Source organism: Flavonifractor porci (genome assembly GCF_037572415.1).
In the GTDB taxonomy this organism is placed as follows: domain Bacteria; phylum Bacillota; class Clostridia; order Oscillospirales; family Oscillospiraceae; genus Flavonifractor; species Flavonifractor porci.
Genome location: NZ_JBBHLB010000005.1, coordinates 164,185 through 221,855 on the forward strand (window position 1 = coordinate 164,185; position 57,671 = coordinate 221,855).

Here is a 57,671-nt window from a genome sequence, read left to right on the forward strand (position 1 = left end):
TCAGATCGTCAATGCCCTCGCCTACGCCGATGTACTTCACCGGCACCTGGAGCTCCTGAGCGATGGCGATGACGATGCCGCCCTTGGCGGAGCCGTCCAGCTTGGTGAGGACGATACCGGTGATACCGGCAGCCTCCTTGAACTGCTTGGCCTGGATCAGGCCGTTCTGGCCGGTGGTGGCGTCCAGCACCAGCAGAGTCTCCCGGTCGCAGCCGGGCAGCTCCCGGTCCACCACCCGGGAGATCTTGTTGAGCTCGTTCATCAGGTTCTGCTTGTTGTGCAGCCGGCCGGCGGTGTCGATGAGGATGACATTGGTGCCTCTGGCCTTGGCGGCGGTGAGCGCGTCAAAGACCACGGCGGCGGGGTCGGCCCCCTCATGCTGGCGGACGATCTCCACCCCGGAGCGCTGGCTCCAGATCTCCAGCTGGTCGGCGGCGGCGGCCCGGAAGGTGTCGGCAGCAGCCATCAGCACCCGCCTGCCCTCCCCCTTCATTTTGGCGGCCAGCTTGCCGATGGTGGTGGTCTTGCCCACGCCGTTCACACCGATGAACAGGGCCACCGAGGGGGTGGTGGTGAGGTGGAGCTCCGGCTCGCCCACCTGGAGCATCTCGGTGAGCACCCGCCGCAGGCAGGCCCGGGCGGAGTCCATATCCTTGATTTTCTCCTCCTTCACCCGGCGGCGCAGCTCTTCCACCGCCTTCAGGGTGGTGTCCACGCCCATGTCGCCCAGGATCAGGGTCTCCTCCAGCTCGTCGTAGAAGTCGTCGTTGAGCTCACCGGCAAACAGCTGGTCGATGGAGTGCCCGATGTTCTCCTTGGTGCGGGTCAAACCCGCCTTGATCTTTGCAAAAAAGCCCATATTGATTTTGGTTCCTTTCGGTTGTTGATAAAACTGCCGCCTTATTTGATATGCAGTTCTTTTTCCACATCGTTCAGGTTGATGGTGAGCATCCGGCTGATCCCCCGCCCAGCCAAGGCTGGGCGGGGACCCCTTGATTTTACTCAAATCGCCGGAAATGAATCCCGGCGATTTCAAGGTTTTTCCCCAGGGCAAAACACTTGACGGCGCAAGCGCCGCCCCGCCTTCGGCGGGTGGGCGTCAGCCACCAACCCGTAAAGATATCACTTAATGTGCAGTTCTTTCTCCACATCGTTCAGGTTGATAGTCAGCATCCGGCTGACGCCCTGCTCCTGCATGGTGACGCCATAGAGGACATCCGCTTCCTCCATGGTACCGCGGCGGTGGGTGATGACGATAAACTGAGTCTTGTCCGCCATCTGCCGCATATAGTGGGCAAAGCGCACCACGTTGGCGTCGTCCAGGGCGGCCTCGATCTCGTCCATCACTACAAAGGGAGTGGGCCGCACCTTCAGAATGGCAAAATAGAGGGCGATGGCCACGAAGGCCTTCTCGCCGCCGGACAGCAGGGAGAGCACCTTCAGCGCCTTGCCGGGGGGCTGCACCTTGATCTCGATGCCGCAGTTGAGGATATCATTGGGGTCCTCCAGCTCCAGAGTGGCCTTACCGCCCTGGAACAGCTCCGTAAAGGTCTGCTGGAAAGACTCGTTGAGCACGGCAAACTGCTTGGCAAAGATAGCGCGCATCTCCTCCGTGATATCGGCGATGATGCCCTCCAGCTCCTTTTTGGACTTCTGCACATCGTCCCGCTGGTCGGTGAGGTAGGTATAGCGCTCGTTGATACGCTGGAACTCGTCGATGGCGTCCAGGTTGATGTTGCCCAGAGAGGAAATGGACTTTTTCAGCTCTCCCACCCGGCGCTGGGCCTTGGGGACGCTCTCCAGCTCCACCCGCTGGGCCATGGCCGCCTGGTGGGACAGCTCGTAGGTCTCCCACAGCTTCTCCAGCAGGTTCTTCTCCTCCATGGCGGCGGCAGCCTTCTTCTGCTCCAGCACCGACACCTCCCGCTCCAGGTTGAGCAGGGCGCTGTTCTTGTCCCGGGCATCCTTGTCTGCCTGGTTGCGCTGGGCCTCCAGGGCCAGTTTCTCGTCGTTGATGCGGCTGATGGCGGCCTGGCGGTCCTGGTTTTCCAGTCGGATGTCCTGGAGCTGACGCTCCTTCTCCGCAATCTCCCGCTCCAGATCGGCGTTCTTCTCCTGGAACTGGGTAAGCATCCGCTCTCGCTCGGCCTTGTCGCCGGTCAGATCCCGGCGCAGCTCTTCCAGTTCGGTCATGGACTTCCGGGCGGCCTGGGCCTCCGCCTCCAGGGCGGCCAGACGCATATTCAGTTCGGCAATGGCCTCGCCCAAAGCCGTAGCCTTCTCCTGGGCTTCGCTCTGGCCTCTGGCCTTACCCTCCGCCTCGGCCCGCAGGGCGGCGGCGGCTCCCTCCAGGGACTCCACCCGGGCGCGGGCGGCACGGGTATCCGCCTCGATCTGGGCAGAACGTGCCTGGAGCTGTTCCAGCTCACTCTTCTGGTCGGCACGCTGCTTCTTCAAATCGGCCAGCTGGGTATCCAAATGGCCCAGGCGCTCCTCCAGCTTAAGGATGTCGTCCTCATGGCGGCGCTGCTGGGCCTGAGCCGTCTCCATCTCGTAGGCGGCGGCGGTAGCCTCCCGCTTGGCCTCCTCCATGACGTGGGCCGCGTCGGCCAGCTGCTGGGCCACGCCGGTGCGCTGCTGAGCCAGCCGCTCCAACTCGTTGGCCCGGCTCAGAATGCCCGCGCTGCGGGACGCCGAACCGCCGGTCATGGAACCGCCGGGGTTGAGCACCTGGCCGTCCAGAGTGACGATCTTAAAGCGGTAGTTGTATTTGCGGGCCATGGCAATGGCCTTGTCCATATCCTCGGCCACCACGGTGCGGCCCAGCAGGTTGGAAAAGATCTTCTCATACCGGGGATCGAACTGGATGAGTTCGTTGCCCAGGCCTACAAAGCCGGGTTCCCTGCGCACGCCCTGATCCCGGAAGTCGGAGGGCCGCATGGAGGTCACGGGCAGGAAGGTGCTCCGGCCGCCGTCCCGGCGCTTCAGGTACTGAATGGCGGCCTTGCCGTCCTCCTCCCGCTCCACCACAATATGCTGCATGGCGCCCCCCAGGGCGATCTCGATGGCTACCGTACAGGCGTCAGGCACATGGATGAGTCCGGCTACCGGGCCGTGGATGCCCCGAAGCTGGCCCTTCTTGGCCTCCCCCATCACCAGCTTTACCGCTTTGGAGTAGCCCTCATACATCTTTTCCATCTCGGAGAGCATATGGATGCGGGAGTTCAGGGCGTTGTCCTCCATCTGGAGTTTGACGTGGCGCTCCTCCGCTTCCCTGGCCTTCCGCTGCCGGGTCTCCAGCCGCAGGGCGTAACCGCTGATGATGTTCTGTAAGCTGTCCCGGTCCTCCCTGGCCTGGTCCAGCTCCTGGGCGGCCTGACGGCGGGTCTCCTCCGCCTCATGGAGCCGCTCCTCACCGGAAGCCAGCTCCTGACGCATGGCCTCGTCCCGGTCCAACACCTCCTGGGCGGCAGCGGCCAGGGCGGAAATGAGGGCCTTGGCGTCGGCGGCGGAGGCGTTCTCCACCGCCTCCTTCCGGCGCAGGTCCTCCAGCTCCTGGGCAATGGCCCCGGCGGAGCGGCTGGCGGAGGCAGCCTCATTCTGGCGGTCAGCCAGCTGCTGCCGCAGGCCGGCGGTCTGGCCTTCCAGCTCCTCCAGCCGGGTCTTGCGCTCCCCGATCTGGGCGGCGATGGAGTCAGCCCGGCCCTCCTGCTGCTCCAGCTCCCGCTGGATGCGGTCCCGGTTCTCCAGGTTGTTCTGAATATTGGTTTTGAGGACGGCGATAGCGTTTTCCAGGCTGTTGGCATCGGCCTCCCGCTGCATCATTTGGAAGCGGACGCCCTCGGTCTCCACGTCCTTGTCCCGCATCTGAGCGGAGAATGCCTCAGCGGCGGCGTACAGGTCCTCCACCTGCTGCTGGACCTCCCCCTTCTGACGGAGGGCATTCTCGTAGTCGGACAGGGTCTTGCGGGACCCGGAACGAATCTTCTCCAGCTGGTCCAGCCACAGGGAAATCTCCAGCCCACGCAGCTCGTCCCGCAGGATGAGGAACTTCCTGGCCTTCTCGCTCTGCTGGCGGAGAGGTTCTACCTGGAACTCCAGCTCATCGATCTTGTCGGTGATACGCACCAGGTTCTCCTGCGTGCGCTCCAGCTTGCGCTCGGCCTCCTCCTTCCGGTGGCGGAAGCGGGAGATACCGGCGGCCTCCTCAAAAATCTCCCGGCGATCGCCGCTCTTCACCGACAGGATCTCGTCGATACGGCCCTGACCGATGATGGAATAGCCCTCCCGGCCCAGGCCGGTGTCCATGAACAGCTCGTTCACGTCCTTCAGGCGGACGGAACGGCGGTTGATGTAGTACTCACTCTCGCCGGAGCGGTAGTACCGGCGGGTGACCATGACCTCGCTCTCCTCCAGCGGGAAGATGTGGTCGGTATTGTCCAGCACCAGGGACACCTCGGCAAAGCCCTGCTGCTTGCGCAGGGCGGTACCGCCGAAGATCACATCCTCCATCTTACCGCCACGGAGGGCCTTGGTGGACTGCTCCCCCATGACCCAGCGGATGGCGTCGGAGATATTCGATTTTCCGCTGCCGTTGGGACCAACGATAGCGGTGATGTCCTCCCCGAAGGAGAGGACCGTTTTATCCGGGAATGATTTGAATCCCTGGATCTCCAGCGCTTTTAAATACAAGGCGGCACCTCGCAACACATATACTTCTGAATAAAGTATTATATCAAGGAATGGAGGCTATTGCAAATCCTTTTGCCCCCGAAACACATAAAACAGGACTGCGGATGATCCGCAGTCCTGTTTCTTTCCAGTTGATGCCCTCAGCCCTTCAGCTTCTCGATGGCGGCCTTGGCTGCTGCCTGCTCTGCCTCTTTTTTGCTGCGGCCCTTGCCCTGGCCGATTGGGGTACCGTTCAGGTCCACCTCCACCGAGAAGATCTTGGCGTGATCGGGGCCCTCGGCGCCGATGAGCTGATAGCCCAGCACCTGGCCACTCTCCCGCTGGACCAGCTCCTGCAGGGCAGTTTTGTAGTCCCGGCTGGCGCTCTTCTCCTCTTCCCGGTCCAGGATAAATTTCTGGATGATCTTACGGGCGGAGCCGATGCCGCCATCCAGGTAGACAGCAGCGATCACCGCCTCCACCGCGTCGGCCACGATGGAGGGCCGCTCCCGGCCGCCGCCAGCATCCTCACCCTTGCCCAGTTTCAGGTAGGCCCCCAGGTCCAGCTGCTGGGCCACCTCCACCAGGCTGCCCTCGCACACCAGAGCTGCCCGGGTGCGGGTCAGATCCCCCTCGGGCAGATCGGGATGGGTGCGGAACAGGTAGTCCGCCGTCACCATACCCAGCACGGAGTCTCCCAGAAACTCCAACCGCTCATTGCTCTGGCACCCTCTCGCTTTATTCTCGTTGGCATAGGAGCTGTGGGTCAGAGCATTTTCCAACAGGGCCCGCTGGTTGAAGCGGTAACCCAGCTTTTCTTCCAAGGCTTCCATGGCCGTCCCTCCCTTTCATGACAGGAGCCCCGCCGTCGGCGGGGCTCCCCAGTCTGATCCTGTGTCAGTCTTCCAGTTTGGACTTCAGATAGCGGACCAGGTCGGCCACGGTGGCAACGCCGGACAGGTCATCCTCGTCCATATTCTCCAGGCCGAACTCCTCTTCCACCGCCATGGTCAGTTCCACGATGTCCAGAGAGTCGGCGCCCAGGTCCTCGAAGGAGGTGTCCATGGTAATGCTGTCGGTTTCCACACCAAACTGCTCGGACAGCAGACCGGCAATCTTCTCAAAAATCATGTTCATCTACTCCTGTCGCATCCGTCGTCCGACGGCGTCTTTGCATTTGCACTATGATAATAGTGCAAGTCTTGAGGGCCTGTCAATAGGTAACTCAAATTTTTTCCTCTGCGTTGGTAGGCAGGCGCATATATTCGATATTGTCCACCAGATCGTCGATCATGCCGGAGGACGCAAAATCCCGGGCCTGACGGATGGCGTTCTTGATGGCGTAGTCATTAGAGGAACCATGAGCCTTGATCACCGGCTTGGAAATGCCGATGAGAGCGGTACCGCCCACCTCGCTGGAGTCCATCTTCTTTTTAAACTGCTTCAGTCCGCCGGACACCAGCACCGCAGCCAGCTTGGTCAGGAAGCTTTTCTTGAACATGGCCTTCAGTTCCTTGGCCATATACCCAGCGGTGCCCTCCATGGTCTTGAGGAAGATATTGCCCGAGTAGCCGTCGGACACAATGACATCTACCTGGCCAAACACCGCCTCACGGGCCTCCACGTTGCCCACGAAGTGGATGCGCCCGGCCTTGTCGGCGGCGGTGAGCAGGGCGTGGGCCTCCCGCTGCAGGTCGGTGCCCTTGGAGGGTTCAGCGCCAATGTTCAACAAGCCCACCTTGGGCTCGGGGCGCTTGAGCACCCGCTCGGCGTAGTAGGAGCCCATAAAGGCGAACTGGAGCAGGTACTCCGGAGTGCCCTCAGCGGTAGCGCCGCAGTCGATGAGCACCGCCCCGCCGGCACCGGTGGGCACCACAGGAGCCAGGGCGGCCCGGCGGATGCCGCGCACCCGCTTGATCATCAGGGTGGCGGCGGAGAGCAGGGCGCCGGTGCTGCCGGCGGACACGAAGGCATCGCCGTCCCCGTTTTTCAGCAGGTTGAGGCCCACGGTGAGGGAGGAGTCCTTCTTCTCCCGGAAGGCGGTGGCAGGGTTGCCGCACATCTCCACCACCTGGCTGGCGTGGGCGATCTCCAGGCCGGGAGGCAGCTCGTTGATACCGTCGTCCTTCAGGACCTTGAGGATATCCTCTCCCCGGCCCACCAGAATGACCTCCACCCCCAGCTCACGGACCGCGGCCAGTGCGCCCCGCACATTGGAAGCCGGCGCGTTGTCGCCCCCCATGGCGTCTACGATGATCTTCATATGGTTCTCCTCTTCTTTCTATGTTCTTTCCGTATCTGGTATGGGGCAAATCCGGGACGGGCGACCATAAAGGTCGCTCCTACGGGGAAGTTCCGTGCCTCTGCTCGTAGGGGCGACCCTTGTGGTCGCCCGCGTTCCCCTTACCGCCCCTGCTGCCCGTCTGTCAGGGGACGGGGTTCGTCAATCAGGCCCAGCAGATAATCCGCCGACACATTGTAATGCTCACACAGCTGGGCCAGTTTGGCAAAGGTTGACGCTTTCCGTCCATTTTCCATTTCACCGATCTGATTTGGTTTGATCCCCAGCAATTCTGCCAGCTCCTGCTGAGTCTCGCCCCGCAGTTTTCGCAGTTCCTTCAACCGTATGCCAAATAACTCGTTGGAGTACACCAAATCCCCCCTTGACGACCCCCACTAATAGCGTGTATAATAAATACACGCTATTAGTGGGGTTGTGATATGAACCTTTTGATTTCCGACCTGTTCTCCCTGTCTCAGGAGCATTTCCCCGCCGTCCCCGACGCTGAGGACTCCTCCCGCCAGCGGCTGCTGTCCCGGCATCTGGATGCCGTCAGGGGCAGTCTGGGGGAGGATTTTGTGGACAAGCTACGGGACCTCACGGATGAGCAGGGCCTGCGGGATCAGGAGGCCGCCTTTCTCCAGGGCCTGAGGCTGGGCCTCTCCCTCCACCGTCTGTAGGGGCCGATGCCCTCATCGGCCCTCCACATCCAGTCCCGCCAGCGCTTCCAAGGCTCGCTTACTCAATTCAGCGTTCTTGTTCCGCTTGTTCCCCACGGAAATCATATTTCCGTGGGAGCCCCGATCCTTAAATCTGCTCGGGCGAAGTGAATTCGCCCGGCATCAAGATTTTGCTTCGCAAAATACTTGGCGCCGCACGGCGGCGGGTCGCTTTCGCTCCCGGGCAAGCGGACGCGCCTTATTCTACATCCAGTCCCGCCAGCATTTCCAGAGCCCGCTTACTCAATTCGGCATTCTTATTCCGCTTGCCCTTGACCTTATAGCCCAGAGGCGGGATGATGCCGAAATTCACGTTCATGGGCTGGAAATCGGTAACGCTCTCATTGCTGATATACAGAGCCAGCGCGCCGGTGGCGGTCTCCTGAGGGAAATCCACCGGCGGCTTGCCGGTGAGCCGCCGGGCCAGCTCCACCGCCGCCAGGAAGCCGGAGGCGGTGGACTCCACATAGCCCTCCACGCCGGTGATCTGCCCGGCAAAGCAGATACGCGGGTCCTTCTTCACCCGGTAATACCGGTCCAGCAGCCGGGGAGAATCCAGATAGGTGTTGCGGTGCATGACGCCGTAGCGGACAAACTCCGCGTTTTTCAGGGCGGGGATCATGGAAAACACCCGCTTCTGCTCCGGCCACTTCAGGTGGGTCTGGAAGCCCACCAGATTGTAGATGGTGCCGTCAGCGTTATCCCGCCGCAGCTGCACCACAGCGAAGGGCTCCTTGCCGGTCTTGGGGTCCCGCAGACCACGGGGCTTCAGTGGCCCGTAGCACAGGGTCTGCTTGCCCCGGCGGGCCATGACCTCCACCGGCATACAGCCCTCAAACACATTCTTGTCCTCAAAACCGTGGACCTCCGCCTCCTGGGCGGCACACAGCTCGGTCCAGAATGCGTCGTACTCCTCCTCGGTCATGGGGCAGTTGATGTAGTCCGGAGTGCCCTTGTCGTAGCGGGAGGCAAAGAAGGCGCTCTCCATGTCCACGCTCTCAAAGGTGACCAGAGGGGCGGCGGCGTCAAAGAAGTTGAGGTAGTGGCTCTCCGGGAAGAAATCCTTAATGGCATCCGCCAGCACGTCGGAGGTCAGGGGCCCGGAGGCCACAATCACGTTGCCCTCTTCGGGAATCCGGGTGACTTCCTCCTCCACCACTGTGATGAGGGGATGATTGCGGATCTTCTCGGTGATGGCCTGAGCAAAGCCGTGGCGGTCCACCGCCAGGGCGCCGCCGGCCTCCACCCTGTGCTCGTCGGCGCAGGACAGGATGAGGGAACCCATCCGCCGCAGCTCCTCCTTCAGCAGGCCCACCGCGTTCTCCAGCTGGTCGGAGCGCAGGGAGTTGGAGCACACCAGCTCGCCGAACCACTGGGTGTGGTGGGCGGGGGTCATTTTGTGGGGCTTCATTTCCTTCAGGATCACGGGGATGCCCCGCCGGGCCAGCTGCCACGCAGCCTCACACCCGGCCAGACCCGCGCCGATCACGCGTACAGGTTCCATAGGTTCTCCTTTTCAGCCCGTAGGGGCGACCCTTGCGGCCGCCCCTACGATTCCGCTTTCTGTTTGGCGGCAGGCTTCCTGGCCGCCGTCTTTTTTGTTGTGGTCTTTTTGGCGGCGGCAGTCTTTTTGGCGGCCGTCGTCTTCTTGGTGGCGGTCTTTTTCGCCGCCGTCTTCTTGGCGGGCTTCTTCTCCTCCTCGGGGGGAGCGCCCTCCGCAGGAGTCTCCGTGGCGGCGGTGGTCTTTTTCTTATAGCCCCGCTGGTCCTCGGGCAGGAAGTTGGGGCACTCGGGGTTGATGCAGAAGGGCTTCTTGAACCCACGGCCCGACTTCTTAAACAGGGTATGGCCGCACTCGGGACAGTTGTCCTTCACAGGTACATCCCAGGTCATAAAGTCGCAGCGGCGGGCCTCATCCTTATTGGAGTTGTTCTCGCAGCCATAATAGGCATAGCCCCGCTTGGAGGTCTTTTTCAGAATCTTGCCGCCGCACTTGGGGCACTTGCCCGGCATCTCGATGACGATGGGCTGGGTGTGGTCGCACTCCGGCCAGCCGGGACAGGCCAGGAACCTGCCAAACCTGCCGGATTTATATACCAGATTGCGGCCGCACTTGGGACAGATCACGTCGGACACCTCGTCGGGCACCTTGATGCGCTCGCCGTCCAGGTCCTGCTCTGCCTGCTTCAGTTCCTTCTCAAAGCCGCCGTAGAACTGGCTCAGCAGACTCTTCCAGTCCACCTTGCCGGTCTCCACCTCGTCCAGCTGCTCCTCCATGTTGGCGGTGAAGGCGGTATCCACAATATCGGTGAATTTGTCCTTCATCAGGCCGGTGACCACCTCGCCCAGAGGGGTGGGCCGCAGGTTTTTGCCCTCCTTCACCACATACTCCCGGTCCAGGATGGTGGAGATGGTGGGGGCGTAGGTGGAGGGGCGTCCGATGCCCTTCTCCTCCAGGGCCTTGATGAGGGTGGCCTCGGTGTAGCGGCTGGGGGGCTGGGTGAAGTGCTGGTCAGGGGTTAACCCCTTCAGCTCCAGGGGCTCCCCCTCCTTCAGGTCAGGCAGGGGGGACTGGAAAGTCTCGTCCTCCTCGTCCTTGCCCTCCACGTACACGGCAGTGTAGCCGGAGAACTTGAGGGAGGAGTGGGTGGCCCGGAAGGTATAGCCGGCGGACTCCACCTCGATGGACACGCTGTCATAGATGGCGGAAGCCATCTGGCAGGCCAGAAAGCGGCTCCAAATCAATTTATAGAGCTTGTACTGCTCGGCGGTGAGGGACTTTTTGATGTCCTCCGGAGTGAGGGCCACGTTGGAGGGCCGGATGGCCTCGTGGGCGTCCTGGGCCCCCGACTTGGTCTTGTACACCCGGGGCTTGCCGGGGTAGTACTGCTCCCCGTAACGGGACAGGATGAAATCCCGGGCGGCGGCGGTAGCCTCGTCGGACAGACGGAGGGAATCGGTACGCATATAGGTGATGAGACCCACGGTACCCTCGCCCTCAATGTCCACGCCTTCATAGAGCTGCTGGGCGATGGACATGGTGCGCCGGGGGGTCATGTTCAGCTTGCGGCTGGCCTCCTGCTGGAGGGTAGAGGTGATGAAGGGGGGCGCCGGGTTGCGCTGCTTGTCCTGGCGCTTGACGCTCTTCACAGAGAAGGGGGCAGCCTGGACGGCCAGGGCCACTTCCTGAACGGCCTGTTCGCTGTTCAGTTCCATCTTCTTCTCTCTGCCGTAGAAGCTGGCCTTGAACTGCCCCAGATTGGGGGAGATACGGGCCAGATCGGCCTCCAGGGACCAGTATTCCTGAGGCACGAAGGCCTTGATGTCTGCCTCCCGCTCACACACCAGCCTGGTGGCCACCGACTGTACCCGGCCGGCGGACAGGCCCCGGCGGATCTTTTTCCACAGCAGGGGGGAGATCTGATAGCCCACGATGCGGTCCAGCACCCTTCTCGCCTGCTGGGCATTGACCAGGTCCATGTCGATGGCACGGGGGTGGGCGATGGAGTCATTGACCACCTTCTTGGTGATCTCGTTGAAGGTCACCCGGTAGGTCTTGTCGTCAGGAATCCCCAGCATCTCCTTCAGATGCCAGGAGATGGCCTCTCCTTCCCGGTCAGGGTCGGTGGCCAGAAATACTTTATCGCTCTTCTTGGCGGCCTTGGTCAGGTCGTCGATGACCTCTTCCTTGCCCTTGATGGGCTGATAGTCCACCGTGAAGTCGTTGTCCACATCCACGCCCAGCTTGCTTTTGGGCAGGTCCCGGACATGGCCCATGGAGGCCTTCACCTGATAGCCGGGCCCCAGATATTTGCCAATGGTCTTGGCCTTCGCCGGGGACTCGACGATCACCAGATTCGATTTCGCCACAGTACGATACTCCTTTTATTCTTGTTCCTCGAAACGGACGGCGGCGGCAAACCGCCGGCCCGGTAATTCCTTCAGATAGCCCCCAGCCTGCAGCAGGGTGAGGGCGGTATTGACCCGGCGGGCGGGGATCTCCGTCTGCCCTACGATCTCATCGGCGGTGAGGGGCTTTTCACTGAGCAGGAAGAAAATCTCCCGCTGCTCCTCCCCCATCTGCTCCAGACCGCTGCGGGGGACCACAGGCAGCCCCTCCTCCTGGGCGGGCTTTGCGGGTTTTGGCTCAGGCTCCGGCGGCGGGGTTGGCATAACCTCCAGCCGCTGGTCCGCCTCCTCGGCGGTCATAGGCTGGGGCCGGCACAGTTTGTAGGCATATCGCCCCACATACTCACACAGGATATCCCCGGCGGTACGCACCAGTTTGGCCTCGCCCTGAGCGATGAGCCGGTTGGTCCCGGCGCTGGTGGCGGCATCCACCGGCCCCGGGACCGCAAACACGTCCCGGCCCTGATCCAGGGCGTCATGGGCGGTGATAAGGGCGCCGCTGCGCTCTCCCGCCTCCACGGCCACCACACCCAGGCACAGACCGCTGAGGATACGGTTACGCAGAGGGAACCGCCAACCGTCCGGCCGGGTGCCCGGCGGATTCTCCGACAGGATGGCGCCTCGGGCCGCCACATCCTCGTAGAGCCAGCTGTTGCAGGCGGGATAGACCACATCCACACCGCCGGCCAGCACCGAGACCACAGGTCCACCGCCCTGGAGCGCTCCCTTCAGGGACGCGGCGTCGATCCCCTGAGCCAGCCCGGATACCACCAGCGCACCCGCCCGGGCCAGGCCCATGGCGATCCGCCCGGCGGTCCGCACACCGTAGGCGGAGCACTGGCGGGAGCCCACCATTGCAATGGCGACTTCTTCATCAAAGCGGAACAGCCTTCCCTTGCCGTAGAGCACCAGGGGATAATCGCTCAGCTGGAGCAGCCGCTCCGGGTAGGCTCCATCCTGACAACTGAGCAGAAACAGCCCCAGCCGGTCGCAGTTCTCCAGAATCCGATTGGTCTGATCCAGAGATTTGTCACACAGGGATCGCCTGGCCTCCTGGGTCAGGCGCAAAGGCTCATAGGCCTCCCGGTCGGCAAAGTACACCCGCTCGGCACCGCCGAAATAGTCCAGCAGCTCCACCTGGTGCTGCTGAGACAGGCCCCGCCGGGTGGAGAGCCAAAGCAGATATTGAATGCCCGCCACGGCGGAGCCTCCTCTCTTGTTGGCTCAGCGGTTTCGCCAGCCCTCCCACAGCACCACGGACGCCGCCACGGCGGCGTTGAGGGACTCGCAGCGGTCCCGCATGGGGATCTTCAAGGTCAGGGCGCAGGCGTCCAGCACAGCCTGGGACACTCCTCTGCCCTCGCTTCCAATCACGACCGCGGCACGGCTCAGATCAGCCGAGCGCAGATCGGCAGTATCCTCCCGCAGCGCGGTGGCATACAGCGGCAACTCCGCCGTTTTCAAGCGTGCGGTAAGTCCGTCCAGTCCCGTCTCCCACACCGGCAAACGGAAGCAGGCGCCCATGGTGGAGCGCACCGTCTTGGGGGAAAAGGGTTCGGCACAGCCGGGGAGCAGGAATACGCCCTCCGCGCCAAAGGCGTCGGCAGTACGCCATACAGTACCCACGTTGCCCGGGTCCTGCACTCCATCCAGCACCAGATAGAGTCCTGGGGACAGCCTCTTTGGCGGCATCAGGTCGGGAGTACGGCACACTGCCAGCATTCCCTGGGGGGTATCCACGGTGGACATGGACTTGAGCACGTCGGCGGGTACCTCCACCAGGCGCACACTCTCGGGCAAATTCCCGGGGGGCTCAATGCCTTCGGCCACCACCAGAGTTTCCACCCCGGCGTTCCAGCGCAGGGCCTCCTCCACCAGCTTATGTCCCTCACAAAGGTAGGCGCCCTCCTTCCGGCGGGTTTTCTTGTCATTTCCCAGCTTCCGCAGCCGGGCCACCAGAGGGTTCTGGCGGCTGGTGATCCGTTCCATACGCATCTTACAGATCCTGCAGGCGGTTGATGTCCTCAGTACGGCCCAGGGCCACCACCGCATCACCCGTCTCCATGAGGGTATTGGGGCCGGGAGTCACATTAAAAGCCTCCTGACCCTTTTTCCGCACGGCAATGATGTTGACCTTATACCTGGCTCGGACATTCAGTTCCATCAGGTTCTTGCCCAGCCAGTCCCGGGGCACGGTGGTCTCCACGATGCCGAAATCTTCACTGAGTTCGATAAAATTGAGCACATTGGAACTGGACAGGCCCTGGGCCAGCTTGACACCCATCTCGTGCTCAGGGAATACCACCCGGTCGGCGCCGATCTTTTCCAGTACTTTGCGGTGGACATGGCTCTGGGCCTTACAGATCACCTGACGCACACCCAGCTCCTTCAGATTCAGGGTGATGAGTGCTGAAGTGCCCACGTCCACACCTACCGCCACCACGGCACAGTCATAGTTGCGCACACCCAGGGCACGGAGCACCGCCGGGTCCCGGGCGTCGCCGCTAACGGCGTGGGTGACCTTATCGGCCACTTTCTGTACATTCTCCTCGGAGTCGTCCAGAGCCAGCACCTCATGTCCCAGGGAGCTGAGCTCGGCGGCCACGGCGCTGCCAAAGCGTCCCAGGCCGATGACAACGAAAGTCTTCATATGGTTACACGTCCTTCCGACCGGGCCGTTACCCGATCATGACATTCATTTCCGGATATTTGATTTTCGCCGTCCGGCGGCTGCGGGTAATAAAGGCGATGGAGAAGGAGAGCACGCCCACCCGGCCCATATACATCAGCAGGATGATCAGGGACTGGGAAAACACACTCAACCCTGGGGTAATACCAGTGGTCAGGCCCACCGTACCCATGGCGGAAGCAACCTCAAATGCGCAGTCCAGATAGGGCAGGTTTTCCACCGTGGAGATCATCATGGACCCCACCAGGAACAGAAACAGCATTACCAGCGCCAGCGTCATAGCGTTGAGCACCCGGCGGTATGGAATGGTGCGCCCCCGGAAGGTGACCTGCTCCCGTCCCGCCAGTCCGGAACGGAGGGCCAGCAGCAGCACCGCCACCGTGGCGGTCTTCAGACCGCCGGCAGTGGAGCCGGAGGAACCGCCGATGAGCATCAAAACAGAAGAAAACGCTTTACTGGTATCGCTGAGTCCCCCCTGCCCAATCGAGTCAAAGCCGGCGGTACGCAGGGTAATGGACTGAAAGACAGAGTTCATGATTTTCTCCCACAGTGTCATATCCCCCAGCGTGGCGGGATTGGAGTATTCCTCCACCAGGAAGAACAGAGCGCCACCGATAATCAGCACCCCGGTAACAATAAGCACCATCTTACTGTACACCGACAGTCTGTGCCAGCAGCGCTTGTCCAAAATGTCCTCCCACACAAAAAAGCCCAGGCCACCCACCACAATGAGAGCCCCGATGGTACCCAGCACCAGGGGATTGTCCTGCAGGCCGGCCAGACTGCTGAAGGCGCCGAACTTTCCGCCCAGCAGGTCGAAGCCGGCGTTGCAGAAGGCGGAAATGGAATGGAATATCCCCCGCCAGATCCCACCCAGGATTCCAAAATGCGGAATCATGGCAATACTCAGCAGCACCGCCCCTGTTCCTTCGATCAGGAAAGTGCCCATCAGGGCATGGCGCACCATACGCACCACACCGTCCAGGTCGTTCAGATTCAAGGTGGACACCATAATGAGCCGCTCAGACAAACCGATGCGGCGGTGCAGGGCAAAGGACACCAGGGTGAGCACCGTCATAAAACCCAAGCCGCCCAACTGGATCATCAGAATAATCACCAGTTGTCCAAAAACAGACCACTGGACCCAGGTATCCACCAGGATCAGTCCCGTAACACAGGTAGACGAGGTAGCAGTGAACAGCGCCGTAAAAAAACCTGCGCTCTGGCCGTCTCTGGACGCGATGGGCAGGGTGAGCAGCAGCGCGCCCACCAGAATGATAATGGCAAAAGAGGCCGCCACGATCCGCGTGGCATTCAGGCTTCGGTTGCGAATAAACATATCCCGCAGCCAAAGGGCGAATCGTTTGATCACTGCCAGGACCTCCCGGAAGAAACTTGATTACCCAAGCCGCCTGCGGAACGCAGAAAAGCATACTGAAGGAAGTCCATCCCTTCAGTATGCCCATACGCTCTCCCACCGGAGCCTGCCGCTCCGCAGGTTCCCAGACTAAACCTGTCTATCATAAAGCACACCTGATCCTCTGCACAAAGGTACATAGATCGTTCCTCATCTCTCCACATTTTCCCGGAGAATACCCCGTGGAATCATACAAAGGTAACTATAGCATACCCTCCAAAGATATTCAAGTCAACGATTATTATACGCCTGTCCGTAATTTCTTACCTTATATATAAAAAGGCAGCGGGTCCTCCCTTCTCCTCTCCTGCATATTTAACAGTTTTCGCCAGCTGTCCATCTGCCCGGCATCCGGTCACGAAAGAGTTGAAATTGAAGTCAGGTACAGGGTATAATCAGTTATATGCCTTATCCAGGCGCCCTATCCGGCATTCGGTTACGAAAGAGGGTCACGGTATGTACACAGAGCATCAGGAAAAGGTGGACCGCCAGGTATGCGCCAATTGCGGCGGGACCATCAAATGGAACATCACCAAGCAGCGTCTGGAGTGTTCCGCCTGTCGAACGTCCCATATAGCAAAGACCACTGTTGAGCGGGTGGAAGAGCATGATTTTGAGGGATATATCCAGCGGGAGGGCCAGAGGGTCTCCTTTCCAGACACCGCTATCATTGTCTGCGGCACCTGCGGCGCACAGATCGCTGTGGACGAGCACTGTACTGCTACGGTCTGTCCCATGTGCGGCTCCACCCAGCTGCTGGAAAGCCGCCAGGAGGCCGGTGTTCCCCCCGACGGCGTGATCCCCTTTCGGGTGGATCAGGAAACTGCTCAACAAAACTTCGCCAAGTGGGTCAAAAGCCGCTGGTTTGCCCCAAATCGTCTGAAACAGGCCTACCAGGCGGGCAAGCTCCAGGGCATCTACCTGCCTTTCTGGACCTTTGATGCCCAGGTAAGCAGTACATACTGGGGACAAGGCGGTAACACCCATACCGTTCGGGACAGCAAGGGCAACACCCGCACGGAGATCCACTGGCGGCCGGTGAGCGGTACCATAGGCGGCTTTTATGACGATTTGCAGGTGTGTGCAACCTTAAATTCTGTCAGTCAGGTAGTGGAAAAGATCCTTCCTTATAATACCTGCGACAACACACTCCCCTTCTCATCCAGCTATCTGTCCGGTTTTCTTGCGGAGCACTATGCTATTCCCGCTACCCAGGCGGTTGATACCGCCAAAGAGCAGGTCCGTACCGACCAGATCAATCAGGCAGAAAGCGATATTCTGTCCCGGGGCTTTGACCATGCCCGGGTCAGTGACATTCACATTGAATACCATAAAATCACCTATAAACACGTACTGCTGCCCGCCTGGTCCTCCGCCTTTGCCTACAATGGCAAGCAGTATATGTACATTATCAATGGCGAGAGCGGCAAAGTGGGCGGTCAGCGGCCCTACAGCATACCCAAGATCGTGGCGGCAGTGGCCGCTGCCGCAGCAGCCATCACAGCTGCCGTGATCCTGCTCACCGGCGCATCCGCCCCGCCCACGCTCCAGGCGGAGGAAAGCACACAGCCTCAGGGCATCGTAATTCAGGAGGATACTCCCTGGATGACCTGGGCGTATGATCTCTGAGACATAGAAAGGACGGGAAAAGCCATGGCATGGTTTGGTCAGGGAAAGGACACCATTGAATGGGACGAATTCCGAGACGACGTACTCTTTTACAAATGGCCCGCCAAGGAGATCAAGCGGGGCTCCCATCTGATCGTGCGCCCGGGGCAGAAGGCCATCTTCTATTCCGACGGTATTGTAGGCGCGGTCTTTGAAAATCAGGGTAATTTTGATATCTACACCGATATCGTTCCCTTTTTCTCGACGCTGAAGGGCTGGCTGTCCCTGCGGGGGGACTCCGGCCTGCGTGCGGAGGTCTACTTTGTCAACGCCAAGGAGTTGACCCTGCCCTGGGGCACCCGTCAGCGGATCATGATCCCCACTCCAGAAGTGCCCAGCGGCATCCCTGTAGGGTGCAACGGCAATCTGGTCATTGAGTTCCGGGACTACCAGACCTTTATCAACAAGGTGGCCGGAGTCAAAGCCACCTATTCTCTGGAGGATGTGGCCGACCGGATCATGGGTGAACTCAACCCAGTGGTAGCCGAAGCCATTCTGGGCGGACAGCAGCAGATGGGACTCAACGCACTGGTGGGTCTTCAGCAGAACAGCCGCAAACTTGGGAGGGCTATTCAGGAGGAGCTGGACAAGGAGCTCAGTGACTTCGGTCTGGGCGTGGCGGATGTCAATATCCTGGCCTTCAACTATCCCCCCGAAGTCCAGAAGATGGCGGAGAAGGTGGCCGCCCAGTCCTTTATCACCGACATGGGCAAGTATACCTCCGTCAGTATGGCTGACAGTATGTCCACTCCCGGCAGCGCCGGTTCGGCTGCTGCCTCGGGCATGGGAATGGCCATGGGAATGCAGATGGCAGCCCAGATGATGGGTCAGATGGCGCAGCCCCAGGCCGCCCAGCCTCAACAGGCCGCCTGTATCTGTGGCTTCTGCGGCTATTCCAGCCCCACCCAGGTCAAATTCTGCCCTCAGTGCGGCAAGCCTATAGGCCAGCCTCAGCCGGCAGGGGACCGTTTCTGTCCCAACTGCCGCAAAATGGTGGCCGGTAAATTCTGTCCCGACTGCGGCACACCGACTGTATAATACTCATTTAGCCTTTAAATATGATAAAAGGTGGCAGACACAAAAGTGCCTGCCACCTTTTTACGTTGCAGAAAGTTTGGATTACTCCGCTTTGCTATCCGCAAAGCGCATGAGGATGGTAGCGACCTCAACGCGGGTGGCGGTGCCGGTGGGATCCAGCTTGCCGCCGTCCTTGCCGGACAGCAGGCCGGAGCCTACCGCCCACTCCATGGCCTCAGCGGCCCAGGAGGAGGTGTTGGCGCCGTCGGCGAAGGTGGTCAGATCGCCCTTGGCGGACACATCGTAGCCCTTGCTCTCAGCGTAGCGGTACAGGATGGTGGCCAGCTGCTCCCGGGTCACGGTGTCGTTGGGGGCAAACACGGTGTCGCTGTAGCCCTTGACGATACCCTTGGAGGCGGCCCAGTTCACAGCGTCGGTGTACCACACACCGCTCTCCACATCGGTGAAGGACAAGGTGGCCTCAGCCTTGGGCTGGCCCTCCAGCCGCCACAGGATGGTGACGATCATGGCACGGTTGGTGATCATGAGGGGAGCGAAGGTAGTGGAGGATGTGCCGTCCATCAGCTTATTATCGCAGACGTACTTCACGGCCTCATAGAACCACTCGTCGGCCTTCACGTCGGTGAAGGGCGTGTCGGTATCCACGGGGGTATCGTCCTTGACAAATGCTGCTTTCACGGTGACGGCGGAAGCAGGCATGGCGAAGGTGTACTTTCCGTCGCCCTTGTCGGTGAGCTTGACCTCGCTGCCGTTCTTGTCGGTGACGGTGATGGTATCCAGCTTGTAGCCCTCGTCAGACTTCACAGTCAAGGTGATGGTGAGACCCTTGGAGGCGCGGGTGCGGCTGGACGTCACAGTGCCATTGTCCGTCTCGTCCACGGTGATGGCGTAGGAGGTAGAGGGAACACCACCGGAACCATTATCCTCCCACTTGGCGTACAGGGTCATGCTCTCGTTTACAGGATCGCTGAAATTCCACTGGGTGGTATATATATTGTCGGTATACCAGCCTGCAAACACATAGCCCTCGCGAACAGGTGCCTCAGGTTCGGCCACAGTGCTGCCGACCTCGACCGTCTGTTCAGGTACACTGCTTCCGCCGTTGCTTTCAAAGGTCACCGTAACCGTCTTGGGCGCATTGGGGTCGATGGCATCGGCCCGGATCAGCACCTCCGCATTGATGTTGGAGATGGTGACATTACCAGTGACAGCGTCGTAAGTATACCCCTTGCCCTGTTCAAGGGCAGTGCCGCCCATGGTCACGGAAATGGTCTCAGGCAGGATATAGCCCTCGGCGGGAACCAACTTGAAGGTAAGGTCGGTCCCATCCATCACACTGTCTGTCTTGGGGTCCACACTGGCATTGTACAGGATGTATTCGATATGGTGCATCACAGCAGTCTCAGTCTTAAAGGTGCAGGATGCGGGCTGCGACTCGTTGCCGCTTCTGTCGTAGGCGGTAACCGTTACCGTATACTCTGCGTTGGGAGTCAGGCCGGAGAAGGCGTAGGTGCTGGCCGTGATATCGGCCACCGGGTCAGACGCTCCGTTCAGATAGACACGATAACCGGCCAGGTCGGCCTCCGCGGAGGGCGTCCAGGTGACCGTGGCGCCGGTCTGCGTGACTCCGGAAGCGGCCAGTCCGGCGGGCGCCGCAGGAGCCGTGGTATCGGGCCGCTCCACAGTGATGGTCACACCAAGGTCATTCACTGCGTCCAGGGTGCCGTGAATGGTCTGGGCAGCTTCGCTCTCGGCGGCATAATCGCTTTCCGTCCAGGCCACATTGCATACCACAAAGGTACTGTCGCTCATCTCGACCACAGCCCGAGTGGGCAGACCGAGCTCGGCAAAAGCGGTGCCCTGCTGTGCCGTGACAGAAGCCGGGTTCACGGCTGCGGAGACAGCCTTGGGTTCTTCCGTCAGCGTAAGGTGCAGTTCTGCCTTCACACCATCCGTGTTGGTCACGGGGTCCTGACACTGAAGCGTACCGGTCAGAGTCTGCTCCGCGCTGTTGGAATTATATCCCTCGTCGCTCCAGGTCACATTCAGGGTGATCGAAGTGCCGTCAGCCAGAGTTGCGGCTACCGTCTCAGGCAGATTCAGATCGCCAAAGGCTGTTCCAAGAACGCCTGTGGCAGTGGCAGGTTTGACCGATTCCACGTTAGGCTCCGCAGGCGCCACAAACCGGGTACCGGTAACGGTAACTTCTTTCAGGCCGATGCAGGTACTTTCTCTAGGTATAACACTATTGCCCTTCTCAAAATAGAGCCGGAGATAACGGGTGCCCGCAGGAATGGGCTTTGTAAAGTCCGCCTTGGCCACGCTGTGGGTAGCGCCAGATTCCGTTCCCGACTGCGTCACAGTGGCAATGGTAGTCCAGGCATTGGCATCCTTTGCGTTTTGGCCGGTGAGAGCCTCTTTATTATTCATAGTCTGATAGAGGTTCTCTTTGCTGTAGTCCTGGGGCGTATAGTCGCTGCCCGCAACCTGAATCCAATATTCATCGGACCAGGTCTTATTAAAGTAGGACATGGAGATCCCGGTGACATCAGCCACATCTTCCCCAAGATCGATCACGATCCAGGCGCCGTTGGAATCTGTCGCCACTTCGGGACCCACCCAGTTGCTGCTCCACCGAGTGCCGGTATCGCCGTCCACACTCTTGCTGGGTTCAAATCCAGAACTCAGTTCCATACCGGAGGCATAGACGGGGTGCTCCAGAGAAAGATTCTCTTCCGCTCCAACGCCGGCCGAATAAGTCTTGGTACCATTGATTTTCAGTTCAGCCACACTGATGCCAGTGGCGCCGGTGGCATACTTGTTGATCTCATTAAACACTACGCACACATACCGACCACTGGTGCCCTCAGGCAGTACAGTTACCTGATCGTCGTGACCTTTTTGATCGGTAGGATCATAGGACGCGCTGGCAGCCTTTGTACCGCCGCTTACCTTGCCGTCTTGTACCGTAAAGGGCTCGTCGGAGACGTAGATATCATATTTGGTGGGCCAGGATTTATCTGTGTAGCATTTCAGCGTAATATCGGTAAGCTCATTGGTGCCGCTCAGATCTTCTCCGTCTTTGCCGGTGTTCAGATCCACGATGATCCACTCCACGCCCGGAGTCTGAGGCGCATCCACGCTGCCGGTCTCCTTGATGGCAGGACCCGCGCACCACCGGTTGCTGGGATCGCCGTCCAGGGCCTTCCAGGACTGAGGATCGTCCGAAGATCCGGAAACACCAGATGCCTGATGGGCCTTATTCAGCGCCAGATTACCGGCAAAAGGCTCCTGAGGGGTGGAACTGTCCCGCCGCACAGCGACCACGGCAGTCAGAGCAAAGCCACCGGGATTGGTGATGGTATCGCCCAGGACATAGTTGCCCGTTACGGTGTATTCCTTGGCAGCGGTAGGATCATAATCTTCCCCGGACCAGACAACAGGAAGGGTAACCTCTTTGCCGTTGCTCAGGGTCACAGTACCCTGCGCAGGCAAGCCGGCCCGATCCAATTCGGTGCCAAAGGCCACTTCCACTTCGATTTCCGGATTGGGAGCGGTGTAAATGCTGGGCAGCGGGAGGGGTGCCTTACCGGCTTCGCCCTCGTCCAGACGTCCGTTGAGCAGGATCTCCGCAATGCTGACATTGCTGCCGGCCGCCCAGGCCACTTTAATCGCGGAGATATCGCCCAGCTGGGAAGTATCGCCTACCCAGACGGTATTGTCTGCCGTTCCAACAGTCTCCCAGTTATCGCCCACCTTCACGGTCACGCTGGCATTGGAGACAGAATTCTGAATCACACTGACCGAATCCAGATGGACCGGCTTCTTCAGAGTATAGACCAGCTCGCCGGCAGCACTGCTGTTAAAAGCGGTCAGCAGATTGCCGTCCATTGCGTTTTGTTCATTTGCGGCGCCGCTGGTAAAGGTTCCGGCAGAGGTGTCTACGGTAAATTCCCGAACGTTGAGCTTGCTGCTGGAATCTTCTGTCTGGCGCAGCCGCAGGTAGCGGGCACGAATGGCAAGATCAGACAGGGTGATATGAGTGGAATCTACCTCAGGAACCAGGGTAATCCACTGGATTCCATCCTGAGAATACTCCAGAGTGGCGTTATGATAATAGTTGCTGTCCTCATCCTTTTCGCCCTGAAGGATAGAAACGCCGCGCACGGTCTTTTCGATGCCCAAATCCACGCCGTAATAGTCATTGGCCTGCTGCGCAACATCGTACTTGGCGGCGCTGCCGGCATTTCCATCCAGCATTGCGTTGGAAGCGGTGGCCTCCTGGCGGACCCCGCCGATCACCGCATAGAGGGTGGGCTCGGTATGAGATACCTGCGGGCTCAGCTCTTCAAAAATGCGGGTGGATACACCTTCCATCAGATCCGTAATGAACGGCTGCAGCCGCTTGGAGCCGCCATAAGTGTTAAGGCTCTTCTTTTCGGTATTGGCAGCATTGTACTGGGCCCAGGCCTCAGCCAGATTGTCGCTGTTGACCGCAACAGCCGCCTGAAGAGCGGGCTGGATCGCCTGAGCGACTTTTTCCAGATTGCTGAGCCAGGGATTCAATTCACCGATCAGTTGAGCGCTGGTGCAGTGTTCCTTAAAATATGCGATCGCTTCCACAATGTGCTGGCATTCATCCCGCAGCTTCACAAAGTCCGGATCCTCAGCGGTCAGGGTCCCGTTTTTCGTCTTTTCCAGAACTGCCGCCATGGTGTCCTTCAGATAATCAGACTCAGGGAAGGGATTTCTGCCAGGGAAACGGCTGGGCACGTTGGAACCAACTGCTGCGCCCACATTCCGGGCAATGGTGAGATAGGCGTCATACACCTCGGGCTGGAGGTACTTGAAGCAATCTTCCCAGATGTCCAGATAATTCTCGTCATAGCTTTCATTGTTCCAGTTCCAGCACATCAGCTGGTAGATACCCACCTTACTGACCTGGGGCTTATTGCAGGGGTTTGAGATAATGCCCAGGTGATGTTTCAGTCCTTTTGCCCATTGCAGATAGGCCTGGCTGTCACCCAGGAAAATGCCCCGGCCACCGGTATGTTCGTTACAGGGATAGTTCAGCCAGGTTACGATGTCATGTCCGCTGCGATCATACGCATAGTCGTAATTCTTCTGCTCCACGGGAGAATTTACCGTAGCGCCCGTCCAGTAGATTGGAATACGGGAGTCCAGATTTTTAAACGATGCCAGCTCCTCGCCGTTGTCTGTCTCCGCACGACCGACATTATAATGCTGCGGGCAGTACACAATGGTTGCACAATCACCCTTTTTATCCACATAATCGGTCATGATCCGGTTCAGCAGATTTACCGCATCGGCATGGGTGCCGGAACCGAAATCGTCGTTCAGGATGTGGAATTGGCGCACACCAATCGCATAGAACTGGTCAAGCTTTTTGGTGAGCAGATCAAAGCGTCTGTTATACTCCGCATAGCCCGCTTCATTACTGGGATCGGTGCTTACGCCGCCTTTAAAAAAGCTGCCCAGATGAACAGACCAGACAAATTCCACTTTGGTTTCTTTTCCGACTTCGACAAGCCGTTTAAAGTCCTTCATCTGATCCTCTGGATAGAGTTTGTCCCAATCAGAAGTATGATACTTGTCCGTTTTGGACGCATAGACAAAGATGTTCATTTTGACATCCCGCCCCATGCGCATCACGCTTTCCCGGTTTTCAACATCCCAGCCGCCATAGAAGCCTTCTATCACACCGCGGTACAGGTTGTTGGAATAGTCCTCGATCTCCACCGGCAGGAACTTCTGACCGGCAAAGGAGCTGAACATCATCTGCAGGGTGGCCAGACCGTAGTAAACACAGTCTGTATCCTTACCCACGATGGTAACCACTCCGTTGGCGTTGTTGGTGGTATCTGCCACCAACATATAGGGATCATACTTCCCCATACCGGTACTGTCGCTGTCGTCGAACAGGTCCGTACGAGCGGTGGGAACAGGGTCTGCAACAGTCTTGTCCTCGTCCCCGTAGACGCCCAACAGGATGTTGGTCTTCCCGGCCACCACCGCACTGGAGGTAGTCATGGTCATGTCATAATCGGCCAGGATTTCTTCCAGAAAATCTTTGGTGTAGCTGTCGATGCCGCTCTCCACCACAACGTTGACTTCTTTGGTCATGGTGAAGGGTACTGCTCCGTCAGGATAGACGACCGAATGGGGCACCGGATAAATTTCATAACGACCTTGGTCCTCTGAAAATCCGTTGACAAGACTATCTTCCACCATGCCCTCTTTGGGCGGCTGCAGCGCAAACGCAGGCGACACGGTGGTAGACAGCATGGTACCGGCCAACAGCAAGGCCAGTACCTGTTTGTTGCCTCTTGACTTCATCCTCTTCACATCTCCTTTTTAAAAATCGGACCTACTTCCGGCAGGATTGCGTTTACGCCTGCGGATTGGTATCATATCCACCCCTTATTTCTCCCGCCTTTGGCACTCCGGGTCTTAAAATCTTCGTTCATAACCTCCTTCTTATTTTTCGACACAATAGTCTATATTTAGTTTATCACGGTACCCTACAGCCGCAAGTATGATTTTTTATCATACTTTTACTCAGTACAGAACTTTTTTTCAAGGGTATCAAAACTTTAAAACTATTTTAATGAAATTGCTTTCCCATAGTTTTATAGTCGGCATCCATATTCTTACCTTAATTGGCCAACCTCTCCCTTGCTTTATACAGCCAGCCTGCGCCTTTCCTTCTTTTCACGCATATCATGTTGCGGGAGCATCTCCCAGAAGGGGGTAACACGCATGGGTGTTACAAATTCCAACAAACTCACCAATACCGACCACATTGCCTGCGGCGATTCACTGCGTGTAAGCCTGTCCCTGACAGCTGCACCAGATATTATTTCCAATCCCACTGATATTGTGCTGATTCTGGATCGCTCAGGCAGTATGGCCGGCACACCACTGACCAACATGAAACTGGGTGCAAAAACATTTATTGATATCATCGATGAGGCCACCGATAATATGAACGATGGTCAAATCGGTTCCGGCAGCCGCATCGGCATTGTCAGCTTTTCCAGTACCGCTGTGGCGAACACCCAGCTCATCACCTCAGTGAACACGCTGAAAGACGCTGTGGACAGTCTGAGCGCCTCAGGCCTGACCAACCACGCAGACGCCTTTTCCAAGGCCATCCAGCTTTTTGATCCTACCTCCGGCAATGCAAAGGTGATGATCATATTTACCGATGGCAATACTACGGCCGGTGCGCCTCCGGCACCTGTGGCCGCCGCCGCCCGGGCTGCGGGTATCACCATCTATTGCATCGGCCTGATAGGCTCCGGCGGTCTGGATATTGACGCATTAAACAACTGGGCCACCGACCCGGACGCTGCACATGTGGCGGTAACGCCCGATGCCGCCGATTTGGAAGACCTTTTCAAAGAACTGGCAGCCAACCTGACCAAGGCAGGCGCAACCAACATTGTAATCGACGAAATCGTCAACTCCGATTTTATGATCACAAGTATTCTATCTCCCACAAAGGGCTCCGCCGCCATGTTGGACGCACACACTCTGCGGTGGACCATTCCCGCATTGGGGGTGGATGCCAGCGAGAGCGCTGTGCTTGATTTTTTCATCCGGCATATCGGCCGGGAGCCGGGAACCAAACTGGTCAATCAGTCCATCACTTATTCTGATACCGAGGGGAATGTGGTGTCTTTTCCCGCCCCCATGGTAACTGTGGAATGCGACATCGTGGTAACGCCGGAAGCTTGCCCCACGCCAGTAGATTTTACCGTGGAAGGTTGCACCGACTCGGTCCTGGTCGACCTGGGAGACACCTATTTGGAGTCTCAGGGCCGCATCATACAAACAGACGTCACCATCAAAAATGTATGTCCCGGAAAACGGATCGCGCTGGCCGCCATTCTCTCGGAAGTGGACGCCAACGGAACAGAATATCCACGGGGCATGAAGGCAATGACCATCCCGGCCCACAACTTTCCCACTTGCCGGGACATACAGGTCCGGTGCATCAAATTTGTTGTACCCGAAGACTTGAATGTTTCCGGAACCTCATTTTGCAGTCCCCGCAGCTTCAAGGCTCGCTTTATCGCCAACAGCATTGATACGGATTACCACTGCTGCGAATCTACGATCACATTATGACCCAACTCCCACTGTTTTGTTTTCACAGCACAGGATCTCTGCTGCAAAACGTTGATCTGCTCTCTTCGCAGGCAATGTCCCCAGTGCAGCATACAAAATAAACAAAACGCAGCTACCGCAAACAGGCAAGCGCCTGATTTCGCGGTAGCTGCTGTTTTTGCCCGATAAAGGCGGCTGTAACGGCATGAGATAGGAGCTTCTCAAACGTGTGCGGCGGACACGTAAGGTACAGCGTACAAAGCAAATTTTCACGATACCCTATGCAGCCAGGATATTGTATTGACCGCAGGGCGCTATTAAGATTATTGTGTTGGATTAGCTTCCTAATTGCAGCAAAAACGGGCGGGTTTCCCCGCCCTTCAATTAGCTTTCATCGTCTTTGATATATTTCATAATATCGCCCACTTCGCAGTCCAGAATACGACAAAACACCTCTATGGTATGGGTACTGACACTTTCGTTGCGCTTCAACCTTGTAATCTGTGCCGGGCTGATATTGTATTTCTTTATGAGGGCATATTGGGAAATCCCTTTTTCCCGCATGACATTCCATAAGTTGTCGTAAGAAATCATAACATTCAAGCCTCGCTCTCTACTTGAATGTTAACCGAAAACGATGTACAATTAGATTAACCAATATCGGTTAATATATTTATGTAGGAGGAGACGGAAATGAAAAAAATATTGTTGTTTGTTCTATCAGCGGCTCTCATATTATCTTTGGCAGCTTGCGGCGGGGACACAACCAGTGACTCCAACGTATCAGGCAGCAATGAAACCAATACGCCAAACAACAGTGGAACACCCGGCAATGATGCTGATAGCGTTCAAGAAGCAGAGGTACCCAACAACGGGGAGTGGGACGAAATCCTTTGCTCCGGGGACGGCTATCACTTGGTAAAAAAAGAGGTTGATTCCTACGATGGCTACAAATTCACACTTGGTGTAGTGGATGATGAGGGCCAGTGGGTACAGGAAATGACCGACACCGGAACTTTTGTAGACGAAGTACGCTTCCGCGCCGAAGGCAGCAGTGAAACCCTGCGAGACAGTTCCTGCTATATGTATCTGGGAGAAGGCGTGTTTCTTGCTTCTCCAGGTGTGTCCGTATACACAAAGGACGAAGAACACCGGGTCGGTCCTTGGGAGAACAGCGTATCTTACAGCCCTACTGGACGGGCTGAGGTTGCAATCTGGGAATGCCTTCTTTGGAATGTAAAAACTAATATGCAGACAGAGATTGACGCATCCAAGATGTCCATGTTCCAGGACGGATACTTGCTGTTCTGCAAAGAGGACGAGTCCGGCAGCGGTACACTCAGTGCCATGAATACTAACGGCGAAATCACTGAATTCACCTGTAAGTTCTTGCCCAATAAGCCCGGCCACAATTTCCCCGTCTATTCAGAGGGATTGTTCTATGCCTGCACTGACAAGGGGTCTCGTCCCGGTTTTTTTGACATCTCGGGTAATATGGTCATTGACTTATCGTCGTATGATGTAGGCAGGATACCCTATTCCAATGAAATGGGAGTAAACGCCCCGTACTTTGAGAATGGGCAGGCTACTATTTTATTCGCCAACAATGCCGGGAGCGTGTTCCAGGCAACTATTGATAAAACAGGGGCTTTCGTGGGAGAACCTGAAAAAGTAGATGTTTCTGTTTATTAAGCACAAAAAGAGAGGGCGGTACACCATCAGTGCCGTCCTCTCTCATTTTGTATTCCATTGTTATCAAGCGCTCTCCTGCTCCTTCTTCTCTTCCTGCTTCTTCTGGAAGCCAGCAAGATCAATCACCTTGGAAGCATTGGAACTAAAATCGGGCTGCTCCTTGTACTTTGGGAACTGGGTCTCAAACCAATTCCGCACAAACTTGTAGGGGATGGGCTGCTCCAGGGAGCAGGTCTTGACCACCTCAGACTGGGCCAACAGCTCACCAGCATTCTGAAACACGCCCATATACTTCTCCATGTTTGCGCAAGTCAGGTTCTTGTAGGTGCGTTTGCTGGCATTTTTCTTGATGGTCTTGGTCGCTATCTGAGTACTGGGGAAGTCCTGGCGGTAAGCTCTCCACTCTCTGTATTCAGGAGGGCCGAAGATACGGGTCTGCTTCTTGAAAGCCTTGCCGTGGTGGGCAATCCCCATGGGACAAATCCCATGGGGACCCCAATGATTTCATCTGCTCGGGCGGAGTGAATCCGCCCGGCTTCGAGGTTTCAGCTTCGCCAAAACCCTCGGTGACGAGGCCCGCCACGGCAAAAAAGATCCCGGTCCGTTGGACCGGGATCTTTTAGGTATTCAGATTAGCCGAAGTAACGCTTCAGCAGGCCCTCGAAAGCCTTGCCGTGGCGGGCCTCGTCGCGAGCCATCTCGTGGACGGTGTCGTGGATGGCGTCCAGGTTGTGCTCCTTGGCCAGCTTGGCCAGCTCGAACTTGCCGGCGGTAGCGCCGTTCTCGGCGTCCACACGCATCTCCAGGTTCTTCTTGGTGGAATCGGTCAGAACCTCACCCAGCAGCTCGGCAAACTTGGCGGCGTGCTCGGCCTCCTCCAGAGCGGCCTTCTCCCAGTACAGGCCGATCTCGGGGTAGCCCTCACGATGAGCCACACGGCTCATGGCCAGATACATACCGACCTCGGAGCACTCGCCCTCAAAGTTCATGCGCAGGCCCTGGATGATCTCCTCGGGAGCGCCCTTGGCAACACCGACAACGTGCTCAGCAGCCCAGGTACGATCGCCACCCTGGAGCACGAACTTCTCCTTGGGAGCCTTACAGATGGGGCAGAAATCAGGGGCGGAATCCCCCTCGTGAACATAACCGCAAACAGAGCAGACCCACTTTTTCATGTGATTTTCCTCCTAATTTAATGATTTATTTTATTCAATTTCGGGTTAGCTGGAAGTGCTAATCAGTAATGATTATCATTTCTGATATTAAGATAGCACAACTTAACTCTGCCGTCAAGTGTTTTTTTCAAATTCCGAAAACTTTTTTATTTCACCTTACTTTTCATGTTTGCGGCGGTAACGGCGGTGTCCCAGCACCAGAATAAAAACGCCTGCCGCTGCCAGGATTCCGCCCAATACAATCTGGGCGATGATGGGACCATACATGATAGATATCACACGATCTATACTACTACTATAAAAGCCGAGATCCATTTCCTTATCCCCCTATGGCAGACATTCGGGCAACTTCATAAACTCCCACAGGCCATTTATGGTCAAAAGCTGCAGCAGCCCCCGTATCAACAGATAGCTCCCCACTGCCAGCGGTAAAATCCCCAGCAGATACCATCTGGGTTCTCTCCTCTCAGGTGCCGCCTCTGTGGGCAGGCCCGGATCAGGCCTCTCCCCTAACAGCAGCTGGTCTGTTGTGATCCCAAATAGTTTGGCCAAGGCCACGATCTTATCCAATTCCGGCTGGGCAGCGTCACCCTCCCACTTGCTCACCGCCTGGCGGGACACTCCCAGCAGTTCGGCCAACCCTTCCTGAGACAGGCCCGCGCGTTTGCGGTAATTCAGAATCCGCTCTCCCAAGGTCATCCTTGCTCGCCATCCTTTCTCCCGGCGTCACCGGACAGTTCCAGACTATCAAACGATCCGGTTTCATACCATAAAGTTTGGCTTGAACTTCCACAACCGCTGGTTGTCAAAAGGGTTTTCAAGCAAAATCATCATAACATAGCCTGCCCAGCGTATTCAAGCATCCCTTGGTAAAGATCCGGCATAACAGAAAACGGGCGCGCTGGGATATACAGCGCGCCCGTTTTGAGCGGTTTTTATCAGGCAATTTATGTGTCCGCAAGTGCCTGGGCGGCAGCCTTGATTACAGCCACGCAGGCATCGATACCGATACGGCTGTTGACGCACAGATCATACTCCCGGCTCTGTCCCCAACGGCCGGTGGCAAAATAATTATAATAGGAGGCTCTTGCCTTGTCCTGGCGGATAACATAGCTCTCCAGATTGTTCTCCTGTACACCGTACTCCTCCCGAGCCCGGCGGATCCGCTGATCCAGAGGTGCATTGACAAATACCTTCAGGCAGCGGGGGTGATCCCGAAGGATATAGTCGGCGCAGCGGCCCACAATGACACAGGATTCCCTGTCAGCGGCCTCCTTGATAACTTTAGCCTGCGCGATAAACACCTGATCGGGAACCGATGGCGTCTGTACGCTGGTATAGAGATCATAGAGAAAACTATTGGTGGGGCGCTGATGCTCGGCATTGCGGATAAAGTGCTCGGAGAAGCCTGTCTTTTTTGCCACATCGGAGATCAGCTGTTTGTCGTAAAATGTGATGCCCATCTCTTCGGACAACTGCTTGGCAATAAGCCGTCCGCCGGAACCGTACTCACGACCGATGGTAATGACGATGTGTTTCATAAGAACACCTCCTATCCTAATTTAAGTATAATGCTTTTTTCTCCTTCCGTCAAAGAGTTTTCATTTTCATATCTTATATTTATTATCCTATGTTAATATGCAAAATTTATTACGGATTTCGATTGACTTTCCGCCAAACCTGAGTATAATAGTTGCCATCTGGCCCATATGTCCAAAGGGTCTTTTCCCTCCGCAAGGAAACTGAAAAAGAGAGCACAAAAAGAAAGGAGTATCCATATGTTTATTCTGGGTATCATTCTGATCATCGCCGGTATTGGCTGTGCCGGTTACGGTTTTATGCAGAACAACAGCTTGGAGGCCCAGTTCACCAGCATCATGAGCAGCGGTACCGCTAACCCCGGCACCATGTTTATCGTCATTGGCGTGATCCTGCTGGTAGTCGGTATCATCCTCTGTGTGGTCGGCAAAAAGAAGAATTAAGGTAGTACATATGACACGGGCGGTCGTCAATGCGATCGCCCGTTCTTCTTTGCAACCCAGCAGTCAAACTGGTGCACTTCCCCCCGGTCAAATCAAGCATTTTTCGTCAAATATGCAATTCTTATTTTTTCTCTTGCATTTCATGAACGTATGCATTATAATAACTTCAACATAGCAAAGTGTTCCTCTAAACAGCTGAGCATGATTAAATTTTGGCTGGTCCCGCAGGGCCGCCAGGCAAAGGGGTTTGGCAATATGGCATTTACGATCACCAATTCTTACCTTCAGAGCGTGTATGACGGCGTCTGCAAGAAGAACTCCCATGAGCCCGAGTTCCTCCAGGCTGTAGGTGAGGTTATGGAATCCCTCCAGCCCGTGTTTAACCAGAAGCCCGAGCTGGCCAAGATGGGCATTATGGACCGCATGGTGGAGCCTGAGCGCAGCCTGTTGTTCCGTGTGTCCTGGGTGGACGATAAGGGCCAGGTCCAGGTAAACCGCGGTTACCGGGTGCAGTTCTCCACTGCCATCGGCCCCTCCAAGGGCGGCCTGCGCTTCCACCCCTCCGTCAACCTGTCCATCATCAAGTTCCTGGGCTTTGAGCAGGTGTTTAAGAACTCCCTGACCGGCCTGCCCATGGGCGGCGGCAAAGGCGGCTCTGACTTTGATCCCAAGGGCAAGAGCAGCAACGAGGTCATGCGTTTCTGCCAGTCCTTCATGACTGAGCTGCAGCGGCACATCGGTCCCGACACCGACGTGCCCGCCGGCGATATCGGCGTGGGCGCTCGTGAGATCGGCTACCTGTTTGGCCAGTATAAGCGTATCCGCAACGAGTTCAACGGCGTGCTCACCGGCAAGGGCCTGACCTATGGCGGCTCTCTGGCCCGCACCGAGGCCACCGGCTACGGCCTGTGCTACTTTACCAACGAGATGCTCAAGGCCGCCGGCAAGTCCTTCCAGGGCCAGAGCGTGGTGATCTCCGGCTCCGGCAACGTGGCCATCTACGCCAACCAGAAGGCCACTCAGCTGGGCGGTAAGGTCATCGCCATGAGTGACTCCAATGGCTACATTGTGGACGAGAACGGCATCGACTACAAGGTAATCAAGGAGATCAAGGAGGTCAAACGGGACCGCATCAAGACCTACCTGGATTACGTCCCCACCGCCAAGTATTACGAGGGCTGCCAGGGCATCTGGACCGTTCCCTGCGGCATCGCTCTCCCCTGCGCCACCCAGAACGAGCTGCCCCTGGAGGGCGCCAAGGCTCTGGTGGAGCACGGCTGCTTTGCCGTGGCCGAGGGCGCCAATATGCCCTCCACTCCCGAGGCGGTTGCCTGGTTCCAGGAGCACGGCGTGCTCTTTGCCCCCGCCAAGGCTTCCAACGCTGGCGGCGTGGCTACTTCCGGTCTGGAGATGAGCCAGAACTCCATGCGCCTGAGCTGGACCTTTGAGGAAGTGGACCAGAAGCTCCACGACATTATGACCAACATCTACCACAATGCTGCCAAGGCTGCCGAGGAGTACGGTATGCCCGGCAACCTGGTGGCGGGCGCCAACATCGCCGGCTTCATGAAGGTGGCCGACGCTATGATCTGGCAGGGCGTGTCCTACTAAGCAACGCCCCCTTATGCTGACTTTCCAAGGAGGGACGCGGCAGCGCCGCGTCCCTCCTTTTTCGTCGGCCACCGGGGCCCCATCAAAGATGGGGCGGCGCGCAAGCGCCGTACAAGCGTTTTACCGGCAGGCAAAACCTTAATGCCGGGCGGATTCATTCCGCCCGAGCAGCTCCAATCATGGGGTCCCCAACCTGCCCCGCAGGTTGGGGCTGGCCGACGCTATGATCTGGCAGGGCGTGTCCTACTAAACTTGAAACAAAAATGGCACCCATCCTTTACAACGGATGGATGCCATTTTTCTTTATTTATGATATAATACCAGCATTCTGAGAAATACGAGGACTACTCTATGCTCCGCATCCAAAATATCTCCCTGCCCCTTGACGGCAGCCAAGGCCAGCTGAAAAAAAAGGCCGCCCGCATTCTTGGCGTTAAACCAGAGGTCATCACCGGGCTGTCTTTGGCCCGGCAGTCCATTGACGCCCGGAAAAAGAGCGACGTCCACTACGTCTGCACGGTGGATGCAACCGTGGCCGACGAAGGCAAGGTCATGGCCCGGTGCCGGGACAAAAACGTCTCTCTCCACCAGAGCGCCCCCTATGTTTTCCCAACCGTGCGGCGGACCTCTTCCCTGCCGCCGGTGGTGGTAGGCATGGGCCCCGCCGGGCTTTTTGCCGCCCTCTTCCTTGCCCGGAACGGCCTGGCTCCCATTGTGCTGGAGCGGGGCCGCCCGGTGGAGGAGCGCACTGACGACGTAGAGCGGTTCTGGTCCACCGGCTTATTGGACCCCTCCTCCAACGTTCAGTTCGGCGAGGGAGGGGCAGGCACCTTTTCCGACGGCAAGCTGACCACCGGCACCCATGATCCCCGCATCTCCACAGTATTCCGCACCCTGGTGGGCGCAGGGGCTCCCGAGGATATTCTGTACCAGCACAAACCCCACATCGGCACCGACGTGCTGCGGGACGTGGTGAAAAACATACGACAGGAACTGATCCGCCTGGGCTGCGACGTGCGCTTTGGCCATCAGCTCACCGGCCTTATCCTCCGGGATGTGGCAGTGGCCGGGCTGACGGTGGAAGGCCCTCAGGGAAGCTACGACCTGTCCTGTGACGCACTTGTCCTCTCCCCCGGCCACTCTGCCCGTGACACTTTCCAGATGCTGCTGGAGGCGGGTGTCCCCATGGAGCAGAAACCCTTTGCCATCGGGGTACGCATTGAGCATCCCCAGAGCGCTGTCTCTCTGGCCCAGTTTGGTCCGGTTTGGGAGAAACTGCCCGCTGCCGACTATAAGCTGGCCTGCCACCTTCCTAACGGCCGCTCCGCTTTTACCTTCTGTGTCTGTCCCGGCGGCCAGGTGGTGGCTGCCGCCTCGGAAAAGGGGCGGTTGGTGACCAACGGTATGAGCCATCGGGCCAGAGATGGAAAAAACATCAACGGCGGTTTTCTGGTGGGAGTGGGTCCAGCCGACTTCGGCTCCGACCATCCCCTGGCCGGAGTTGCCTTCCAGCAACACTGGGAGGAGGCCGCCTTCCAGTTGGGCGGCGGGACTTACCACGCCCCTGCCCAGACCGTGAAGGACTTCCTGTCCCGGCAGACCTCCAAAACCCTGGGCACTGTGGAACCGACCTACCGTCCCGGCGTCACCCCCACTGAACTGGACCGCTGCCTGCCCGATTACGTCACCGACACCCTGCGGGGGGCGCTGCCCATCTTTGACCGCAAGCTGCACGGCTTCGCCGCGCCGGACAGCCTGCTCACCGGCGTGGAGACCCGTTCCTCCTCCCCCGTCCGCATCCTCCGGGGGGAAGACTGCCAATCCGCCATCCGGGGGCTCTACCCCTGCGGCGAGGGGGCTGGTTACGCCGGCGGCATCACCTCCGCTGCTGTGGACGGCATCCGGGTTGCCGAGGCGGTCGCTTCACAGCCTTAAGTGAATTTTACCCATAAAAAAGTGCCGTCCTTCAGGACGGCACTTTTTCTATCATTCAGCGCTGATCCATGGGCACATAATCCGTATGGCTGCCCACATACTTATAGGCAGGACGGATGATCTTACCCATATTGATAAGCTCCTCAATGCGGTGGGCGGACCAGCCAGCCACACGGGCCATGGCAAAGATAGGCGTATACAGCTCCAGAGGCAGATCCAGCATATGGTACACAAAGCCGGAATAGAAGTCCACATTGGCGGATACGCCCTTGTACATCTTCCGCTCTCCGGAGATGACCTCGGGACCCAGCCGGGCCACCAGGGAATAGAGCTCATATTCCTCATTGCGGCCCTTCTCACGGGACAGCTTCTCCACAAAGGAGTGGAGCAGGTTGGCACGGGGATCGGACAGAGAGTAAACCGCATGCCCCATGCCGTAGATCAGGCCCGCCTTGTCGAAGGCCTGCTTGTTGAGCAGAGCCTGCAGGTAATGACGTACTTCGTCCTCATCTTTCCAGTCCCGCACGGTCTCTTTCATGTCATCAAACATCTGCACCACCTTGATGTTGGCGCCGCCGTGCTTGGGACCCTTCAGAGAGGCCAGAGCCGCCGCCATACAGGAATAGGTATCGGTACCGGAGGAGGTGACCACATGGGTAGTGAAGGTGGAGTTGTTGCCGCCGCCGTGCTCGGCATGGAGTGTCAGACAAATATCCAACACATGGGCCTCCCAGAAGGAGTAGGAAGAATCCGCCCGCAGCAGGGAGAGGATGTTCTCCGCCGCCGACAGTTCCGGCCGGGGGGCGTGGATGTACAGGCTGCTGCCGCTCTTATAGTTCCAGGCTTGATAGCCATAGACACTGAGCATGGGGAACAGGGCAATAAGCTGGACACACTGGCGCATGACATTGGGCAGGGAGATGTCATCCGCCCGGTCATCATAGGAGGCCAGATTGAGCACACTCCGGGCCAGGGAATTCATGATATCATGGCTGGGCGCCTTCAGGATCACATCCCGCACAAAGTTGTTGGGCAGGGAACGATAATAGGACAGCTGCTTGGAAAAGCCATCCAGCTCCTCCTTGGTGGGCAGCTTGCCCAGCAAAAGCAGATAGGCTGTCTCCTCAAAGCCGAAGCGGCCCTCCTTCAGAGCGCCTGCCACCAACTGCTCCACGTCCACACCGCGGTAATACAGCTTGCCTTCGCAGGGAATCTCCTGTCCATCCACAACCTTTTTGGCTACAATATCAGAGACTTCAGTCAGTCCGGCAAGCACGCCCTTGCCGTTCAGGTCACGCAGGCCCCGCTTCACATCATATTTGACAAAATCGCCCGGATCAATGCAGCTGTTTTCCTGTGCCAAAGCCGCCAGGCGCTCAAGTTCAGGCGTAGTATTGCAGTAATTCGGATTGCTTGCCATGAAAAACCTCCATTCTCTTCACATACCCAGGGGACAACCCCTTTGCCAATCAGTTCATTGCTAACTATTATGGCATAAAAATGTTACCACAATATGAATCGCTCTCGATTTTTTCATTGAAATTTTTCTTCTATAATGGACCGACCCGCTGCGGCAAGGCCGGACAGCGGGTCGGAATTTAGAACAGGTCTTTCTTCTTCAGGATGATGCCAGTCACCAGAATCACGCCCAGAGACAGCACCAGCGGGAACCACCAGAACTGATCCAGGGGCAGATTGGCTACATTCATACCGTAGAAGCTGAAGAAAATATTGGGGATGGTCAGCAGGATCGTGATGGAGGTCAGCACCTTCATGATCACGTTCAGGTTGTTGGAGATCACGGAGGCAAAGGCGTCCATCATGCCGGAAATAATGGAGGAATAAATATTGGCCATCTCAATAGCCTGGCGTACCTCGATAAGCACGTCCTCCAGCAGGTCATGGTCCTCTTCGTAGAGGGTAATGATGCGGCCGCGGAGGATCTTCTCCAGGGTGACCTCATTGGCTTTCAGTGAGGTATTAAAGTAAACCAGTGACTTTTCCAGGTCCAGCAGCTGGATCAGTTCCTTGTTCCGCTGGGACTTGTAAAGCTGACGCTCCATGTAGTTGTAGATCTTGTCGATCTGCTTCAGGTATTGCAGGAAGCGTTTAGCCACCTGAAGCAGCATATAGAGGATGAACTGGGTCCGCTTCTGGGTATCCGCATTGCGTACCAGCCCGTCCTGGAAATCCTTCAGAATAGAGGTCTCTTTCAGGCAAACGGTAATGATGTGCTTCTCAGTGACGATGATGCCCAAAGGCAGGGTGGAATACACCACCGCGTCGTCCTTCTCCACCGAGGGAGCGTCAATGATAATGAGGGTCTGCCCCTCTTCGGTATCAATACGGGAGGTCTCTTCTTCGTCCAGCGCGGCCCGCAGGAAAGAGGGCTCCACGCCCAGGGTTACCGCTACCGTATTCAGCTCATCCTCGCTGGGATAGGTCAGGTTGACCCAGCAGCCGTCCTGCACGGCATCCAGCTTGGTCATTTTCCCATTGATGGTCTTGTGAATGGAAAGCAATTAACTCACGCCTTTCTGGGCGCAGGGACCAAAAAGGCATAAAAATCCCCGCACACCTATTGTCTCGCCGATCCGCTCCACTTATACCAACGGACCGAAAAAGGGCACAGGCGTGCGGGCGCTCCCGGTCATGCCGGTCAAACGCCGATCCAATACGCCGTGCCAGTTGTGTTGCATTCTCGACTCAGAGGGTCACCGCTCACGGCGCATATCACTCCCTTATGACATAATCTGTCTTTCCAAAACCAGCCGACCAATGTCGCTGGTCCTTGAATCGGTCTTTATTATATGCTACTTTCAGCTGAATTGCAAGCCTGCACTCTTGCCGCCTCTCCTTTTCTTCCACAATAACGCCCAGCTCCAGACAAATTCCTTCCTCCAAAATACATTGCTGGACGTCCCGTCCATTCAGCACAGATGGCCAGCTTATATGATTCTGTCCTTTATGGAACTACAAAGCGGTAGCCCAGTCCACGGACCGTCTGGATATATTGGGGCTTGGATGGGTTTTCTTCGATCTTTGCGCGGATTCGGTTGATATAAACCATAATGGCATTTTCGTCAATGATAGCCGACCCCCATACCAGGTCGTAGATCATATCCTTGGAAAAAATATGATTCACATTGTCCATAAACAGCTTGATCATGGCGTTTTCCTTGGAGGAGAGAACCACCTCTTCTCCGTTTTTATAGAAACGGAGCGTGCTGGTATTATACTGAAAGGGGCCGGCGGTAATGATCTGATCCGCTCCGGGCAGATTCCCCCGGCTGCGGCGGATCAGCGCTTTTACCTTTGCTGCAAGGGTAACCGGATTGAGGGGTTTTGTGATATAGTCGTCTGCACCAATATCCAGACCATAGAGGGTATCATAATCCTCTTTGCGTCCGCTGACGATCATAATGGGGATCTTGCCTCCGTTGCGCCGGATATGCTGGATCACCTGAAACCCATCCATACCGGACAGATTGATATCCAGCAAAAGCAGGTCGTACTTTTTCTTTGCCAGCATCTCAAGGCACTGTTCCCCGGAATCGGCGGTATCCGCCTGAATGCCGTTGCTGCTGATCACTTTATACAGCATGGTAAGAACAGCTCTGTCGTCATCAACAATGAGTACAAGATCCGCCAAGGTGCATCCCCCTTTACACAGCTTGCTTCTTCCAGTATGATATCCAGTATAAAAGACGAGTATATGTTTGGCAAGGGGAGAATTTACTTGAAACCGCCCATCAAACTGGAGCGCAAATTCCTGATGATTATATTGCTGGCTTTCGCCCTCATATTTGCCGGAATTTTTATGGTATTTCGTGTTTTCCACCAATACGAAAATATGATGATCCAAAACGAAGACCGGCAGCTTTTGGGGTTGTCCCGCTCGGTGGACCGCAGTATCACCAGCTATATTCAGCAATTTTCCCGGGATCTGAAGCACACGCTGCAGCGCGACGGACTGGAAGAGGCGGAGACTGCTTATCGGAACACTGGAAGCATGGAAGAAATTGCTTTGCAAATCGAGGCAACCATCCTTTCAGAGCATCCCTTGACATACGACATCCTGTGTATCGACAACGGAACCATTCTTTACTCCTCCCGCGGAAAAACAGACTATGTGTTTCCGCCAAATGCCGGTCTGGAGGGAGACGTCGATATCCGCCCCTGCGTCGATGCGTCAGGAACGATCTACCTCTCCTTCCAGAAAAGCATCCAAAGCGATCTGCGATACGCCGTACTGATCGAGCTTACGGAATTTTATCAGGCTGTGGCGGGAAATCTGATCGTCGGTACCCAAGACCGTATTCTGCTTCTGGACGCAGGGGGACACACACTCTTATATCAAACGGAAGAAGGCCCCGCGGCCTCACTTGTCCAGAATGATCGGGAGGGCGTGATCGATCAGGACGAGTTAAATGCGCTTCTGAACTGCCAAAGCCGCGGGGAAGATGTATCTCTTTTCTACCAGGCTCAGACCAGCAAAGATGCAAAAGCTTATACGGCGCGCATGGCAGCCATTCCGGCCGCCGGAAACAATGGTGTGTTTGCAGTGGGGGCCTCCCTCAATTATGAAACCATCAAACGTCCCATCCATATGTCCGCCATACGGCTTGCCGCCTACAGCAGCATGATCATACTCGGAATTTTACTGTTGGCTGGCTCCATCCTGCTGGTAGCCCGGCGCAATGCGCGGACCCAGCAGGAAGTGATCATGCTGCGGGAACAAAATCTCGCCCTGGAGGCGGTCACAAAAAAGTCCCAGGCTCTGGCCCACCATCAGCGGCTGGAGATCATTGGCACCCTGACCTCCAGCATTGCCCATGAATTCAACAACCTTCTGACCCCCATTATGGGTTACTCCATTCTGGTTCTGGAAAAACTGCCGCCTGACGCCGAAGAGACCTATGACAATGTACTGGAAATTTACGAGGCTTCCAGAAAGGCAAAGACCATTATCTCCCGCCTCTCAGACCTCTCCCGCAAAAATACCCCCCTCACTTTTCAGTATGTCTCGCCGGATGATCTGGTGCTGCGTGTTCTGGAGATCGCCGCGCCGGCGAAACCGCCCAAGGTACAGGTCAGCAGCAAGCTTCAGTGCCGGCACCTCTGGGTGCACGGCAATGAGATCCAGCTGTCCCAAATGCTGCTCAACCTGATTTTGAACGCTTACCAGGCCATGGAGACAGACGGCGGGACCCTTACCGCCACAACTGAACAGGAGGATGACTGGATCTGCTTCCATGTGGCCGATACAGGCCCGGGAATCGCCCCCTCGCTGCTGGAAACGATCTTTGAGCCCTTCTTTACCACCAAGGAACGAGGAAAAGGAACCGGGCTGGGTCTGGCCATTGTGCAGCAGGTCGTAGAGGAACACCACGGTACTGTCTGCGTCCACAGCGAATTGGGACAGGGAACCACATTCACCGTTCGTCTGCCCCTCCCCGCCCAGGAGGATGGACACAGCCATAACAGCATATCATAAGCAAGAGGATGGATGTTTTTCCGTTGGGAAGCATCCATCCTCTTTCCTTAACAAATATTAAGGGTACAGTAATTCCCCATTAAGCAGGGATTGTTATAATTTTGACAAACTCATTCTTGTCACGAAGTGGAGCAGTCAGATGATTATAACGATCGCACGAAAGTACGGCAGCGGCGGCCGGGAGATCGGCCAGCGGCTGGCCAAACATCTGGATATTCCCTACTACAACGTGGACGCCCTGCCCCACACACAAACCGGGGACTGGCGGGAAGAGATCCTTCTGCTGGCCGATACCGGTCCATGCGTCATGGTGGGTTTTTGCGCCGACCATGCACTGGCTGGGCGGGAAGGCCTCATGCGTATCTTTATCCACTGTGACATGGAGCATCGCCTCCAGCGGATCATGGCGGAGCATCACCTCTCCAGAGAACAGGCCCAGCGCGAGGCCCTCTATCAGGACCGGGAGCGGTCCCGGCTGTACGGATTCTACACCGGAGAAAAATGGGCCAATCTGGACCGGTACGATCTGACGGTCAACAGCAGCCTTTTGGGGACAGCCGGTACCGTGGAATTGCTGGGCCAGTTTGTGGCGCTGAATGTCATGCGTAAACGCAGAGGCCAGTGAAATGAGAGAAACACGCAAAACAGTTCGACCGGCTCTGTGCCGGGATGATGTTCCGGCCGTATGCCTGGTTCCCATCGCCGCGGCCCACCAGACCGGTCAGGACCTGATCGCGGCGCAGCTGCCCTTGGTATCAAACATGGAGGTTTCCTATGCTGGAGAATTTGATTGAAACCGCACTGCCCACCATCATCGCAATTCTGGAGATCATGGGCATCTTCGTAGTGGTCGTCTCGGCCACCGGCGCGTTTATCCGTTACCTGAAAGGGCTTATCACCCACTCCGGGTCAGACGTCAAGTTTGCCCTGGCCAACGGGCTGGCCATCAGTCTGGAATTCAAAATGGCCGCCGAGATCTTGAAAACCGTCCTGGTGCATGAGCTCAATGAGCTGATGGTATTGGGGGCGGTCATCCTTTTGCGTGCGCTGTTATCATTTCTCATTCACTTTGAAATGAAGCAGATACATCACACCGAATCATAATTCAGGAGGTACCACAAATGAAGAAACTGCTTGCACTGATCCTGTCCGGTACGCTGACCATGGGCGCACTGTCCGCCTGCGGCAGCACGGCGGTGGTGGCTGTCCCCCAGCCTGAGGAATCTGCGCCCGCCGTCACCGAACCGGTTCCGGAACACACGCAAGGTACATCGGATGCCGCGGTCAAAACCGGCCTCTATCTGGGCACCAGCTTGTCCAGCAGCAAAAATGCCGCCGACGGCGAGGATGGATACAGCCAGGCCAACGTCGAACTGGTGGCGGTCACTGTGACCGACGAAGGGGTCATCGACTCCTGCGTGATCGACTCCATCCAGGCAAAGGCCTCCTTTGACGCCACCGGAACCCTGACTGCCGACCTGACCGCCCAGGTGCCCTCCAAAAACGAGCTGGGCAGCAATTACGGTATGGGCCAGGTCAGTTCCATCGGCAAGGAGTGGAACGAACAGGTTCAGGCTCTGGCCGATTACGTAGAGGGCAAGACGGTGGAGGAGATCAAGGGCATCGCCGTGACCGAGGAGGGCAAGGCCTCCGACGCGGATCTGGCCGCCTCCGTTACCGTCTCCATCGCCGGCTATCTGGACGCCATTGAGCAGGCGGTTTCCAACGCCACTCATCTTGGCGCCATGCAGGGAGATCGTCTGGTTCTGACCACCTCCACCAACATTGCCAACAGCAAGAGCGCCACCGCTGAGGAGCCCGGCCAGGTCCAGACCTCCGCCACTGTGGCCGCCGTTACCCTGAGCGGCGACGTGATCACCAGCTGCTACATCGACGCTGTCCAGGCCAATGTGGACTTTGATGCTGCCGGCGTGATCACCACCGACCTGACCGCGGCGCCGCCCACCAAAAATGAGCTGGGCGACAACTACGGCATGGGCCAGATCAGCCCCATCGGCAAGGAATGGAATGAGCAGGTGGCTGCCTTCTGCGCGTATGTGACCGGCAAGACCCTGAACCAGGTGGCGGGGATCGCCGTGACCGAAAAGGGCGCTGCCGCCGACGCAGACCTGGCCGCCTCGGTCACCATCGCCATCGGGGAGTTCCAGGCCCTGATTGCAAAAGCCGCCGCCTGAGTTTTTCTTCAGGCAGCAGCTTGATACCCCTGTCATTTGGAAAGTAGAGGTTATATGAAGCGAACGGCCACTTTGATCCTCCTGCTGGTTCTGCTCTGCGGGTGCGCAGCAGCCCCCGCAAAGTCTGACGACACTGGACTGAACCGCTATGAGGCCACATTTCTGACCCTGTTTGATACCGTCACCACCATCGTGGGATATGCCGAAACCGAGGAGGCCTTTACCGACACGGCCCAGGCCTTCCATGATGAACTGCTGGAATATCATCAGCTCTATGACATTTACAACGAGTACGAGGGAATCAACAACATCAAGACCATCAACGATCACGGCTGGGAACACCCCATCAAGGTGGATCAGCGGATCATTGACCTGCTGTTGTTCAGCAAGGAGCTGTATACCCAGACAGAAGGCAGGGTCAACATCGCCATGGGCAGCGTACTCCGCCTGTGGCATGATGCCCGGGAAACCGGCATAGCCGACCCCAGCCGGGCGGCACTGCCGGACCAGGCTGCCCTGGAACAGGCCGCAGCCCACACGGATCTCGACAGCATCCAGATCGACGTGGAAAAACGCACCGTTTTCCTGTCTGACCCGGAGGTCAAACTGGATGTTGGCGCCATTGCCAAAGGCTATGCGGTGGAGCAGGTCTGCCGGAACACCCCCTCTGGATTGCTCATCAGCGTGGGCGGAAATGTCTGTCCCACCGGCCCAAAGCCGGAAAGCGGCCATCCGTGGGTGGTGGGCATTCAGGCCCCGGAAGATCCGGATCAATATCTCCATACCATCTATGTGGAAGATGTCTCTGTGGTCACCAGCGGAGATTATCAGCGGTATTTTACCGTGGACGGCGTTCCATACCACCATATCATAGATCCTGACACCAACTATCCTGCCGGTCACTGGCGCTCGGTCACCATTCTGTGTCGGGATTCCGGTGTGGCGGACGCCCTCTCCACCGCCCTTTTTACCCTGCCCCAGAAGGCGGGACAGGCCCTGCTGGACGCCTTCCAGGCAGAGGCCATGTGGGTGCGTCAGGACGGAACCATCCTGTACAGCCCCGGATTTCAGGCGTATATCCGCGTATAGCCAAAGCGCTCATATCATCGAGGTGGAAAGAATGAGAAAATTGTTTTGGGGTGGTATCCACCCAGAGGGACATAAAGCTCTCTCCCGGGGTGCATCCCCCATTCCCGCACCCCTGCCGGCGCAGGTCGTCCTGCCCATGGTCCAGCATATCGGCGCAGCCTGCACCCCTGTGGTCAAAGTCGGCGATCAGGTCAAAATGGGACAAAAGATCGGCGACGGGGAAGGGATCTGCGCCCCCATCCATGCCTCTGTCTCAGGCAAAGTGGTGGCTGTGGAGCCCCGTCCCCACCCCGGCGGCAGCGAAGCGCTGTCCGTGGTGATCGAAAATGACTACACAGATACACCGGACGACACCTTAAAGCCCCATCTGGCCCACCATGACCTCTCCGGAGAAGAGATCCTCCGCATCATCCGGGATGCAGGCATCGTGGGCATGGGCGGCGCCGCATTCCCCACAGACGTGAAGGCCTTCTCCGCACTGGGCCAGGTGGACTATGTGATCATCAATGCCTGTGAGTGCGAGCCGTATATTACGGCGGACGATACCCTCATCTGTACTTATCCCGAGCAGGTGATCCGGGGAACGGAGACCCTGATTCATACCCTCACACCCAAGCATACGGTGATCGCCATTGAGGACAACAAGCAGGAGGCCATCCGCATTCTGAGGGACGCCCTGCCCAAGGACTCATCCATCGAATTGCGGGTACTGCCCACCCGCTACCCCCAGGGCGCCGAGAAGCAGCTGATCCAGGCCGTAACCAGCCGGCAGGTCCCTCCGGGCAAGCTGCCCGCCGCCGTGGGCTGCGCCGTGTTCAACGCAGCCACCGCTGCCGCCGTCTATCAGGCGGTATACGAGGGCAAGCCGGTCACCCGCCGCATTGTGACGGTCACCGGCGACGGAGCTGTGGCGCCCAAGAATATGATTTTCCGCATTGGTGCCACCTTCGGTCAGGCCATTGACGCTGCCGGCGGCATGGCGGAGGACACCCAAAAAGTGCTGTCCGGCGGTCCTATGATGGGCCTTGCCCAAAAGGACCTGGCCGTGCCGGTTCTGAAGGGCACCAACGCCATTCTGTGCCTGAAAGCCACAGTTCCCCAGACCAAAACCCAGACCTGCATCCGCTGCGCCAAGTGCGTGTCCGTTTGCCCCATGCACCTGCAGCCGCTGTACCTGTACCGCTTTGAACAGGCCGGGAACTGGAAGGAACTTGAGAAGCTGCATTTGACGGACTGTATCGAGTGCGGAAGCTGCAGCTACACCTGCCCGGCACAGCTCCCGCTGGTGGAGCGGTTCCGTGCGGGCAAACAGCAGCTGAAGGAGGCAAAGAAAGCATGAAACTGCTTGTAACATCCTCTCCCCACATTCACAGCGGGTCCCGTACCAGCCGTCTGATGGGCGCGGTGCTGATCGCGCTGATTCCCGCCCTTGTGGCCGGTGTGTGGTTCTTTGGTATCAGAGCCCTGGTCCTTACCGCGGTCACTGTGCTGGCCTGCCTGCTCTCCGAGTGGCTCTACCGCATGGTCACCCGGCAGAGCAACACCCTGCCGGACCTGTCCGCAGCGGTGACCGGCGTTCTGCTGGCTATGACCCTCCCCGCCTCCGCCCCCTACTGGCTGGCGGCTCTGGGCGGTGTCTTTGCCATTGTGGTGGTCAAGGGGCTGATCGGCGGTCTGGGACAGAACATCTTTAACCCTGCCCTGGCTGCCCGGGCTTTCCTGGTCCTGTTCTGGCCCAGCTGGATGGTCCGCTATGCGGCGCCTGGTACCGCCCTGGACCCGCTGTCGGTCTCAGTGGACATCGTATCCTCCGCCACTCCTCTGCACCATATGCAGATGCCCGCGCTGCCTACGGAGTCCCTGCTGGATGTATTTCTGGGAAATATGGGCGGCTGTATCGGCGAGGTGTCCGCCCTGGCCCTGCTGCTGGGCGGCGGATACCTGCTGCTCCGTAAGGTGATCTCCTGGCGCATTCCGGCGGCCTACCTGGGCGCTGTGGCACTGCTTACCCTGATCTTCTCCAAAGGCCAGGATCCCGTCCTGTGGATGCTCTACAGCCTGATGGGCGGCGGCGTGCTGCTGGGCGCCTTCTTTATGGCCACGGACTATGCCACCTCCCCTGTTACCCCCAAGGGCCAGCTGATCTACGGCGTGGGATGCGGCGTACTCACCGTCTGCTTCCGCTGCTACGGACTTTTCCCGGAAGGGGTCACCTATGCCATCCTGCTGATGAACGCCTGTGCCTGGAGCCTGGACCGGCTCACACCCCCCAAGCGCTTTGGCACTGTGAAAGGAGGCGGCGTACAGTGAACATAAAACAGTTGATCCAGCCTGTGGCTGCCCTTCTCATCGCCGCCCTGGTTTTGTTCCTGGGCACCACCGTGCTCTCCCCCATTGCTCAGGAAAACAAGGAGCAGGAGCTGCAGTCCATCCTCTCCACCCTTCTGCCCGGCGCAGAGTCCTTTGTCCAGGAAGAGTACACCGGCGAGGACGAGGCTATCTCCGCGGTCTACAAGGCGGATAACGGCTATGTGATCGAAACGGTCACCGCCGGATATGCCGGCGATATCACCATGCTGGTAGGCGTCAATCTGGACGGCACCATTGCCGGTCTGGTGGTGCGGGATATGCAGGAGACCTACGGGCTTGGCATGGAGGCCCTCTCCGACGTATCCTTCCTGTCTCAGTTCCTCTGGAATGGCACCACCTTTACCGTAGGCGAAAATGTGGACGCCCTCACCGGCGCCACCGTTACCTCCAAGGGGGTGGCCAAGGCTGTTACCTCAGCCAGTGCCTTTGTAACCGGCGCGGATATTGGCTCCAGCGCCACCGAATGGGGAGGTTGATGTGATGAAAAATACCTATCGTCTGAATACCTTCCTGGCTTTGGTGGCAGGCCTGGTATTTCTGGGCTACCTGGCAGTGCAGGCCTATTCTCCCGCCGCCATTCTTCCTCAGCTGGATCTGATGCTGGTCAGCGGGATCTCCCTGGTGGCCCTGATCCTGGAGTATTATTCCGGGAAGCCGGTGGAGCGTCGCAGCTGGCCTGTGACAGCGCTGCTCAGCGCACTGACGTTCGTTCTGCTGCCTCTGGCGGCGGGTCTGATGTCCGGTCAGGAGCTGCTCCGGTTTGCCCTGGTAAGCTGGGCTGCGTTTATGGTGCTGACCTTCCTGTTTACCGCCATCTGTCAGCGTCTGGCCTCCGGACCAGCAAGCAAGATCGCTCCCCTGCTCTCTGCCGGAGTCCTGTTCCTGGCGGTTCAGGGCTGCAGCAGCCTGTTCCTGTGACCCCGCAAGCTTCCTTGCCTTCACGTTTAAAAAGAGAAAGCCTTGAAACTGTAGTTTCAAGGCTTTCTCTTTCCGTTTTAATAAAACTTCTGCTCCGCTTGTCCGCCATTCCCTTTCTCTGCGGCCATTTGGTTGATTTCCTGCAGCGTATACTCCTTGCCAACACATTCCGTCATCCCGCTGCTGCCGGCATCCTGCACCTTTATGTAAATGACTCCGTTTTTCTTGCCAGAAAGCTTTTTCAGCAGTCCGGTCGTCGTAAGCATCGTCTTGTTAAAGCCGGTTACATCAGGAACAGGGGAGCTGAGGATGCAGCCACACTGTTCACATTTGAACAGGTATAGATTCCCTTCCAACTTCATCTGCATTTTCTGATCAATGCTCCAGTGGGGAACCGACGTTCCACACAGGGGACAAGTCTGAACATTGCGGTCAATAAATCCCTGAGGAACACTTCCCGCAAAGCCTTCCATCCTCTTAAACGCCATCATGAGTCCCCCTTATCTTATAGTCCAACCATCATGGAAATGATAAAATACAGCAAGGCTCCCCCTGCAATCGTAAAAATGGTAATAGCCAGATAGTTGAGCCCGAACTCCTTCGCCCTCGCTTTGTTGGCTTTAACTGCCACAGTGGATGCTTTTACGACAGGGAATCCATTTTCGATCACGACATCGGCGGTAAAGTCATTTCTGATCATAGCCCCATAACTATTCTGGGAGTCTACAAAACCGGCTATATGGTATCCTCTTGTCTCATCTCCCACGATGGATATCATATCAACTGGGAACTGCGCCGATGCCGGGCTTTTGAGTTGGGCACAAATTGCCGGTTTTACAACCTTCATAATTTCTTCGTTGGTCACTTCGATTCCTCCCATGTTGAACGGATTCCGACAGATGCTTTAAGCCTTCCCGACCGCTCAGGCAAGTATGCCGAAACCTCCTTTGCTGCTCCAAATCCATACAGCTTTTACGGATCCATTTCTATTTTATGCCGTTTTTAATAGAAAACAATATTCCAGCTGCATAGTTTTTGCATCTTATGGCATCTATCCCATTTTTGTGTGCCAGCCATGGCTTATCCACTGGGAGGGCCGACCGCAGCGAGGAGCACAATCTCCGCACTTATCGTGATTGACAGCGTAATCTGCAACCACATACATACACGGGCAAGCCTTCTGCTCAGATATGGATTTTTCTCAGCAGGTTTTCCACCTCATTTGCTTTCAGAACCTTGCCCATCGTGACCACCCTCTCATTGACCACCAGAGCGGGAACGCTCATGACTCCATAGCCGACAATCTTGGCCATGTCGGTCACATACTCCACTTCTACATCAAGGCCCATACCCCTCACAGCTTCTTTTGTATTTTCCAGCAGGGTATGGCAGGAGGCACAGCCTGCACCCAATACCTTGATGGAGCGCACGTCATTGGCAGTGCTGTCCCCTCCTTTCACAACTTTGGAAACATCCACCTCGGCGGTGGGGCAGCCGCACTGACAAGCACAGGCAGGCACTTTTTCTTCTTTCTTCTTGCTAAAACCAAACAGACTCATTGCAAATACCTCCAAATCAAATAAATGTGAAGCAGACTGGTTCACATCCAATCCGCAACATCCAAATCCACATGGCGCTGGATCCTTCTTGTTTCCTAAACCAGCAGGAACTGGATCGCATTGAAAAAATAGCCCACGATGATGATGCCCGCGGTGCAAATGGCGATAAAGGTAGCCAGCAGTTTAGGCTTTACCGCCTTTTTCAGCATGATCATGGACGGAATACTCAAAGTGGTAACAGCCATCATAAACGACAGGATCGTACCCAGGCCGGCACCCTTGAACAGCAGGCTCTCCGCCACAGGGATCGTCCCAAAGATATCAGCATACATAGGAACGCCCACCAGAGTGGCCAGGATAACGGCAACAGGATTGTCGCTGCCCAGAACCATCTCCACCCACTCCTGGGGAACCACATTGTGGATAAAGGCGCCGATACCTACACCGATAAAGATATAAGGGGCAACCTTCTTGATGGTTCCCAGCAGCTGTTCTTTGGCAAACCAGACCCGATCGCGGCAGGTCAACTCCTGACCATCTGCGTCCATGTGCGGGGCGTTTTTGATAAAATCCTCCACATAACGCTCCATCCTGAATCTTTCCAACAAGGTGCCGCCAACAACAGCGATCACCAGACCGAGGACCACATAGATGACCGCAACTTTGGTGCCGAAAATGCTCATCAAAAGCACCAGAGAACCCAGATCAACCATGGGGGAAGAAATCAGGAAGGAAAAGGTCACGCCCACCGGCAGCCCCGCGCTGGTAAAACCCATAAAGATGGGAATAGAGGAGCAGGAGCAAAAAGGCGTCACTGTACCCAGCAGGGCCGCAGCTGAGTTTGCGCCGATACCGTGAAACCGCCCCAGAATCTTCTTGGTGCGCTCCGGCGGAAAATAACTCTGAATGTAAGAAATGCCAAAGATCAGTACCGAGAGCAAAATAAAGATTTTAATGGTGTCATAGATAAAAAATTGCAGCCCCCCGCCGATGACGCTGTCAAGGGATAGACCTATGGCAGTCAGAGCATCACCGATCAGGGCATTCAGCCATTTCATTCCAAGGATCTGATCCTGGAAGAACAGCCAAATTGTATGAATCACTTCCATAAAGCGTTCTCCTTTCTCCGGACAAACAGTTCTAATTTTTTCGATTTAATCTTTTGAATAAAAGCCATCGTCCCACCGATGGCTTTTATGTCCGGCAGACGCAGTCACTGCTGCCGCAAGTATTCCTTCTGGTCAGCATCTGCAACAGTTCTTTAGCGTATGCGCTGCCTTCATCACTGATCCCGTAGTATGTCCATTTGCCTTCCGCCCGGCCAACCACGATACCCGAATCGCACAAAATCTTCATGTGATAGGACAAGGTGGATTGACTGATGTGCAAATCCTCCAGCAAGACACAGGAGCATTTCTCACCGCTGCGCAGCAGTTCCAAGATCTGCAGCCGGTTCACATCACAGAAAGCTTTGAATACCTTTGCATCCGCAGCGTGGTCGCGCATCGTACTCCTCCCTCCAAATCTATTATATTCGAACTGTACTCCAGTATATACTCCAAATCGAAAAAAGTCAATGTAAAATAAAATTTAACAATAGTACATTCACTGCTCGGTCTATACAGAATGTATTATAAAGCAGCAGGGAAATGCACGGAAAGCGGCAACCAGTTACTAAATGACTTTTCACCGGATGGCCAGCCGTCGTTCTCCGCTTCGGAGTATGCTTTTTTACAGCAGATAAAGGTGCTCCAGGCGCTTGCAGAAAAGAGCGGCTGTGTGATCGTCGGGCGCTGTGCCGCACATCTTTTTACAGTATCATAAGGGAAAAGATCACGGTAACCAGGCCGCATACCCCAATAGCCAAACCGCTCATAGCACCCTCAGTCTCGCCCAGTTCCAGGGCCTTGGAGGTACCCACAGCATGGGAGCAAGCCCCGATGGACAGTCCAGCAGCAATGGGGTCTTTCACCTGGAACAGCCGGATCAGCAGGGGGGCCAGGATGCTGCCCAGAATGCCGGTGAGGATCACCGCCACCACGGTGATGGAGGGAATTCCGCCGTGGGCCTGGGCTACGCTGACCGCAATGGGGGTCGTCACCGACTTGGGCAGCAGGGAGGCCGTCATGGCCTGATCCAGCCCAAAGAGGCGGCACAGTCCCAGAATGCTCCCCATAGACACCAGGGAGCCCACCACGCAGCCCACCAGAATGGGCAGCCAGTTCTCCTTCAGCAGCCGCACTTTGCTATAGATGGCCACGGCCAGACAGGCAGTGGCGGGAGAGAGGAACAGATTGATGAGGCTGCCACCCTGGTCATAGTACTCGTAGGGAATCCCCAACGCCAGCAGCAGGCCAATCACCAGAATCACGCCGATGAGCAGTGGATTGCATACCACCAGGCCCGTCTTTTTCTGGATCTTGACGCCGATCCAAAAGGCCAATACACTAATGGCAACCCCGAAGAAAGGAGAATTGGTCCACTCAACCATGACTCTTCCCCCTTCCCATCAGCCGCAGGGTCAGCTTGATGCTCAACGCGGTGGCGCCGAATACCAGCACTGTGGTCACCAGACAGATCACCAGCAGGGGTACCAACGCACTGCTCAATACATCAAAGTAGTTCATGACGCTGACACCGGCCGGCAGAAAAAAGAAGGCCATGTTGGCCAGCAGGAAGTCAGCCTTCTCCCGGACGTGCTCCAGCTTCAGCACGCCGGCAGCCAGCAGCACAAAGAGCAGCACCATACCGATCACGCTGGCCGGAAAAGGAAAGGGCAGCAGGCGCTCCAGGATCTGGCTCACCCAGCATACCCCGAAGATCACACCAAATTGACACAGTATTTTCATTGATATCTTCGCCTCGCTTCAGGGATTTCCGCACCGGCACAGTATGCCCGGTACAACAGGCCTCATTGTAGTCCCGGCCCATACTCTTTGTCAATTCTTCCTCCTTCAAAAAAGGGACTTTCCGCCCAAGCGCGGAAAGTCCCTTCCCTTTTGATACAATTACTCCCAAGGCTGGAACTGCTCATCCAGAACTGCCCGGCGGTGGAACACCGCATAATCGGGGGCGGCGTCGGGACAGTAGGTACGGATGGCCGACACGATGAGCTCGGGATTCAGGCCCGGATTCTGGGCCTTCAGGATCAGGTCCAGAGCGATGGTGTCCCGCCGCTCCTCCACGGTCGCCTTGGCAATGAGGGGGATCAGATCCACCTCCACCTTGCCGGCCTTGGCCTTCTTGCTCTTTTTTTCCATCACCAGGCTGTCCCGGCTGAGCAGGCCCCGGATGGCGGATTCCGCCCCAAAGGGAGCTCCGGCCTCATACTCCAGGGTGACGATATAGTTGACGTAGTACAGCTCCTTCACCGGCCGTACGCCCTCATAGCACCGCTGGACGGTGATACCGGCGGGCAGGGCGGCGTTCATCCGCTGGGGAACTTCCTCCAGGGGCGTATCCAGCACCTGACACTCCAGCACTTCACAGCTGCTGGAGTAGCCCACCGACAGGGGCAGAGGGATAGAGACGAAGGCGTGAGGATTAAAACCCTCGGTGTGCTTAATGTGGATACCCGCCCGCAGGAAAGACCGCTGGAAGGTACGCATCAGATCCAGGTGGGAAATGAATTTGGCGGTATCCGCCTTGCTAAATGCCAGTCTATGCATCACATTTCCCTCCCGGATAGAGCTGATTGGCCCCGCAGCCGGTGCACTGGACCCGGCAGTCGGGGGTAATGACCGCCTCATAGGCCCGCTCCCGCTCCCGCCACAGGAAGTGCTTGGTCACGCCCACGCTGGTCACATCCCAGGGCAGCAGCTCGTCCTTCTCACGGGTCCGATTGGCATAAAAAGCGGGGTCCACGCCGCAGGCCTCAAAGGCGGCCAGCCAGCGATCAAAGTCAAAATACTCGCTCCAGGCGTCAAACTTGGCGCCCTGCCGCCAGGCGGTCTCAATGACGTCGGCCACCTTCCGGTCGCCCCGGGCAAAGACCGCTTCCAGGAAGCTGGTCTGGGAATCGTGCCAGTTGTACTTGATGGACCGGCCCTTCATATGCTCCCGCAGCAGCTTCACCCGGCGCTGATACTCCTCCATGGTGATCTGAGGCTCCCACTGGAAGGCGGTGTGGGGCTTGGGCACGAACCAGGCGGTGGACACGGTGATGGTCACGCCCCGCCTGGGGTTGGGGGTGACCTCCTTCCAGGTCTTATATACCTTCTCCGCCAGGTCGGCAATGCCCAGCACATCCTCGTCAGTCTCGGTGGGCAGGCCCAGCATGAAGTAGAGCTTTACGCTGGACCAGCCGCCGGAAAAGGCGGTACGGCAGGACCGCAGCAGGTCCTCCTCGGTAACGTTCTTGTTGATGGCGTCCCGCAGACGCTGGGTGCCCGCCTCAGGGGCGAAGGTGAGTCCTGACTTACGGACGTGCTGCACCCGCTCCATCAGCCCCAGGGAGAAGTTGTCCGCCCGCAGAGAGGGCAGGGACAGGGACACCCGGTTGGGCTCACACCAGTCCAGCAGCCCGTCGCACAGGTGCTCCAAAGGACGGTAATCGCTGGTGGACAGTGAGGACAAAGTCATCTCCTGATAGCCGGAGTCCTTGCAGGCCTCAATACCCTGCTTCAGCAGGATCTCCGGGTCACGGGACCGGACCGGCCGGTAGGCATAGCCCGCCTGGCAGAACCGGCAGCCCCGGATACAGCCCCGGAACAGCTCCAACATCACCCGGTCATGGACGATCTCGGTGGAGGGCACAATGGTCTTCACGGGGAAGTAGCTCTTATCAAAGTCCTGAACGATCCGCTTGGTCACCACAGCAGGGGCGCCCTCACGGGTGGTCACCCGCTCCAGGGTGCCGTCAGAACGGTAAGATACCTCATAGAGGGAGGGCACATACAGGCCGGGGATCTGAGCGGCGGCAGCCAGGAATTCATCCTTGCTCCAGCACTCCTCCCGGGCCTTACGATAGAGCTGAATGATCTCCACGCTGACGTCCTCGCCCTCACCCAGCACAAAAATGTCCACGAATGGAGCCAGGGGCTCCGGATTGTAGGCGCAGGTGCCGCCGGCGATCACAATGGGAGACAGGCCGTAGCGCTCCTCGGAGCGCAGGGGCAGTCCGGCCAGATCCAGCATATTGAGCACATTGGTATATGCCATCTCATAGCCCAGGGAGAACCCAATCAGGTCAAAATCCGCGATGGAGTCGCCGCTCTCCAGGCCATAGAGCAGGATGCCCTCCCGGCGCATTTCCTCCTCCATATCGCCCCAGGGCGCGAACACCCGCTCGCACCAGACGCCGTCCATCTGGTTCATGACCCCATAAAGGATACGCATACCCAGATTGGACATTCCGATCTCATAGGTATCCGGGAAGCAGAGCGCATAGCGCACATCCACTTGGCGCCGGTCCTTCACCACCGCGTTATACTCACCGCCGGTATAGCGTGCAGGCTTCTGCACCCGGGGAAGGATATGTTCCAACGTACGATTCATGTCATGCCGAACCCTCTCTAATGGAATATAGGCCGGGTCCGGTGATCCGGCCAACAAGGCTGCCGGTTCCCCCGGCCCGCCGTAATACGCAAAAGAAGCAGTATATTATTATACTATGGTTTTTCGTCAAATACAAGCCGCAATCCGCTCATATTGGGCTCAAAATTCGCTTATCCGGGAAAAATTAGCCCCATCAGCATGACGCTGCCCGCCAAAATGGCAAGGGCTGCCACATTGGCCAGGGTAAACGCCAGCAGATAGCGGCCGGCACTGGCGCCGGGGGACTTGAGATAGGCTTTCATGGAGATCAGGCTGGCCAGGGAGGCAATGGGAGTACCCAGACCGCCGATGTTGGTGCCGACAAGCAAACCATGCCAGTCGGTGGTAAAGTTGGACAGCAGCACCGCTGCCGGCACATTGCTGATGACCTGGCTGGTAACGCCGGAGGCCAGGGCAGTGTTCTGCTCCATTACCGCCGTCAGTGCCTCCCGTACGGGGGCGCAGGCTCCCACATTGCCCGCAAAAAGGAAGAAGCAAAAGAAGGTAGCCAGCAGGCCGTAGTCCACTTTTCGAAACAGGGGACGGTCAAAGATCAGCATCCCTGACACCACCACAGCCAGCAGGGCCGGATAGGGCAGCACCCGGAACACCGAGAGCAGGCACAGCACAAACAGTCCCACCATTAGTCCCAACCGCCCAGGACTGCGGATGGATGCTTTTTCCGAAAAGGTGACCCGAATCCCCTCCGGTTTGACACACAGGGCCGCAATCACCAGCCCCGCCAGACTGATCAGGGTAAGGGGCACCATGGTGGCAAAGAACTGACCGGCAGTCAGCTCATAGTTGGCATAAAGATACAGGTTCTGAGGGTTGCCCACCGGGGTGGCCATACTCCCCAGATTGGCGGCAATGGTCTGGAGCACCACAATGTAGATCAGCCGTTCCGTCCGGCCAATGAGTCCCAGCACCAGCACCGCAAAAGGCACAAATGTAATGAGTGCCACATCGTTGGTTACCAGCATGGACACAAAGAAAGGCAGCAATACCAGCGCCAGGGTCACAAACCGCATCCGCCGCTCGCCGGCCAGCAGCCGCTGGGCCAGTACTGCAAACACGCCGCACTCCTGCAACCCAGCCACTACTGCCATCAGGCAGAACAGCAGACTGAGCACCCGCCAGTCGATAAAATTGAGATAGTCCGCCGATGGCGGATTCAGGAAAACGGAGGCCGCCGCGCATACCGCAGCGATACACAGCACCGGCTCCCGCTTCCAGAAGCGGGACAGGCCGCACTTTTTCTGCGTTTGCTCCATGCTTCTTCTCCCCCTTTAAGCACAACGAAAAAGCCACCCTGGCGGGTGGCTTTTTACTCTGCTTGACTCGATTGCCGTTTGCCGGTCTCAGTTTACCGGATTCCGGTGCGCCGGTCAAGTATTTGGATCCATTTTCTTCCCTTCAGGAGCGTCGAAAATCTTCTACAACATCAGCAAGGTGAACCGGAGACAGACTGGCATTGTTGCAGCACTCGGCCAGCCGGTTGACTTCCTGAAAATCGGTGGAAATCCGTCCCACACAGATTCCGTTGTGAGTCCGGATCCCATACATCTGGGGGCGGGAAGCTCTATCCAGATATACACGATACTCCATATTGTGATTGCCCATGATTTCCTCTCTCCTCATTTTCTCTGATATTTGTTACAATTTCACCGTTTCACGACACGTTTCGCTCTTTTTCCCTACTAAAAAGTATTATACTGTTGATTGCAATAATTTTCCACATTCTCTCCTCTCTGTTTCTATATCTTGTATTTTTGCCCCTCTGCATACTCTATATAATGTATTCCGCATAAATTGTCAATGCCAACAGACTATTTTGTCCACCGACCGGGAGGTTTTGACCGCATCCGGTCGGGGGTTTATCTGGAGGTGTGCCCATGTCTCTGATGGTGGAAAAGCTGGCTTATGTAAAAAAACTGCGCCACTTGACGTCGGAGGATATCTCCCGCCTGTCCGGCGTACCTTTAGGTACGCTGAATAAAATTTTGTCGGGACAGACGAAAAATCCGGCGATTGGGCCTATGGATCGGATCACCCGGGTGCTGAGGGTACCTATCCGCTATCTGTTGGATGACGAGCTGCCTCCGGAATGCTGCGTCACTGCCAATAGCCAGGACGGCGTGGTTCTGCTCTCTCCGGAGGAGCTGCGTTTACTGCTGGCGCTGCGGCGGCTGGAACCCCAGCGCCGGCGAACAGCTGGGGTCATGTTGGCTCTGATGAGCGCTGCCAGCGTCAAATCCATCGGAACCGTATCGGTAAAACGTACCTTCTGTTATACCACTGGTGCCACCGGCGCCCCGCCGGTCCGGGCCGTCCTGATCCCGGAAGTGGATGAAGCCGCCCGGGAAGCGGACTTTGCAGTCCTTCTTAACGACGGCAGCATGGAACCGGTGTACCCCTCCGGCGCCGTTCTGTTGTGCGCCCAGCGCCCTCCTAACGCGCAGGAATACGGCGTATATCTCTATAATCAGGAAGTCCTTCTCCGGCGGCTCTGCCGCCGCAGGGGCGTCACGCGGCTGCTGGCCCCCAGTCTGGCTTATCCCGACCTCCAGGTGACGGAGGAAGATCATCTGGACTGCCTGGGCACCATCACAGGACAGGCCCGTGGCTGCCGGTGGGAGCAGATGCCTTGATCCTGTTGCCCTATCGGCTGTCTCTCTTCTGCCGCTGGTTACAGATTTCAATCGGTGCTGTCTTCCCACCGGCGGGCCCGAATCTTCCATCTGCCCCCTTGACCTTCCAAATGTCCGCTGCCTACAGCAGCGGACATTTCTTATTGTCTTGCAACATTTCTTTTTGCCCGGTTGTATTTAGGGTGTCACAACGAGAGAGCAAAGCCTCTCCGCAATTCACTGGAAAGGAAGATCTTTATGAAAAAGCTTGTTCCCACTCTGCTGTCCCTGGCCCTGGCCGGCTCCCTCTGTCTGCCTGTTCTGGCCGCTCCCGTCGCTGTGGACGAGACCGCCTCCCCCTCCGGCTATGCAATCCAGGTCAACGGCGCCGATACCGATATTCGGGGAAGCGTGATGGTTCCCCTCCGTGCTCTGGCTGAAGAGCTTGGCTTCACTGTGACCTGGTCCGGAGAGCAGATCCGGGTGGACACCGGCAAGGTACACACCGATGTGACGCTCGGGGTGGACCGCTACGTGATCACCACCAGTCTGGAGGATATGGTGGGCATGAGTGCCCCCTTCTCCCTCGGCTGCCCGCCCTACGCAGCGGATGGCACCACCTATGTACCACTGGCTCTCTTTGACGCCCTGCTGGGCAACCAGGAGGATGCCATCACCGGCGACAGCGGCACCATCTCCATTCAAACTGAGCCCTCCGCTCAGATCCCCAATCCCTTTGTTACATACGGTACTCTGGCAGAGGCTCAGGATCAGGTTGGTTTCTCTCTGACCCTGCCTGACGGCCGCACCCCGGAGCATATCTCGGTGCTGTCCAATCAGATGATCCAGGTCCTCTGTAACGACGGCCTCACCATCCGCAAGGCGGTGGGGCAGGACGATATCAGCGGCGACTACACCGCCTATCCTCAGGTGGATACCCTCTCCTATCACGGAACAG

Annotated in this window: 53 protein-coding genes (2 of these 53 only partly in view); 20 read left to right on the plus strand and 33 right to left on the minus strand. The window is 57.2% G+C overall.

Translation table 11 applies throughout. The features are described from left to right. The 6 genes from ftsY to WHJ28_RS06515 all read right to left on the minus strand — a co-directional run. Positions 1-859 carry the 5' portion of a signal recognition particle-docking protein FtsY gene (gene ftsY / locus WHJ28_RS06490; RefSeq protein ID WP_340040813.1) on the minus strand. Its footprint begins 41 nt before the window's first position, so only the first 859 of its 900 coding nucleotides appear in the window; its start codon is at positions 857-859; the stop codon falls past the left edge of the window. 263 nt (positions 860-1,122) lie between these two features. Beyond that, complete coding sequence (gene smc / locus WHJ28_RS06495; protein ID WP_340040815.1) at positions 1,123-4,692, minus strand: chromosome segregation protein SMC; 3,570 nt, start codon at positions 4,690-4,692, stop codon at positions 1,123-1,125. Positions 4,693-4,832: 140 nt separating this feature from the next. After that, positions 4,833-5,504 carry a ribonuclease III gene (gene rnc / locus WHJ28_RS06500; RefSeq protein ID WP_340040818.1) on the minus strand — a complete coding sequence of 224 codons (672 nt, stop codon included), beginning with the start codon at positions 5,502-5,504 and terminating at the stop codon, positions 4,833-4,835. A gap of 64 nt (positions 5,505-5,568) precedes the next feature. After that, positions 5,569-5,802 (minus strand): acyl carrier protein, encoded by a 234-nt coding sequence (locus tag WHJ28_RS06505; protein ID WP_340040820.1) that lies wholly within the window; start codon positions 5,800-5,802, stop codon positions 5,569-5,571. Positions 5,803-5,896: 94 nt separating this feature from the next. Then, positions 5,897-6,934, minus strand: a complete 1,038-nt coding sequence (gene plsX / locus WHJ28_RS06510) for a phosphate acyltransferase PlsX (protein ID WP_340040822.1) — start codon at positions 6,932-6,934, stop codon at positions 5,897-5,899. Positions 6,935-7,074: 140 nt separating this feature from the next. Then, positions 7,075-7,293: a helix-turn-helix domain-containing protein gene (locus tag WHJ28_RS06515; protein WP_340040824.1), complete on the minus strand. Its 219-nt coding sequence runs from the start codon at positions 7,291-7,293 to the stop codon at positions 7,075-7,077. 99 nt (positions 7,294-7,392) lie between these two features. Between WHJ28_RS06515 and WHJ28_RS06520 the strand changes: the two genes are divergently transcribed. Beyond that, the gene (locus WHJ28_RS06520; RefSeq protein WP_340040826.1) at positions 7,393-7,632 is read left to right on the plus strand and encodes a hypothetical protein; all 240 of its coding nucleotides are present in this window, start codon (positions 7,393-7,395) and stop codon (positions 7,630-7,632) included. A 238-nt stretch (positions 7,633-7,870) separates the two neighbouring features. On the opposite strand, the gene trmFO is transcribed toward WHJ28_RS06520, so the two are convergent. From trmFO to WHJ28_RS06550, 6 genes are read right to left on the minus strand one after another with little or no spacing between them, the layout of a single operon-like run. Then, positions 7,871-9,175 carry a methylenetetrahydrofolate--tRNA-(uracil(54)-C(5))-methyltransferase (FADH(2)-oxidizing) TrmFO gene (trmFO, locus tag WHJ28_RS06525; protein ID WP_340040828.1) on the minus strand — a complete coding sequence of 435 codons (1,305 nt, stop codon included), beginning with the start codon at positions 9,173-9,175 and terminating at the stop codon, positions 7,871-7,873. Positions 9,176-9,219: 44 nt separating this feature from the next. Then, entirely contained in the window at positions 9,220-11,541 is a 2,322-nt protein-coding gene (topA, locus tag WHJ28_RS06530; RefSeq protein WP_340040830.1) for a type I DNA topoisomerase, read from the minus strand. A gap of 15 nt (positions 11,542-11,556) precedes the next feature. Continuing rightward, positions 11,557-12,780, minus strand: coding sequence for a DNA-processing protein DprA (dprA, locus tag WHJ28_RS06535; protein ID WP_340040832.1), 1,224 nt, complete (start codon positions 12,778-12,780; stop codon positions 11,557-11,559). Between the two features lie 24 nt (positions 12,781-12,804). Next, on the minus strand, positions 12,805-13,575 hold the full coding sequence (locus WHJ28_RS06540) for a TrmH family RNA methyltransferase (RefSeq protein WP_340040834.1): 771 nt from the start codon (positions 13,573-13,575) through the stop codon (positions 12,805-12,807). A gap of 1 nt (position 13,576) precedes the next feature. Continuing rightward, a complete protein-coding gene (locus WHJ28_RS06545; protein ID WP_340040836.1) occupies positions 13,577-14,230 on the minus strand; it encodes a potassium channel family protein in 654 nt (217 codons plus the stop codon). 28 nt (positions 14,231-14,258) lie between these two features. Further along, a complete protein-coding gene (locus tag WHJ28_RS06550) occupies positions 14,259-15,641 on the minus strand; it encodes a TrkH family potassium uptake protein (protein WP_340040838.1) in 1,383 nt (460 codons plus the stop codon). A gap of 501 nt (positions 15,642-16,142) precedes the next feature. Here WHJ28_RS06550 and WHJ28_RS06555 point away from each other — a divergent pair. Further along, positions 16,143-17,315: a TFIIB-type zinc ribbon-containing protein gene (locus WHJ28_RS06555; protein ID WP_340040840.1), complete on the plus strand. Its 1,173-nt coding sequence runs from the start codon at positions 16,143-16,145 to the stop codon at positions 17,313-17,315. Positions 17,316-17,339: 24 nt separating this feature from the next. After that, entirely contained in the window at positions 17,340-18,392 is a 1,053-nt protein-coding gene (locus WHJ28_RS06560) for an SPFH domain-containing protein (RefSeq protein WP_340040842.1), read from the plus strand. An 81-nt stretch (positions 18,393-18,473) separates the two neighbouring features. On the opposite strand, the gene WHJ28_RS06565 is transcribed toward WHJ28_RS06560, so the two are convergent. Beyond that, positions 18,474-24,749 carry a beta-N-acetylglucosaminidase domain-containing protein gene (locus WHJ28_RS06565; protein ID WP_340040844.1) on the minus strand — a complete coding sequence of 2,092 codons (6,276 nt, stop codon included), beginning with the start codon at positions 24,747-24,749 and terminating at the stop codon, positions 18,474-18,476. A 423-nt stretch (positions 24,750-25,172) separates the two neighbouring features. Between WHJ28_RS06565 and WHJ28_RS06570 the strand changes: the two genes are divergently transcribed. Further along, positions 25,173-26,546 (plus strand): vWA domain-containing protein, encoded by a 1,374-nt coding sequence (locus tag WHJ28_RS06570; protein ID WP_340040846.1) that lies wholly within the window; start codon positions 25,173-25,175, stop codon positions 26,544-26,546. A gap of 363 nt (positions 26,547-26,909) precedes the next feature. Here the strand turns inward: WHJ28_RS06570 and WHJ28_RS06575 are convergent, their stop codons facing one another. Beyond that, complete coding sequence (locus WHJ28_RS06575; RefSeq protein WP_340040848.1) at positions 26,910-27,119, minus strand: helix-turn-helix domain-containing protein; 210 nt, start codon at positions 27,117-27,119, stop codon at positions 26,910-26,912. Between the two features lie 99 nt (positions 27,120-27,218). On the opposite strand from WHJ28_RS06575, the gene WHJ28_RS06580 reads away from it, so the two are divergent. Further along, entirely contained in the window at positions 27,219-28,217 is a 999-nt protein-coding gene (locus WHJ28_RS06580; protein WP_340040850.1) for a hypothetical protein, read from the plus strand. Positions 28,218-28,280: 63 nt separating this feature from the next. Here the strand turns inward: WHJ28_RS06580 and WHJ28_RS06585 are convergent, their stop codons facing one another. The 5 genes from WHJ28_RS06585 to WHJ28_RS06605 all read right to left on the minus strand — a co-directional run bounded on the left by WHJ28_RS06585 (position 28,281) and on the right by WHJ28_RS06605 (position 30,933). Then, positions 28,281-28,691, minus strand: a complete 411-nt coding sequence (locus WHJ28_RS06585; protein WP_340040852.1) for a hypothetical protein — start codon at positions 28,689-28,691, stop codon at positions 28,281-28,283. Between the two features lie 158 nt (positions 28,692-28,849). After that, complete coding sequence (locus tag WHJ28_RS06590) at positions 28,850-29,392, minus strand: NADH peroxidase (RefSeq protein ID WP_340040854.1); 543 nt, start codon at positions 29,390-29,392, stop codon at positions 28,850-28,852. A 156-nt stretch (positions 29,393-29,548) separates the two neighbouring features. Next, positions 29,549-29,707, minus strand: coding sequence for a hypothetical protein (locus WHJ28_RS06595; RefSeq protein WP_340040856.1), 159 nt, complete (start codon positions 29,705-29,707; stop codon positions 29,549-29,551). 12 nt (positions 29,708-29,719) lie between these two features. Then, a complete protein-coding gene (locus tag WHJ28_RS06600) occupies positions 29,720-30,091 on the minus strand; it encodes a helix-turn-helix domain-containing protein (protein WP_340040858.1) in 372 nt (123 codons plus the stop codon). Positions 30,092-30,339: 248 nt separating this feature from the next. Then, a complete protein-coding gene (locus WHJ28_RS06605; RefSeq protein WP_340040860.1) occupies positions 30,340-30,933 on the minus strand; it encodes a cytidylate kinase-like family protein in 594 nt (197 codons plus the stop codon). Between the two features lie 237 nt (positions 30,934-31,170). Here WHJ28_RS06605 and WHJ28_RS06610 point away from each other — a divergent pair, with 237 nt between their 5' ends. The 3 genes from WHJ28_RS06610 (at position 31,171) to WHJ28_RS06620 (ending at position 34,920) form a co-directional block, all read left to right on the plus strand. Then, entirely contained in the window at positions 31,171-31,374 is a 204-nt protein-coding gene (locus WHJ28_RS06610) for a DUF3185 family protein (RefSeq protein WP_087189328.1), read from the plus strand. 255 nt (positions 31,375-31,629) lie between these two features. Next, on the plus strand, positions 31,630-32,985 hold the full coding sequence (gene gdhA / locus WHJ28_RS06615) for an NADP-specific glutamate dehydrogenase (protein WP_340040863.1): 1,356 nt from the start codon (positions 31,630-31,632) through the stop codon (positions 32,983-32,985). A 351-nt stretch (positions 32,986-33,336) separates the two neighbouring features. After that, positions 33,337-34,920, plus strand: a complete 1,584-nt coding sequence (locus tag WHJ28_RS06620; protein WP_340040865.1) for an NAD(P)/FAD-dependent oxidoreductase — start codon at positions 33,337-33,339, stop codon at positions 34,918-34,920. 55 nt (positions 34,921-34,975) lie between these two features. On the opposite strand, the gene WHJ28_RS06625 is transcribed toward WHJ28_RS06620, so the two are convergent. The 3 genes from WHJ28_RS06625 to WHJ28_RS06635 form a co-directional block, all read right to left on the minus strand. After that, positions 34,976-36,340, minus strand: a complete 1,365-nt coding sequence (locus tag WHJ28_RS06625; RefSeq protein ID WP_340040867.1) for a citrate/2-methylcitrate synthase — start codon at positions 36,338-36,340, stop codon at positions 34,976-34,978. A gap of 178 nt (positions 36,341-36,518) precedes the next feature. Continuing rightward, positions 36,519-37,442: a magnesium transporter CorA family protein gene (locus tag WHJ28_RS06630; RefSeq protein ID WP_340040869.1), complete on the minus strand. Its 924-nt coding sequence runs from the start codon at positions 37,440-37,442 to the stop codon at positions 36,519-36,521. A gap of 443 nt (positions 37,443-37,885) precedes the next feature. Further along, complete coding sequence (locus WHJ28_RS06635; RefSeq protein ID WP_340040871.1) at positions 37,886-38,572, minus strand: response regulator transcription factor; 687 nt, start codon at positions 38,570-38,572, stop codon at positions 37,886-37,888. Between the two features lie 204 nt (positions 38,573-38,776). Here WHJ28_RS06635 and WHJ28_RS06640 point away from each other — a divergent pair, with 204 nt between their 5' ends. The 10 genes from WHJ28_RS06640 (at position 38,777) to WHJ28_RS06685 (ending at position 46,989) form a co-directional block, all read left to right on the plus strand. Beyond that, a complete protein-coding gene (locus tag WHJ28_RS06640; protein WP_340040873.1) occupies positions 38,777-40,417 on the plus strand; it encodes a sensor histidine kinase in 1,641 nt (546 codons plus the stop codon). Positions 40,418-40,556: 139 nt separating this feature from the next. Further along, on the plus strand, positions 40,557-41,042 hold the full coding sequence (locus tag WHJ28_RS06645; protein WP_340040875.1) for a cytidylate kinase-like family protein: 486 nt from the start codon (positions 40,557-40,559) through the stop codon (positions 41,040-41,042). A gap of 1 nt (position 41,043) precedes the next feature. Then, complete coding sequence (locus WHJ28_RS06650; protein WP_340040877.1) at positions 41,044-41,211, plus strand: hypothetical protein; 168 nt, start codon at positions 41,044-41,046, stop codon at positions 41,209-41,211. Beyond that, the gene (locus WHJ28_RS06655) at positions 41,192-41,521 is read left to right on the plus strand and encodes a DUF1622 domain-containing protein (protein WP_340040879.1); all 330 of its coding nucleotides are present in this window, start codon (positions 41,192-41,194) and stop codon (positions 41,519-41,521) included. Before WHJ28_RS06650 ends, WHJ28_RS06655 begins: the two co-directional genes overlap by 20 nt. A 17-nt stretch (positions 41,522-41,538) precedes the next feature. Next, the gene (locus WHJ28_RS06660) at positions 41,539-42,612 is read left to right on the plus strand and encodes a hypothetical protein (protein ID WP_340040881.1); all 1,074 of its coding nucleotides are present in this window, start codon (positions 41,539-41,541) and stop codon (positions 42,610-42,612) included. Between the two features lie 54 nt (positions 42,613-42,666). After that, positions 42,667-43,701 (plus strand): FAD:protein FMN transferase, encoded by a 1,035-nt coding sequence (locus WHJ28_RS06665; protein ID WP_340040883.1) that lies wholly within the window; start codon positions 42,667-42,669, stop codon positions 43,699-43,701. 31 nt (positions 43,702-43,732) lie between these two features. After that, positions 43,733-45,040, plus strand: coding sequence for an electron transport complex subunit RsxC (gene rsxC, locus WHJ28_RS06670; RefSeq protein WP_340040885.1), 1,308 nt, complete (start codon positions 43,733-43,735; stop codon positions 45,038-45,040). Continuing rightward, a complete protein-coding gene (locus WHJ28_RS06675) occupies positions 45,037-46,011 on the plus strand; it encodes an RnfABCDGE type electron transport complex subunit D (RefSeq protein WP_340040887.1) in 975 nt (324 codons plus the stop codon). Before rsxC ends, WHJ28_RS06675 begins: the two co-directional genes overlap by 4 nt. Further along, complete coding sequence (locus WHJ28_RS06680; protein ID WP_340040889.1) at positions 46,008-46,547, plus strand: RnfABCDGE type electron transport complex subunit G; 540 nt, start codon at positions 46,008-46,010, stop codon at positions 46,545-46,547. The genes WHJ28_RS06675 and WHJ28_RS06680 overlap by 4 nt, the downstream gene beginning before the upstream one ends. Positions 46,548-46,551: 4 nt before the next feature. Next, on the plus strand, positions 46,552-46,989 hold the full coding sequence (locus tag WHJ28_RS06685; RefSeq protein WP_340040891.1) for a hypothetical protein: 438 nt from the start codon (positions 46,552-46,554) through the stop codon (positions 46,987-46,989). Between the two features lie 77 nt (positions 46,990-47,066). Here the strand turns inward: WHJ28_RS06685 and WHJ28_RS06690 are convergent, their stop codons facing one another. The 11 genes from WHJ28_RS06690 to WHJ28_RS06740 all read right to left on the minus strand — a co-directional run bounded on the left by WHJ28_RS06690 (position 47,067) and on the right by WHJ28_RS06740 (position 55,724). Continuing rightward, complete coding sequence (locus WHJ28_RS06690; RefSeq protein ID WP_340040893.1) at positions 47,067-47,480, minus strand: CpXC domain-containing protein; 414 nt, start codon at positions 47,478-47,480, stop codon at positions 47,067-47,069. A gap of 14 nt (positions 47,481-47,494) precedes the next feature. Next, positions 47,495-47,854 (minus strand): hypothetical protein, encoded by a 360-nt coding sequence (locus WHJ28_RS06695; protein WP_340040895.1) that lies wholly within the window; start codon positions 47,852-47,854, stop codon positions 47,495-47,497. 319 nt (positions 47,855-48,173) lie between these two features. After that, positions 48,174-48,593 (minus strand): thioredoxin family protein, encoded by a 420-nt coding sequence (locus WHJ28_RS06700; protein ID WP_340040939.1) that lies wholly within the window; start codon positions 48,591-48,593, stop codon positions 48,174-48,176. Positions 48,594-48,643: 50 nt separating this feature from the next. Continuing rightward, positions 48,644-49,657, minus strand: coding sequence for a permease (locus WHJ28_RS06705; RefSeq protein WP_340040897.1), 1,014 nt, complete (start codon positions 49,655-49,657; stop codon positions 48,644-48,646). An 85-nt stretch (positions 49,658-49,742) separates the two neighbouring features. Further along, a complete protein-coding gene (locus WHJ28_RS06710) occupies positions 49,743-50,054 on the minus strand; it encodes an ArsR/SmtB family transcription factor (RefSeq protein ID WP_340040899.1) in 312 nt (103 codons plus the stop codon). Positions 50,055-50,358: 304 nt separating this feature from the next. Beyond that, positions 50,359-51,039, minus strand: coding sequence for an LrgB family protein (locus WHJ28_RS06715; protein ID WP_340040901.1), 681 nt, complete (start codon positions 51,037-51,039; stop codon positions 50,359-50,361). Then, positions 51,032-51,397 carry a CidA/LrgA family protein gene (locus tag WHJ28_RS06720; protein ID WP_340040903.1) on the minus strand — a complete coding sequence of 122 codons (366 nt, stop codon included), beginning with the start codon at positions 51,395-51,397 and terminating at the stop codon, positions 51,032-51,034. The genes WHJ28_RS06715 and WHJ28_RS06720 overlap by 8 nt, the downstream gene beginning before the upstream one ends. A 159-nt stretch (positions 51,398-51,556) precedes the next feature. Beyond that, positions 51,557-52,216 carry a TIGR03936 family radical SAM-associated protein gene (locus WHJ28_RS06725; protein ID WP_340040905.1) on the minus strand — a complete coding sequence of 220 codons (660 nt, stop codon included), beginning with the start codon at positions 52,214-52,216 and terminating at the stop codon, positions 51,557-51,559. Then, positions 52,209-54,044: a TIGR03960 family B12-binding radical SAM protein gene (locus tag WHJ28_RS06730; protein WP_340040907.1), complete on the minus strand. Its 1,836-nt coding sequence runs from the start codon at positions 54,042-54,044 to the stop codon at positions 52,209-52,211. The genes WHJ28_RS06725 and WHJ28_RS06730 overlap by 8 nt, the downstream gene beginning before the upstream one ends. Positions 54,045-54,214: 170 nt before the next feature. Next, entirely contained in the window at positions 54,215-55,357 is a 1,143-nt protein-coding gene (locus WHJ28_RS06735; RefSeq protein ID WP_340040909.1) for an SLC13 family permease, read from the minus strand. A gap of 142 nt (positions 55,358-55,499) precedes the next feature. Next, positions 55,500-55,724, minus strand: coding sequence for a DUF6514 family protein (locus tag WHJ28_RS06740; protein ID WP_340040911.1), 225 nt, complete (start codon positions 55,722-55,724; stop codon positions 55,500-55,502). Positions 55,725-55,978: 254 nt separating this feature from the next. Here WHJ28_RS06740 and WHJ28_RS06745 point away from each other — a divergent pair, with 254 nt between their 5' ends. Both WHJ28_RS06745 and WHJ28_RS06750 read left to right on the plus strand, forming a co-directional pair. Further along, positions 55,979-56,734 (plus strand): helix-turn-helix domain-containing protein, encoded by a 756-nt coding sequence (locus WHJ28_RS06745; protein ID WP_340040913.1) that lies wholly within the window; start codon positions 55,979-55,981, stop codon positions 56,732-56,734. A 237-nt stretch (positions 56,735-56,971) separates the two neighbouring features. After that, on the plus strand, positions 56,972-57,671 hold the 5' portion of the coding sequence (locus WHJ28_RS06750; protein WP_340040915.1) for a stalk domain-containing protein. 134 nt of this gene lie beyond the right edge of the window; the window shows 700 of its 834 coding nt (coding positions 1-700); the start codon lies at positions 56,972-56,974; its stop codon lies beyond the right edge, outside the window.

What these genes read in the sequence shown, in the direction of transcription:
- rnc (WP_340040818.1), bottom strand. Translation starts at nt 5,504, where the DNA reads ATGGAAGCCTTGGAAGAAAAGCTGGGTTACCGCTTCAACCAGCGGGCC.
- WHJ28_RS06505 (WP_340040820.1), bottom strand. Translation starts at nt 5,802, where the DNA reads ATGATTTTTGAGAAGATTGCCGGTCTGCTGTCCGAGCAGTTTGGTGTG.
- plsX (WP_340040822.1), bottom strand. Translation starts at nt 6,934, where the DNA reads ATGAAGATCATCGTAGACGCCATGGGGGGCGACAACGCGCCGGCTTCC.
- WHJ28_RS06520 (WP_340040826.1), top strand. Translation starts at nt 7,393, where the DNA reads ATGAACCTTTTGATTTCCGACCTGTTCTCCCTGTCTCAGGAGCATTTC.
- trmFO (WP_340040828.1), bottom strand. Translation starts at nt 9,175, where the DNA reads ATGGAACCTGTACGCGTGATCGGCGCGGGTCTGGCCGGGTGTGAGGCT.
- WHJ28_RS06540 (WP_340040834.1), bottom strand. Translation starts at nt 13,575, where the DNA reads ATGCGTATGGAACGGATCACCAGCCGCCAGAACCCTCTGGTGGCCCGG.
- WHJ28_RS06545 (WP_340040836.1), bottom strand. Translation starts at nt 14,230, where the DNA reads ATGAAGACTTTCGTTGTCATCGGCCTGGGACGCTTTGGCAGCGCCGTG.
- WHJ28_RS06555 (WP_340040840.1), top strand. Translation starts at nt 16,143, where the DNA reads ATGTACACAGAGCATCAGGAAAAGGTGGACCGCCAGGTATGCGCCAAT.
- WHJ28_RS06560 (WP_340040842.1), top strand. Translation starts at nt 17,340, where the DNA reads ATGGCATGGTTTGGTCAGGGAAAGGACACCATTGAATGGGACGAATTC.
- WHJ28_RS06565 (WP_340040844.1), bottom strand. Translation starts at nt 24,749, where the DNA reads ATGAAGTCAAGAGGCAACAAACAGGTACTGGCCTTGCTGTTGGCCGGT.
- WHJ28_RS06570 (WP_340040846.1), top strand. Translation starts at nt 25,173, where the DNA reads ATGGGTGTTACAAATTCCAACAAACTCACCAATACCGACCACATTGCC.
- WHJ28_RS06575 (WP_340040848.1), bottom strand. Translation starts at nt 27,119, where the DNA reads ATGATTTCTTACGACAACTTATGGAATGTCATGCGGGAAAAAGGGATT.
- WHJ28_RS06580 (WP_340040850.1), top strand. Translation starts at nt 27,219, where the DNA reads ATGAAAAAAATATTGTTGTTTGTTCTATCAGCGGCTCTCATATTATCT.
- WHJ28_RS06585 (WP_340040852.1), bottom strand. Translation starts at nt 28,691, where the DNA reads ATGGGGATTGCCCACCACGGCAAGGCTTTCAAGAAGCAGACCCGTATC.
- WHJ28_RS06590 (WP_340040854.1), bottom strand. Translation starts at nt 29,392, where the DNA reads ATGAAAAAGTGGGTCTGCTCTGTTTGCGGTTATGTTCACGAGGGGGAT.
- WHJ28_RS06595 (WP_340040856.1), bottom strand. Translation starts at nt 29,707, where the DNA reads ATGGATCTCGGCTTTTATAGTAGTAGTATAGATCGTGTGATATCTATC.
- WHJ28_RS06600 (WP_340040858.1), bottom strand. Translation starts at nt 30,091, where the DNA reads ATGACCTTGGGAGAGCGGATTCTGAATTACCGCAAACGCGCGGGCCTG.
- WHJ28_RS06605 (WP_340040860.1), bottom strand. Translation starts at nt 30,933, where the DNA reads ATGAAACACATCGTCATTACCATCGGTCGTGAGTACGGTTCCGGCGGA.
- WHJ28_RS06610 (WP_087189328.1), top strand. Translation starts at nt 31,171, where the DNA reads ATGTTTATTCTGGGTATCATTCTGATCATCGCCGGTATTGGCTGTGCC.
- gdhA (WP_340040863.1), top strand. Translation starts at nt 31,630, where the DNA reads ATGGCATTTACGATCACCAATTCTTACCTTCAGAGCGTGTATGACGGC.
- WHJ28_RS06620 (WP_340040865.1), top strand. Translation starts at nt 33,337, where the DNA reads ATGCTCCGCATCCAAAATATCTCCCTGCCCCTTGACGGCAGCCAAGGC.
- WHJ28_RS06625 (WP_340040867.1), bottom strand. Translation starts at nt 36,340, where the DNA reads ATGGCAAGCAATCCGAATTACTGCAATACTACGCCTGAACTTGAGCGC.
- WHJ28_RS06640 (WP_340040873.1), top strand. Translation starts at nt 38,777, where the DNA reads ATGATCCAAAACGAAGACCGGCAGCTTTTGGGGTTGTCCCGCTCGGTG.
- WHJ28_RS06645 (WP_340040875.1), top strand. Translation starts at nt 40,557, where the DNA reads ATGATTATAACGATCGCACGAAAGTACGGCAGCGGCGGCCGGGAGATC.
- WHJ28_RS06650 (WP_340040877.1), top strand. Translation starts at nt 41,044, where the DNA reads ATGAGAGAAACACGCAAAACAGTTCGACCGGCTCTGTGCCGGGATGAT.
- WHJ28_RS06655 (WP_340040879.1), top strand. Translation starts at nt 41,192, where the DNA reads ATGCTGGAGAATTTGATTGAAACCGCACTGCCCACCATCATCGCAATT.
- WHJ28_RS06660 (WP_340040881.1), top strand. Translation starts at nt 41,539, where the DNA reads ATGAAGAAACTGCTTGCACTGATCCTGTCCGGTACGCTGACCATGGGC.
- WHJ28_RS06665 (WP_340040883.1), top strand. Translation starts at nt 42,667, where the DNA reads ATGAAGCGAACGGCCACTTTGATCCTCCTGCTGGTTCTGCTCTGCGGG.
- rsxC (WP_340040885.1), top strand. Translation starts at nt 43,733, where the DNA reads ATGAGAAAATTGTTTTGGGGTGGTATCCACCCAGAGGGACATAAAGCT.
- WHJ28_RS06675 (WP_340040887.1), top strand. Translation starts at nt 45,037, where the DNA reads ATGAAACTGCTTGTAACATCCTCTCCCCACATTCACAGCGGGTCCCGT.
- WHJ28_RS06685 (WP_340040891.1), top strand. Translation starts at nt 46,552, where the DNA reads ATGAAAAATACCTATCGTCTGAATACCTTCCTGGCTTTGGTGGCAGGC.
- WHJ28_RS06690 (WP_340040893.1), bottom strand. Translation starts at nt 47,480, where the DNA reads ATGATGGCGTTTAAGAGGATGGAAGGCTTTGCGGGAAGTGTTCCTCAG.
- WHJ28_RS06705 (WP_340040897.1), bottom strand. Translation starts at nt 49,657, where the DNA reads ATGGAAGTGATTCATACAATTTGGCTGTTCTTCCAGGATCAGATCCTT.
- WHJ28_RS06710 (WP_340040899.1), bottom strand. Translation starts at nt 50,054, where the DNA reads ATGCGCGACCACGCTGCGGATGCAAAGGTATTCAAAGCTTTCTGTGAT.
- WHJ28_RS06715 (WP_340040901.1), bottom strand. Translation starts at nt 51,039, where the DNA reads ATGGTTGAGTGGACCAATTCTCCTTTCTTCGGGGTTGCCATTAGTGTA.
- WHJ28_RS06720 (WP_340040903.1), bottom strand. Translation starts at nt 51,397, where the DNA reads ATGAAAATACTGTGTCAATTTGGTGTGATCTTCGGGGTATGCTGGGTG.
- WHJ28_RS06725 (WP_340040905.1), bottom strand. Translation starts at nt 52,216, where the DNA reads ATGCATAGACTGGCATTTAGCAAGGCGGATACCGCCAAATTCATTTCC.
- WHJ28_RS06730 (WP_340040907.1), bottom strand. Translation starts at nt 54,044, where the DNA reads ATGAATCGTACGTTGGAACATATCCTTCCCCGGGTGCAGAAGCCTGCA.
- WHJ28_RS06735 (WP_340040909.1), bottom strand. Translation starts at nt 55,357, where the DNA reads ATGGAGCAAACGCAGAAAAAGTGCGGCCTGTCCCGCTTCTGGAAGCGG.
- WHJ28_RS06740 (WP_340040911.1), bottom strand. Translation starts at nt 55,724, where the DNA reads ATGAGGAGAGAGGAAATCATGGGCAATCACAATATGGAGTATCGTGTA.
- WHJ28_RS06745 (WP_340040913.1), top strand. Translation starts at nt 55,979, where the DNA reads ATGTCTCTGATGGTGGAAAAGCTGGCTTATGTAAAAAAACTGCGCCAC.